The 41,203-nt window shown below is 40.2% G+C and carries 38 protein-coding genes and 1 tRNA gene; 15 read left to right on the forward strand and 24 right to left on the reverse strand.

The genetic code is table 11. The features are described 5' to 3' along the window. Positions 1-55: 55 nt before the first annotated feature. The 4 genes from V7K42_RS26985 to V7K42_RS27000 all read right to left on the reverse strand — a co-directional run bounded on the left by V7K42_RS26985 (position 56) and on the right by V7K42_RS27000 (position 4,899). Positions 56-907 carry a DUF2079 domain-containing protein gene (locus V7K42_RS26985; RefSeq protein WP_334920531.1) on the reverse strand — a complete coding sequence of 284 codons (852 nt, stop codon included), beginning with the start codon at positions 905-907 and terminating at the stop codon, positions 56-58. A 308-nt stretch (positions 908-1,215) separates the two neighbouring features. Beyond that, positions 1,216-1,896 (reverse strand): class I SAM-dependent methyltransferase, encoded by a 681-nt coding sequence (locus V7K42_RS26990; protein WP_334920533.1) that lies wholly within the window; start codon positions 1,894-1,896, stop codon positions 1,216-1,218. A gap of 344 nt (positions 1,897-2,240) precedes the next feature. After that, the gene (locus V7K42_RS26995; RefSeq protein ID WP_094327307.1) at positions 2,241-2,501 is read right to left on the reverse strand and encodes a hypothetical protein; all 261 of its coding nucleotides are present in this window, start codon (positions 2,499-2,501) and stop codon (positions 2,241-2,243) included. A 391-nt stretch (positions 2,502-2,892) separates the two neighbouring features. Continuing rightward, a complete protein-coding gene (locus V7K42_RS27000; protein ID WP_334920535.1) occupies positions 2,893-4,899 on the reverse strand; it encodes a 4-Cys prefix domain-containing protein in 2,007 nt (668 codons plus the stop codon). Positions 4,900-5,132: 233 nt separating this feature from the next. Here V7K42_RS27000 and V7K42_RS27005 point away from each other — a divergent pair, with 233 nt between their 5' ends. Together V7K42_RS27005 and V7K42_RS27010 are read left to right on the forward strand one after the other, a co-directional pair. Then, the gene (locus V7K42_RS27005) at positions 5,133-5,567 is read left to right on the forward strand and encodes an NfeD family protein (protein ID WP_334920537.1); all 435 of its coding nucleotides are present in this window, start codon (positions 5,133-5,135) and stop codon (positions 5,565-5,567) included. 102 nt (positions 5,568-5,669) lie between these two features. Further along, positions 5,670-6,677 (forward strand): SPFH domain-containing protein, encoded by a 1,008-nt coding sequence (locus V7K42_RS27010; RefSeq protein WP_334920539.1) that lies wholly within the window; start codon positions 5,670-5,672, stop codon positions 6,675-6,677. Between the two features lie 235 nt (positions 6,678-6,912). Here V7K42_RS27010 and V7K42_RS27015 read toward each other — a convergent pair whose 3' ends face one another. The 15 genes from V7K42_RS27015 to V7K42_RS27085 form a co-directional block, all read right to left on the reverse strand. Further along, on the reverse strand, positions 6,913-7,632 hold the full coding sequence (locus V7K42_RS27015) for a DUF4079 domain-containing protein (RefSeq protein ID WP_334920541.1): 720 nt from the start codon (positions 7,630-7,632) through the stop codon (positions 6,913-6,915). A gap of 245 nt (positions 7,633-7,877) precedes the next feature. Continuing rightward, positions 7,878-9,494 carry a glycosyltransferase family 39 protein gene (locus tag V7K42_RS27020; protein WP_334920543.1) on the reverse strand — a complete coding sequence of 539 codons (1,617 nt, stop codon included), beginning with the start codon at positions 9,492-9,494 and terminating at the stop codon, positions 7,878-7,880. A 356-nt stretch (positions 9,495-9,850) separates the two neighbouring features. Further along, the gene (locus V7K42_RS27025; RefSeq protein WP_334920545.1) at positions 9,851-10,645 is read right to left on the reverse strand and encodes a GNAT family N-acetyltransferase; all 795 of its coding nucleotides are present in this window, start codon (positions 10,643-10,645) and stop codon (positions 9,851-9,853) included. 393 nt (positions 10,646-11,038) lie between these two features. After that, on the reverse strand, positions 11,039-11,959 hold the full coding sequence (locus tag V7K42_RS27030) for an NAD(+) kinase (RefSeq protein ID WP_174708584.1): 921 nt from the start codon (positions 11,957-11,959) through the stop codon (positions 11,039-11,041). Between the two features lie 6 nt (positions 11,960-11,965). Further along, a complete protein-coding gene (gene nuoK, locus V7K42_RS27035) occupies positions 11,966-12,271 on the reverse strand; it encodes an NADH-quinone oxidoreductase subunit NuoK (protein ID WP_006199065.1) in 306 nt (101 codons plus the stop codon). 59 nt (positions 12,272-12,330) lie between these two features. Next, entirely contained in the window at positions 12,331-12,945 is a 615-nt protein-coding gene (locus V7K42_RS27040; RefSeq protein WP_334920546.1) for an NADH-quinone oxidoreductase subunit J, read from the reverse strand. Between the two features lie 118 nt (positions 12,946-13,063). Beyond that, positions 13,064-13,648, reverse strand: a complete 585-nt coding sequence (gene ndhI / locus V7K42_RS27045; protein WP_094346553.1) for an NAD(P)H-quinone oxidoreductase subunit I — start codon at positions 13,646-13,648, stop codon at positions 13,064-13,066. Positions 13,649-13,809: 161 nt separating this feature from the next. Next, the gene (gene nuoH / locus V7K42_RS27050) at positions 13,810-14,928 is read right to left on the reverse strand and encodes an NADH-quinone oxidoreductase subunit NuoH (protein ID WP_094346554.1); all 1,119 of its coding nucleotides are present in this window, start codon (positions 14,926-14,928) and stop codon (positions 13,810-13,812) included. A gap of 277 nt (positions 14,929-15,205) precedes the next feature. Beyond that, on the reverse strand, positions 15,206-16,342 hold the full coding sequence (locus tag V7K42_RS27055) for a citrate synthase (protein ID WP_334920548.1): 1,137 nt from the start codon (positions 16,340-16,342) through the stop codon (positions 15,206-15,208). Between the two features lie 108 nt (positions 16,343-16,450). Further along, complete coding sequence (sixA, locus tag V7K42_RS27060) at positions 16,451-16,945, reverse strand: phosphohistidine phosphatase SixA (protein WP_334920550.1); 495 nt, start codon at positions 16,943-16,945, stop codon at positions 16,451-16,453. 71 nt (positions 16,946-17,016) lie between these two features. After that, the gene (locus V7K42_RS27065; protein ID WP_334920552.1) at positions 17,017-17,205 is read right to left on the reverse strand and encodes a hypothetical protein; all 189 of its coding nucleotides are present in this window, start codon (positions 17,203-17,205) and stop codon (positions 17,017-17,019) included. 159 nt (positions 17,206-17,364) lie between these two features. Then, entirely contained in the window at positions 17,365-18,645 is a 1,281-nt protein-coding gene (locus tag V7K42_RS27070) for a hypothetical protein (RefSeq protein ID WP_334920554.1), read from the reverse strand. 160 nt (positions 18,646-18,805) lie between these two features. Then, a complete protein-coding gene (locus V7K42_RS27075; protein WP_334920556.1) occupies positions 18,806-19,276 on the reverse strand; it encodes a DUF29 domain-containing protein in 471 nt (156 codons plus the stop codon). Between the two features lie 192 nt (positions 19,277-19,468). Next, on the reverse strand, positions 19,469-20,752 hold the full coding sequence (locus tag V7K42_RS27080) for a DHH family phosphoesterase (RefSeq protein ID WP_334920558.1): 1,284 nt from the start codon (positions 20,750-20,752) through the stop codon (positions 19,469-19,471). 653 nt (positions 20,753-21,405) lie between these two features. Further along, on the reverse strand, positions 21,406-21,903 hold the full coding sequence (locus V7K42_RS27085; RefSeq protein ID WP_069070622.1) for an HNH endonuclease: 498 nt from the start codon (positions 21,901-21,903) through the stop codon (positions 21,406-21,408). A gap of 394 nt (positions 21,904-22,297) precedes the next feature. Between V7K42_RS27085 and alr the strand changes: the two genes are divergently transcribed. The 4 genes from alr (at position 22,298) to V7K42_RS27105 (ending at position 24,579) form a co-directional block, all read left to right on the forward strand. Further along, the gene (alr, locus tag V7K42_RS27090; RefSeq protein ID WP_334920560.1) at positions 22,298-23,485 is read left to right on the forward strand and encodes an alanine racemase; all 1,188 of its coding nucleotides are present in this window, start codon (positions 22,298-22,300) and stop codon (positions 23,483-23,485) included. A 102-nt stretch (positions 23,486-23,587) separates the two neighbouring features. After that, a tRNA-Leu gene (locus V7K42_RS27095) sits at positions 23,588-23,669 on the forward strand. Then, positions 23,643-23,906 carry a hypothetical protein gene (locus V7K42_RS27100; protein ID WP_334920562.1) on the forward strand — a complete coding sequence of 88 codons (264 nt, stop codon included), beginning with the start codon at positions 23,643-23,645 and terminating at the stop codon, positions 23,904-23,906. Before V7K42_RS27095 ends, V7K42_RS27100 begins: the two co-directional genes overlap by 27 nt. A gap of 382 nt (positions 23,907-24,288) precedes the next feature. Beyond that, positions 24,289-24,579 carry a hypothetical protein gene (locus tag V7K42_RS27105; RefSeq protein ID WP_334920564.1) on the forward strand — a complete coding sequence of 97 codons (291 nt, stop codon included), beginning with the start codon at positions 24,289-24,291 and terminating at the stop codon, positions 24,577-24,579. An 82-nt stretch (positions 24,580-24,661) separates the two neighbouring features. On the opposite strand, the gene V7K42_RS27110 is transcribed toward V7K42_RS27105, so the two are convergent. Next, positions 24,662-25,366 (reverse strand): HAD family hydrolase, encoded by a 705-nt coding sequence (locus V7K42_RS27110; protein ID WP_334920566.1) that lies wholly within the window; start codon positions 25,364-25,366, stop codon positions 24,662-24,664. Positions 25,367-26,019: 653 nt separating this feature from the next. On the opposite strand from V7K42_RS27110, the gene V7K42_RS27115 reads away from it, so the two are divergent. From V7K42_RS27115 to V7K42_RS27135, 5 genes are all read left to right on the forward strand, one after another. Then, on the forward strand, positions 26,020-27,087 hold the full coding sequence (locus V7K42_RS27115) for a response regulator (RefSeq protein ID WP_334920568.1): 1,068 nt from the start codon (positions 26,020-26,022) through the stop codon (positions 27,085-27,087). Between the two features lie 63 nt (positions 27,088-27,150). Further along, positions 27,151-27,528 (forward strand): response regulator transcription factor, encoded by a 378-nt coding sequence (locus V7K42_RS27120; protein ID WP_334920570.1) that lies wholly within the window; start codon positions 27,151-27,153, stop codon positions 27,526-27,528. 4 nt (positions 27,529-27,532) lie between these two features. Further along, the gene (locus V7K42_RS27125) at positions 27,533-28,030 is read left to right on the forward strand and encodes a chemotaxis protein CheW (RefSeq protein ID WP_334920572.1); all 498 of its coding nucleotides are present in this window, start codon (positions 27,533-27,535) and stop codon (positions 28,028-28,030) included. Between the two features lie 56 nt (positions 28,031-28,086). Continuing rightward, on the forward strand, positions 28,087-30,915 hold the full coding sequence (locus tag V7K42_RS27130) for a methyl-accepting chemotaxis protein (protein ID WP_334920574.1): 2,829 nt from the start codon (positions 28,087-28,089) through the stop codon (positions 30,913-30,915). 139 nt (positions 30,916-31,054) lie between these two features. Further along, entirely contained in the window at positions 31,055-34,108 is a 3,054-nt protein-coding gene (locus V7K42_RS27135) for a hybrid sensor histidine kinase/response regulator (RefSeq protein ID WP_334920576.1), read from the forward strand. 341 nt (positions 34,109-34,449) lie between these two features. Here V7K42_RS27135 and V7K42_RS27140 read toward each other — a convergent pair whose 3' ends face one another. Beyond that, positions 34,450-34,734, reverse strand: coding sequence for a DUF427 domain-containing protein (locus V7K42_RS27140; protein ID WP_334920578.1), 285 nt, complete (start codon positions 34,732-34,734; stop codon positions 34,450-34,452). 361 nt (positions 34,735-35,095) lie between these two features. On the opposite strand from V7K42_RS27140, the gene V7K42_RS27145 reads away from it, so the two are divergent. The 3 genes from V7K42_RS27145 (at position 35,096) to V7K42_RS27155 (ending at position 36,436) form a co-directional block, all read left to right on the forward strand. Further along, positions 35,096-35,266: a hypothetical protein gene (locus tag V7K42_RS27145; protein ID WP_334920580.1), complete on the forward strand. Its 171-nt coding sequence runs from the start codon at positions 35,096-35,098 to the stop codon at positions 35,264-35,266. Positions 35,267-35,374: 108 nt separating this feature from the next. Then, complete coding sequence (locus V7K42_RS27150; RefSeq protein WP_334920582.1) at positions 35,375-35,746, forward strand: hypothetical protein; 372 nt, start codon at positions 35,375-35,377, stop codon at positions 35,744-35,746. 366 nt (positions 35,747-36,112) lie between these two features. Then, positions 36,113-36,436, forward strand: coding sequence for a thioredoxin family protein (locus V7K42_RS27155; protein WP_094327275.1), 324 nt, complete (start codon positions 36,113-36,115; stop codon positions 36,434-36,436). On the opposite strand, the gene V7K42_RS27160 is transcribed toward V7K42_RS27155, so the two are convergent. Next, complete coding sequence (locus V7K42_RS27160) at positions 36,423-36,656, reverse strand: hypothetical protein (RefSeq protein ID WP_094327274.1); 234 nt, start codon at positions 36,654-36,656, stop codon at positions 36,423-36,425. The genes V7K42_RS27155 and V7K42_RS27160 overlap by 14 nt on opposite strands. 108 nt (positions 36,657-36,764) lie before the next feature. Further along, positions 36,765-38,615, reverse strand: a complete 1,851-nt coding sequence (locus V7K42_RS27165) for a S8 family peptidase (RefSeq protein WP_334920583.1) — start codon at positions 38,613-38,615, stop codon at positions 36,765-36,767. 119 nt (positions 38,616-38,734) lie between these two features. On the opposite strand from V7K42_RS27165, the gene V7K42_RS27170 reads away from it, so the two are divergent. Further along, positions 38,735-39,169 carry a hypothetical protein gene (locus V7K42_RS27170; RefSeq protein ID WP_334920585.1) on the forward strand — a complete coding sequence of 145 codons (435 nt, stop codon included), beginning with the start codon at positions 38,735-38,737 and terminating at the stop codon, positions 39,167-39,169. A 264-nt stretch (positions 39,170-39,433) separates the two neighbouring features. Here V7K42_RS27170 and V7K42_RS27175 read toward each other — a convergent pair. Next, positions 39,434-41,203, reverse strand: a 1,770-nt coding sequence (locus tag V7K42_RS27175) for a choice-of-anchor D domain-containing protein (protein ID WP_334920587.1), incomplete at its 5' end; no start/stop codon positions are given.

The raw sequence follows: 41,203 nt of genomic DNA on the forward strand, positions 1-41,203 counted from the left end.
TGTGCTTCAGTATGTCACTCATATTTTTGTGTCAAAAATTTATCGCAATCTTCTTTTACCACAGAATATTACTATTTTGGAGATGTCTAATAATTACTGGTAATAAAAGAAGAAGATAATAAAATAATGCATCAGGAGACAAAAACTTCCCTAAAATTAAATTAGGATTAGTGAAAATATTAATGATTATTTCTTTTGGAGAACTACCAAGGGAAGCATAAAACACAACTCCCCCAGCTTGTCCGCCTCTCAAAAAAGGTGCTAAATAACCAATAGTAAAAATATACCAAGATAAGCCTATTAAAATACAACATAATCCATAAACTCTTCGATTTTGCAATAGTAGCCAAACACCAAAACCTATTACCGTTAAGCTTAAGCTATCCTTACAAATTAAAACTAACCCAATAGCAAAAAATAATTGATAAGTACATTTCTCTATTGCTGCCCAAATTGCCCATAATAATGCAGGAACTGCTATACTTTCTGGACGAAAATCAGTAAAAAAATTACTATTAAATAAAGCCGGATAAAGCAAATAAGACAAACTTATTGCTTTTGAATAATTTATAGATAATCCAGCTTGTAGGCTTAATAAATAAATAGGTAAACACCCAAAAGCTAAACCAAAAGTTTGAACTAAAAATAACCAGTATTCACTAGGATATATTTTATATAGTAGGCTGATTGGATACAATATAAAGGCTGCATGATCGCCTATAACATGAAATCCAAAAAAAGAAGATATTGGGGGTAGATTCTGACTTATTAAATATACCCATTGGTCGAAAACAGCTAAATCAAGAGCAGTAGATTTAAATAAAAGATGTCTTAAACTACTAGAAATAAATAATATTAAAGTTCCTATAATAACTAAAAAGCTAATATAACCAAGCTTTTTTTGCATATTAATAACTAATAAATATACTAATTAATTAGTTTAATATAGAAGCGCTTACCACTAAAAGATATTAATATAGCTTAATAAAAAGTATTTTGCCTTATACAATTTCTTTCTGAGGCTGCGCTAAACCCTTTTAACTTCTTTATTTGTTTTATTCTCTACGAAATGCTACGCGAATGCGTCCTTTGCAGTTCGTTTTTCTTTCTTGTATTTATGGTTTAGTGCATCTTCATACAGAATTGGCATTAGAGAATGTTTCAAAATAAATTCAGAAAAAATTTTAAGAAACAAACTCTGGAAAAAAACTTATTTCACTTTGTCGCTATACCGATAATATGAGGACTAATAATCGGCAATTGTGCATCAAATCGCTCATAATGGATAGTAGCAAAACCAGCATTTTCTAAGGCAATCAAAGTTTCTCTATCTGGATGACAACCATTACCTATCACTTTCCAAATGGGACTAATTTTGCTTTGTAGTTTTCGCAATAGAGTTCCTTGAGGTGCGGCGACATGTTCAATAAATAAGAAGCGTCCACCAGGTTTGAGTACTCTTAAAACAGCTTGTAATGTATATTCTATATTCGGCACTGAACATAAAACTAAAGTACTCACAACATTATCTATGCTGTTATCTTCAGCATCTAACCATTCAGCATTACCAATTCGGAGATCGATTTTTAAGCCTAGTTTTTCTGCTTGTTTTTGGATATAGTAATGCTTATGTAGGTTTGGCTCGATTCCTATCGAGTGGATATCTTTAGGGTAGTAGGGTAGGTTAGGGCCTGTTCCTGGGCTGATTTCTAACACTTTCCCTTGAAGATTTGCAAAAAGAGAACGTTTGCGTTTGCGTAGCCTGTCGTAGACATCGCTCATAATTTTATCATACGTACTGCTACTTTGAGCCATCATCCAGGCAAAGAAACGTTTACCAAAGTTGGCAGAAGTGTGATTTTGTGAATCTCCAATAATTTGGTTTACAGTCATCATCCATTTCCTAATTTCTAAGGCTATAAATTGGTGTGTCAAGCAACCATTTATACCCTTAAGGTACGATAGTTTGTGTTCTTTTAACTTCACCCATTTGATTCACCTGATTGGGTGATTTTGATTAATATACACACATAGCAACTTACTATAACCTCACACAGAAAGAGCAAATTACAAAGCAAAAGTAGAATTTTCCTATACAGTCTTTTCAAGGTTGAGTGTTTTCTGATTTGTTCAGATTTTGATGATTTAAAAAGGTATTTATAATTAAAACAAAGAGCGTTCCGTAATTGGGAACGCTCGTTTTTAGTAAATTCTGTTAAGATAATATGAATTAAATGACATCAAGCATGGAGATTTGCTTGTTCCTGCAACCAAGGATCTACAGATTGTCCATCTTTGCGGCGTAATTCAATTTCCACTACCATCACTTCTTTGGAACCAGGAGGTGCAGGTTTTTTATGGAAAATAACGTCATAATCTTCTGGATTGTGTTTGTGTTCTTTCAACCATTCTTGCACCTTGGTTGTGGCAAAAAATGATTGCCCTTGCTCAAACATTCGGGTAATCTGCAATTGCAGTGTATAAGGATTTATCCGGCTCATTTTTTACCGCCTTTGTTAAGTAAATTTTAAGACAAGTAATCTGCTTACCCTAGATAATCTAATATTAGTGCGAAGTACACACACCAGCCCAACTCCTGAGCAATGTTTGATTTTAATCAGGTTAGAGATGGGGTAGGTGACGAATCGCCAATGTCACGTATAACCGAGAGCAATGCGATTTTGTGAGCAGGGGGAGCAGGGGATGCAGGGGAAGAGAAAGAAATAAGTGTATTTATAGCTATAAAGGTCGTAAAAAATACTAAAGTTTTCTCTTCACTCTCCCTGCTCCCCCTGCTCCCCCTGCTCCCCCTGCCTCCCCTGCTCTTTTCACGAGGATCTCACTTATTTCGCGTTGCTCCCCGTATAACCTATTATTCCCATTCCTCGTTCCCTATTTTCCCTCTACACACAATTGCTGCACTTTTTGAGGAACTTGCCGACACATTTGCTGGAATGCTTGAGGATTAATTTGCCACCAAGCAAATAATCCTAAACTTGTACCGCCTACAAACAATGCCACTACTCCCCCCAGCATTACCAAGCGTTTACCCCAATTAGGTTTTGTAATCAAGGTTAGTGGAATTTCTGGGCTTATAAATGGTTCGCCTGGAATATCTAAATCTAGATCCAAATCTAGCAAAGTTTGCGAACTTTCTGTGAAGGAAATTAATTCCTCTTGTTCCTCTGCTTCCTCTGCTTCCTCTGCTTCCTCTGCTTCCTCTAGTTCCTCTTGTATTTCTGCTTCTATAATTTCTTCTGGCAACGCCGGAGTCACAGGTACTAAGTATTCTGGAGAAACACGGCAATAACTGAGAACAACCGACGTATTATCACGCCCATTTTTTTCGTTTGCTAGGTTAATCCAGTTGCGGACGGCATCTTCAACTGTCATGTCACCTGTTAACACGGGTATTGTATAATTCTGCCAAGATTGTTCCACCCTGTTATTATCACTTAAACCATCAGAACACAGTAGTAGTATGCCATCTTCTTCTACAATGAATCGCTGAACCTTGACACGCAAAGATTCTGAATTTCTTGTCCCCAATGCTTGAGTTAAGGCAGTAGCATCAGTTCTAATCAGTGCTTTTCGATACAAGCTTTTGGCAAACCGGACTTCCCGCATCGCCACATCATCATCTACTGTCAGTAGCTGACAATAGTTTCGAGTAATCCAGTAGGCACGGCTATCACCAACATTAGCCAAGTAAAGTTCATGGGTATTATTTGATTGCCACCCAGTACTTGTCTGCACTCTTTGTGGAACTTGTAACGCCATGACAATGGTTGTAGCCATGCGTTCTTTGCCTTGGCGTTTTTGTTCGTTATTGCGGGCACAAATCAGATTATTTACGACCCGCAAGCTTGCTTCTAATTGTTCCTGCAACAACTCTGGTGATACAAGTACAGTTTGTTGTGTTACCTCCGCCAGTAAGGCGCGAATTTGCAACTTTACAGACTGCACTGCCAACTTACTCGCAACCTCGCCGCCTTCGTGTCCGCCAATGCCATCGCAAACAATTGACAAGCGGGACAATAAAGGTTCATCTAAATCACTCAAAGCATTGGGGTAGCAAGCATCTTCATTTTGCGCCATAATTGGGCCAATATCTGTAGAGCCTGCCACCTTCAAAACCAATGGCAATTCTGCCGCAGATGCTAGTAATAAACCATTAAGTTGAGTAGCAATATCATCCAACTCAACTTCAGTTTCACACATTTCCTGGACTATGTTTTGTAACCCTTTAGCTACTGATGTCTTTGCAGTAGCTACCCAAAATTGCCAACACTCACCCAGATTTTGTAAACTCGGCTTCTTATCTTCTGGTGTTTGGTAGAGTTCTAATAGTCGCACACACCAACCTTGGACTCTTAAATTGTCTACGACCATTAAACTGCGGCTAAGTCCTAATTCTGATAAAGGTGTCCAAAGTTGAAGAATTTGCCACAGCCAATAAACTTGTCTTACCGCCGTTGCTTGCTCCCATGCCTCAACAATAGTTGGATAGATATTTCCTCTCTCATCTATCGGTACATTTTCCAATAAGAGGATATCAGTTGTATCTTCCTCACCATCACTAGCAAACCCATAAGCCTGCGGCAGATGTAACCGTTCTTGATATAACTGTAGATAGGGAATTACTTCCTTTGGCAATTCTTCAGGGACATCTGGAGGCAGTCCCGGTTGAGTATCCAGCCAAATCTGGTGAGTAATTACACCATACCTGTCTGCTACCTTTGTGCCTGGTGTGATTTGAGCAGACAATGAGCCAGTAGCCCAAAGATAACGGTGAACCAAGGGAGTTTGGCAACTGGCACAAACACGGTCTCCAATAGGATTAATGGGGCTATTACACCCTGGATTTATACAATAAATTGTCAGTTGAGTAGAAATCATAAAAGTATAAATTAAAAAAACCAATCAACTCATGAATTTCGATTACATTTAGCTGGCAATGACTTGAAGGCTAGAATAGACTGGGTTCGTGTACCGCTAGCTACACCTAGTTACTGAAAGTAATCAAAATTATTGGTAAAAAGACCAAATTTTGCTTTCTGTAAATAACTTACGTCTGGCTGTATCTAATCGTAGAAATGCGTTTACGTCAATGTCGAGTCTAGGATGACGCTATGCCAAGTTTGACCTTAATCTGGCTTCTGGCAGGAGCAGTTTTATGTATCATGGAACTGTTCTTACCATCGGCGTTTGTCGCCTTCATGATGGGAATTAGCGCTTTTGTGGTGGCGCTGCTGTCTGGAGTTGGTTTGGGAAGTGTATGGTTGCAAGTTTTAGTTTGGCTATTATTTTCCACATTCCTAATCGTGCTTTCTCGTCGCTTTTTGCAACCACGACGACGCAAATCGAAAATCCAGGATGCTGTCATAGCTGAAACCTTAACAGAGATTCCGCCTGGGAAAACAGGACGGGTGCTGTATGAGGGAAACTCTTGGCAAGCACGGTGTGACGATGACAAATTTACCATACCACCCCATCAAAGAGTTTATGTAGTTCGGAGAGAAGGTACCACTTTGATTGTGATACCAGAAAATCTCTTGAATTCTTAGTTATTTGTCATTTGTCATTGGTCATTAGGAATGGGGGATTGGTTATTGTCCTTATCTCCCCTTTTGTTTGACATTTAATACTTAAAAATCAGGAGATTTACAATGGAACAGTTTTTTTTACTCGTGTTTTTAGCCCTTGGTGGTTCTGCCGTAGCGGGATCTGTGAAAGTCGTCAATCAGGGTAATGAAGCTTTGGTGGAAAGATTGGGTAGTTATAACAAAAAACTGGAACCAGGACTGAACTTTGTCATTCCTTTCCTAGATAGAATTGTTTACAAAGAAACTATCCGCGAAAAAGTTTTAGATATTCCTCCCCAACAGTGCATCACCCGCGACAACGTTGGTATTGAGGTGGATGCAGTGTTTTACTGGCGTATTGTGGATATGGAAAAAGCCTGGTACAAGGTAGAAAATCTCCAGTCGGCAATGATAAATATGGTGCTGACTCAAATTCGTGCCGAAATGGGGCAACTGGAGTTAGATCAAACCTTTACTGCCCGTTCCCACATCAGTGAACTTTTATTACGAGATTTGGATGTTGCTACCGATCCTTGGGGTGTGAAAGTGACACGGGTAGAACTGCGAGATATTATTCCGTCTCAGGCAGTGCGAGAATCGATGGAATTGCAAATGTCAGCAGAACGACGCAAACGGGCAGCAATTTTAACTTCTGAGGGCGATCGCGAAGCTGCTGTCAATAGTGCCAGAGGTAAAGCTGACGCGCAACTCCTGGATGCCGAAGCTCGTCAAAAATCGGTAATTTTGCAGGCTGAAGCTGAACAAAAGGCGATCGTTTTGAAGGCTCAAGCTGAACGTCAGCAGCAAGTTTTGAAAGCACAAGCGATCGCAGAATCAGCAGAAGTTATTGCCCAAAAACTCCAGACTAATCCCAATGCCAATAAAGCAGTGGAAGTTCTGTTTGCTTTAGGCTATCTGGATATGGGCGCGACAATTGGTAAAAGCGATAGCAGCAAGGTGTTATTTATAGATCCTCGCACTATTCCTGCTGCTTTTGAAGGTATGCGTTCAGTGATCTCAAATGGTCAGGTTGACTCTGACGAGTTGTTTTCTAAGCAAATCCCAAGGTTAGAAAATAACCGCCCTAGTTAAGAGTAGGGAAGCAGGGGAAGCAGGGGAGGCAGGGGAAGAATAATAATTCCTAACTCTGACTCCTAAATCCTGACAAATTACAAATGACTATCGCTTGTGGATAATATTGCTTGAAGAAGAATTCAGAATTCCGAATCCAGCAATCTTTTAATGGGGGATTCAAACCCGTCATTAATTGTAGGTTGCTAAATCTTAAATATGCAGAAATTAAATAATTTATTAGAAATCCCTTAGTTCATTTTGGTGGTTGGGAATTTGGTGTTGGACAAGTTTTATTCGTAAAATCACACTGATAAATATAGGGTTCTTGCCAACTCAGGGGGATTTCTAATAAATCTCGCGTTCCAGTCATTCCTTGTCCAATAAATAGCAACAAAGCAATGCAGTTTAAAATTGTATGGACGATGCGCCAACGATGAGACTTATCTTGATAAATATCTGGAACAATCGCTAATGAAAAAATCATCAGCAGTGCTGCTGTAATGCCAATATAATAGTGTGACCAATACCACTGACTGGTGAGGCGATATACTCCATCCTGACAGCCTATAATTACTAAACCTGCACCAGTTAAAGTTGCAAAAACTGCCCGCCACAATCGCTGCCTTGCCCGATAAAGAAATACTAATGAGGTGATGGTAGCAGCAAATATTAACAAGATAAAAACAACTTGAAAAGGTGCTTTATTCCACAATTGATTTTTGATAATATTTTTGCCAATAGGGTAGCCTAATCCGATTAAAGTTAATCCAACAACTGCACCTGTAAGTCTTTCGCCTAACTGTTTATGTTCTGTGCCCACCACTGGGGGAATTTTGCTCTTATTCCCGGCTAAAATTTGCAATCTGCGTTGGCGTGTTTGCCAAGCAAAATTAACGACTGTCCCGATAAGTGGAAATACGAATATAACTGCGATCGCTGGGTGTAAAAGACTAAGAAAATCTGTTATTTGCATACAACGCCTTTAAATAAACCACTAAATTTATCTCAAAGAATAATTTAAAGTGTCGTACCATCACTTAAATTAATTTCAGATAAGAATCTGTTTAATATTTGTTTTTGTTATTTTTAGCTGATTTTAATAAAGTAGATATTTGAATATCTTATAAAAAATTATCATTTTAGGCAATATTGGCTTATAGTTCAAAAAATACTGCCAAAGTAACTACTGACGGATAATTTATTAGATGGAATATTGCGTCAGCGCAACTTAGGAGATTTAGCTAATTTCCAGACCGAATAATAGTTGTCACTGTAAACAACATCTGTATCTGATTTATACTTTTTTTCGATTGTTTCGCGCCAAGTATCTGAAGGATTGAATAAAAATACATTGGTATATTCGTCAGGAATTTTAGGAATTTTTTGATTTTTCACCAACAAAAATCGCACTTTTGGTTCCAAAAGATAGCTCAGAGAAAAAATGTTCCCATAATTATTCCCCAAAGCATCACTAATTAAAAGTGGACGAGTTGTTTGATTGATAATTTGGGCAACTTGGGGATTGCCATAGCTCACACCCTTATTCCACCAAGTTTCTGCCTGGGAATTTGCCTTAGAAGAAATCAAACCACAAATAATCACTAATGCCATGATTATGTGCCAAATTTTGCGGCGTGACGCGCTCCCATTATATAATTTTGTCGCTAATAGGTAAGCAACAGTCACTTGAATTACCAAATAAGATGGTATGAGATATGGTTCGCTAAACGATTGTATACCTCCAGCACTTGGCAGTATTAGAGGTAGTGCTGGTACTATAGTTAATGTGGCGATAAAAAACCAGACTTTATAGTTAGTTGTCAGACAAATAAAATAAATTGAATATCCTACCAAAGTTAAAAAAATTGATGTAACTAAATAGTTCAGAGGATTGTCTGAACTAAGGTCTATATCAAAAAAAATTCGGTTTAACTGCATCAGCAAAAATGGAAAAACAGGCATCAAAGATGACTGCATTGTTGTCTTGTCTGCTGAAATCAAAAATTGAAAAAAGTCACCCATCACAATTGTTATCCAAGGCATGAAGGCTAAAAAACTTACCAGTGATGCTAGCAAATAAGTTTGGACAATTTTAGTTAACTTAAATTTGGCAGTAATCATCACATAAATTCCGTGAGCAACTGCTACAAACCCACTCCAAATAAATGTGTAAAAACTAATGGATAAAGTTACTGCATAAATGCTCCAGATAGCAAATAAATCTGGTCGTTGTCGTTGTTTTGCTAGCTCATCTTTATCTGGTGATTCCAGCCGCATTGCTTGCAGCAGAGATGCACTGGATAGTAATATGGTGACTAACCAGAGAATATATTCTTGTGCTTCTTGGGCGTATACTAGGTGAATTGGAGAAACTGCCATGAGTGCGATCGCTACACCAGTAACCGATAGCGGCACATTAAATAATTCTCGACATAGCCAATACACACAAGGGAAAACCAGCAAACTAATTAAAGCAGATAAACTTCTGATCGCCGTTACCGAATTACCAAAAACTTCCATCCACAATCTCGCTATTACGTAATAAAGTGGTGGATGCAAAGAATCTTCTCTAGCCAAAGTCATGATTGTGTCATTTAAGCTTTTTTGATTTACACCTTGGAACTGAGTAAAACTTTCTCCACCAATGACACTACTATTAAAAAGTTTATCTTGTGCTTCAGTTCTTGTATAACCAGAGATTCGCAATAAGGTATAAGTTTCATCATGGGAGTAAACCTTGTTATCAAGATTAGAAAAGCGAAACAATATACCCATCACCAATAAGAAAATAATTAAAAATCGCAACCAACTCGGAGCAAATTTGAGATGGTGCATAAGTAGTTTTCCCAAGATTTTATCTAAAATAATCTAGTGCCGCAGCCACGCCTATCATCATAATTCGTAGTTTTTAATGACGAATTAGTAATCAGGGACTTCTAAATAAAAAAATATTCCAAAACTAACACAAAAATCCTCTTAATCTCTCTTTTCTGTGTTGCGCCAGGTGCTACAACGGGGGGAATTCCCCTCCGGGTTCGTCAGTCGCCTACAGCGCTGGACTCACCGCAACGCACTGGCTTCTCTGCATCTGGAGTGGTTCGTTTTTTGGGATAATTTATTCCTTGGAAATCCCTTATATCTAAGTCTGTTCATTAGACAATCTCAATAGGAATTAAGATTAAAGATAATTTTTATAATATTTGATAACGCCATCTAGCAAAATCTTTGGTGTTCGATATAGTTAAAAAATCAATAGTTTTAAAATGTCGGTCAATAGCGGGAATACTGCATATTTTAGCTCCAATATTCAAGTATGCCTGCAAAATTTTAGGAATTTCCACATTATATGAATCTGGACAACTTTGAGGCAGTTCTAAACAAGATTGTGAATTTGGATAAACTAAAATACTTGGATGCATCAAACCATTCTGCTGAAAATAATCATAAGTGCAAGTAGCTTTCAAAGGACATTGTGTTAGTAATGATGCACAACCAAAGAAATATTGATTTTTACTCCAGATAAGATAATTTGCTAGCCCTTTCCATAATAGTAAAAGTGCCTGACTGTTGCGGTATTCTTTAGCTATACATGCACGTCCAACTTCAACTGATGCTTGAAGCACAGAATGAGGAATTGCATTAAGATTAAATATATCGGCAGCATCAAAACCTAATCTTTGAGAAGCCATTGTATAGGTTTGCATCCGGTAAGTTCCAATAGTTTTACCAGTTTGTTTGGAAATCATGATTAAATGATGGCAAACTGCATCAAACTTATCTCTATCCATCTGGGTAAAGTTAGAAGCAGAAAATCCCAAGCTTAGTTCCAGATTAAAAACTTCAAAACGCAACCGAAAAATTGATTCTAATTCTTCTTCAGTTGAAGCCAGCCGTAGGGTATATTTTTCAGTTTGAAGGACGGGAAAATCTTCAATAGTGGGAGGAGCATTCAGTGAATAATTGATGTAGCGTCCAGAAACTTCCATCTATCTTCCTACTTAGATTTGCGAAAATATCCTACTAGGATTTAGGCACTATACAAATAGCTCACATTATGAATTAATGTGTCGAAGCGTGAGTGAGACACTTTTTGATAAAATAACCTCTACAAAGCTTTCTTACTCTTTTGGATTAGAGGTAGAGTGCTTTTATTATGGACATTAATTCCGAAAAAATCTGGCAATAAGATACAAAATTTTCCTTTGATATAGGCTATAGATGCAATTCCAAGAAGAGGACAAGGGGAAAGCCCCCAGATGAATCCAGGGGCTTGGATGGTTTTGGTGGCGATGCGATCGCCACCGGAAAGGGCGGGTACGCGATGTCTACGACGGGCTACGCCTACGCAATCTGCGGTAAATGCACTCTAAAATACTTAATTAATTACGGTGATTATTGTTGTAGTGAACCCTTGTACCTGCCCAAAGCAACTTTTCTCGCAACGTCTGATAGTAGGAATTGTTCTCGCGCAAAATAATAAATTTAGCCCGACACTCTGCCATCCGCACATCAACGCGGTGTCCCGGCCAAATTGAAGTCCCCAAAACTCCATCTGTCCACAGTTTGGTACTCAAATCGTAATCCCCCAAAGGCCAAATACTCACCACAGAACCAGGGGGTAAAACGAGTGGGCGACTAGAAAGGCTCATTGCACAAATAGGAGTAATGGTGAGTGCCTCCATACCATCGTGCATAATTGGCCCATTAGCAGAAACAGTGTAACCTGTGGAACCTGTGGGAGTAGAAATAATCAACCCATCCCCGACATATTGATCGACTACCTCACCATCGATTTCCATTTCTAGAATTGAGGTAATCATTCGGTCAGCAGAGGCGGGTTTGACACAAAATTCATTCAAAGCCAGGTAACGCTCGCTCACGGGTTCCAAATTAGAGCCGTGACCCTCATACACCGCAGCTTGTAACATCATCCGTCGTTGGATAGCATAGCGATCCTCAAACAGTCGATCCCAAACTTTCTCTGTATCCTGAAACTCTTCCACTGACTCAGTTAAAAACCCCAGATGACCTCCCACATTCACTCCCAGAATCGGGATGCCAGCTGGGGCTAAATGTCTGGCACCAGTTAAAACAGTACCATCGCCACCGAGTACCAAGGCGAGATCGATTGGTTGAGCCGCCGAAGCCAAAAAGACAGGATAAGGGTTGTCTTTTGGCCCGCTAGGCCCCATCAACACATGGCACTCGCGGCTTTCTAGTTGTTTAGCACAGATTTCTGCCCATTGTTTACTCCGGGCATCCCGCGCTTTATAAGCAATGATTACCTGCTTTAGTTGCACGCACAATTACCATTTCAGGAGATTAAACTGCTCCATATCGACGGTATCGCGGTTGCGATAAATGGCAAGCACGATCGCTAAACCCACCGCCGCCTCGGCCGCGGCCACGGTAATCACAAAGACTGTGAAAACCTGACCCTTAATTAATGTTGAGTCGAGGAAGTTGGAAAATGCCATTAAATTCAGATTAACAGCATTGAGCAGTAACTCAATTGACATCAGCACCCGCACGGCGTTGCGGCTGGTAATTAAACCGTAGATGCCAATGCAGAATAAAGCTGCTGCTAGTAATAAAAAGTACTGGAGTTGCATGAATCTGGGTATCCCTCCTGAAAAATCTGGCTATTTATCTGCGAATAAAGTCGCAAATATTACTCTTTTGTTTCGCTGGTTGTTGATACCAGTTCTCTGGGGCGTTCTTGCAAAGTTAAAACGGTTTGTCCCACTTCGGATCGTGTTAGTTGATCTGGCAAATATTCACGACGTGCCAAAATAATTGCTCCTACCATCGCTATTAGTAGCAAAATGGAAGCCAGTTCAAAAGGTAGTAAAAAGTCAGTGAAGAAATGCTCTCCAATCAGAATTATAGAGCTTTCACCACCTACTACAGAAGCAGTTGAGTAAGCCCAAGGAGTAGCCAGTACCATTGTACTTAGAAGACCAAACAATCCTACGCTGACTAAACCTGTAAGTAATTTACGCACCCAAGAGTTGGGAAATGCGACAAAATTCTGACGCTTGTTTACCAACATAATGGCAAACAAAATCAGCACGTTAACTGCCCCAACGTAAATTAGTATTTGTGCAGCTGCAACAAAATCACCATTTAGCAACAGGTAGATTCCCGCAATGCTGATGAACACACCCCCTAGCAAAAAGGCAGAATAGACGATGTTGGAGAACAGCACCACACCAATGGCCGACCCAATCATCATCACGCCCAGTATGCCAAGCGATACTAACTGTACTCCTTCTGCTAGATTCACTGTTTTTTGTCCTTAGTCATTGGTCATTGGTCACTGGTCATTGGTCACTGGTCACTGGTCATTAGTCATTGGTCAAATAACAAAGGACAAATGACAATGGACAAATGACAAATGACATTTATTTTTCTGTTTGTTCTACCAGGTCTTCTGGACGCGCACCTGCACGTGGCGCATCTGCGGGCAGTCCGTGGGGTTCGAGGACACCTTTGGGTAGATAAACTAGTTCGCGCAGTGGTGTAACCATTGGATCGTTTGTTACCTTATAAGGCAGACGACCTAGTGCTACGTTGTCATAGTTCAATTCATGGCGATCGTAAGTGGCAAGCTCATACTCTTCTGTCATGGATAGACAGTTAGTGGGGCAAAATTCCACACAATTACCGCAAAAGATACAAACTCCAAAGTCAATGCTGTAGTGGTTGAGTTTTTTCTTTTTGCTGGCTTTGTCGTATTCCCAATCTACTACAGGCAAGTTAATTGGACAAACGCGAACGCAAACTTCGCAGGCGATGCACTTATCAAATTCAAAGTGAATTCTACCGCGAAACCGTTCACCAGGAATCAGTTTTTCGTAAGGGTATTGTACAGTAATTGGTCGCCGCCGCATGTGGTCGAAGGTGACAGAAAGCCCCTGACCAATGTAACGCGCAGCTTGTACCGTTTCTTTGGCGTAATCACCAACTTGTTTTAGGAACTTGAGCATTTTGTCTCACTCTCTCTTTTTAAGCTATCAGCGTTATTTGTCCCTTGTCCTTTGTCCTTGGTCATTAGTCATTAGTACAAATGACCCTTACGGGTTCGCCAGTCACTCATGGGGGAAACCCCCAAGACCGCGCTGGCTCACTAACGACTAATGACTAATGACTAACCACCAAAAGCGAAGGGAAAGGCTAGTTTCAGGGCAGCGGTTAATAGGAGATTAACCAAGCCAACTGGCAACAAAAACTTCCATCCTAAATCTAACAGTTGATCGATCCGTACCCGTGGCACTGTCCAGCGTAACAGGATGGCGACAAACACTAGTAAATAGGCTTTGAAGACGGTCATTGTGATTCCCAAAGCAGCAGTTACTATCTGGAACACGGGATTTAGTTCACTGACTCCCAGCCAACCAGCGATGAGGTTGAGGGGAATAGGAAAATCCCAACCGCCCAGGTAGAGGATTGCTACTAGTAAGGAAGAAAGGATTAAGTTAACGTAGGAACCGAGGTAGAACAGACCGAATTTCATGCCTGAGTATTCAGTCTGATAGCCTGCAACGATTTCTTCTTCGGCTTCGGGTAAGTCAAAAGGTAATCGTTCGCATTCAGCGAGGGCGGCTATCCAAAAGATCAGAAAACCGACTGGTTGTCGCCAAATGTTCCAGCCTAGAATGCCGTAGCCAGATTGCTGATTGACAATATCAACGGTGTCGAGGCTATTAGACATCATAGCGATCGCTAACACCGCCAATGCCAAAGGAATTTCATAACTAATAGATTGCGCTGCTGCCCTCAAGCCCCCTAAGAGGGAGTATTTGTTATTAGATGCGTAGCCAGCCATCAGCAAGCCAATGGGTTGAATACTTGACAAGGCAATCCACAAGAATACGCCCATGCCCACATTGCTAATAACGATATTCTGCCCAAAGGGAACGATCAGGAACGACAGAAACACCGGAATTACAACAATAATAGGGCCGAGGGTAAACAGCCAGGGATCAGATTTGGCTGGTACTATATCTTCTTTAAATACCAATTTCAAACCATCCGCTACAGGCACTAGCAACCCAAAAGGCCCCTGGTATTCTGGCCCAATTCGCTGCTGTGCAGAGGCGGAAATTTTTCGTTCTAGCCAAGTAGCAACTAATACCCCCACTGTTGCCCCAATCAGCATCAGTATCATTGGCAGGGGCATCCAAATCGCTTTGGCTGTTCCTGCTGGTAAACCTAAATCCCGGAGGGATTCAATAAAAGTTCCTTGGAGGTCAATTCCTGAGTTCATGTTTCCGCTCTTTAAGACATCGAGTCATGGTGAGTTACAACTATTAGTTAAATTAATACCTGTAAATTCACCCATTTTTAATTTTTGCCCAGATGATGCTTGATAGAAGATTTGTCGCTAATTCCCATGCCTAGTATATCCTTGGATGGTTTTAGCCCTCTGAAGCGATACGAGAACTTCTACTTATGGTTGGCATTGGGATTGGCTATTGAGGGGATGGGGCAGGGGGAGATGAGGGAGATGAATTAATAACCAATGCCCAATCCCCAATCCCCAATTACCGTTTGTCAATTGGGGTATAAGTCACTTCGTGATGACCGTTATAAACCTGGGTAGGACGGAAAATCCGGTTTTCTGCTAGTTGTTCTTTCCAGTGGGCTAACCAACCGGCAACACGAGCGATCGCAAATATTGGCGTAAACAAGTCTGTGGGAATTCCCATTTTCCTGTACACCAAACCGGAGTAAAAGTCAATATTGGGATAAATCCCCTTGCTACTGAGTTTTTCCTCTACTACTCGTTCCATCTCTTGGGCAATGTCATAGAACTTATCATGCCCAAACTTTTCAAACAATTGCTCTGCTAGACCTTGTAAGATTGTGGCTCGTGGGTCTTTCACTTTATACACACGATGTCCAAAGCCCATAATCTTAGATTTAGTTTCCAGACAATGCTCTATGTAGGGACGGACATTTTCTACAGAGCCAATTTTCTCCAACATCTGAATTACTTCTTCATTGGCTCCACCATGCAGGGGCCCACCCAAAGTTCCGACGGCACTAGCAACCACAGCATAAGGATCGGTTAAGGTGGAAGCTGTCACCCTGGCACTGAAAGTGGAAGCATTCATTGTATGCTCGACTTGAAGTATCAAGCAGATATCAAAAATCCGCGCCATCAAAGGATCGGGTTCTCGCTCATCGAGCATGTATAGAAAGTTGGACGAATAGTCTAAGTCATCACGGGGACGTATCGGGTCATTGCCTTTTCGCATCAGTTGGAACGCCGCCACCATCGTGGGAATGGTTGCTATGAGGCGCACCACGGAATCTCGAATGTAGGCAGGATTATGTAAATCCCGAAGTGAATAAAACAAGCCTAAAGCCGCAGCAGAGGCTTGTAGGGCATCCATTGGGTGGCCGCTTTCTGGAAAGCATTTCATCATGTCCCGAATGCGGTATTTTATCCGCCGGTGGTAACGAACTTCATGCTCAAATGCTTCCAGTTCTTCCTTGTTTGGCAGTTCACCCCAAATCAAGAGATAAGCAGTTTCCAGGAATGTACTTTTTTCTGCTAGTTCCTCAATTCGGATGCCACGATATTCTAGTATTCCTTTTTGCCCATCAACATAGCTGATACTTGATTGAGCGGCGGGAATGCCTTCTAAACCAGGCTTGTATTCGCACACCATCATGGCACCACCATTTGCTTTTTGAAATATCTGATCGAGTTAACTTACCAGAAATTTATTGTCGCCATAACAGTAGCCGTTCTAACAACAATCGAAAATGTTGAAAAACTGTTATAGCAGGTACTTGGGTGGTGTCAACCAAAACATCTGACTCCGACCCAGAGGAGAACCTGTTTCTGGTAGTTTTATCCCAATCATACCTGCTTTTTTCAAGACTAAGCTTTCTTTGACTTCTCCCCACAGGAGAATTTCTGCCCAACTGGTTAAATCAGGTTCGTGTCCAACCAACGCCAGTTGGGTATTTTGGGAATAATTTCTTGGTTCTAACCACTCTTTTAGCCAACTTGAAATTTCCCCATCATGGGCGAGGTGGCTAGATTCCTCTAACTGTGAGCTAAGTTTTTCTTCTATAAGGATTTCAGCCGTTTGGCGGGCCCGCACTAAGGGGCTGGTAAGAATCAAGTCAAAGCTTAAACCCAATTTAACAAGTTTCTGGGCAACTTTCTCAGTTTTTTGCCTTCCTTCTTTGGTAAGGCTGCGTTCTTCATCCTTAATGCCTAATTCCTTGTCTTCGGCGATGCCATGACGAATTAAGTATAGTTCCATACTTTAAATTTTGTTAGCGTAGCGGGTCGTAACCCGTACTTAGTTAGGAGTTACGTCTGATGTTAATGAATCTATCCTAAATCTTGGCGATCGCTCCACATCCCAATAAAGCTATCATTTATCAAGTCGATGTCAGGTAGCTGAGAGGCAGATTCAACTACTGCATATCTTTGTCGCAAAAAGGCAATAAAGTCAATGACTTGACGCTGTGCTTCCGCAGGAAGGGATAAAAACTCATTCAATAATTGTTGCTGGATCATGGTTATACTTCATTAAAGAGCAGAACTGATACAAGTTTTAACGCTATATCTCAAAATGGGAGTTTAGCGGTCTAACTGCACAATTCAGCAGAGGTAGACAACTTCGGCAACTCCATCAAAGGCAAAGGCTTTCCTCTATCTGCTGCATTGAAAATGAATTTATTCTATTAATTTTATTGCAGTTGTATTAAATTCTCCATAAGGATTTGGAACTTCATAAGTTTCTATTTTTCCTTTATCTGCCAAAAGGTTAATTAGGGCATAAGATGAATTTAATGAATATCCTTCACGCCCCAAATAATCTCTAACAAAAGACTTCAGCCCTATAAATTCTCGAAACTCTTTTAATTTTGAACATTCTCTAATTTTATAAATTAAATCTTTTTCGTTCAGCACTAAGTATTGCTGAATAACACTTTCAGTATTTGTTGATTTTATCAAGCTATCTTCTAGCTCCTCATTAATTTTTCCTTCCTGGTGTTCTAATTGTTTTTCTTCCTTCTCGATTTCAACTAAATTATCATTTGCTTTTCTCATCACAGCTTCTTTATCTGCAATACTCAAAGTTAGTGCATCAATACTAGTATCTGCATTATTAATTATTTGGGTTAGCTTGTCACATAGCTCACTTGCTAAATCAAAATCTTTCTGAACAAAATAATTGTTATGAGCAACCTTATTTCTAATAAAATTCAGATCCTCCCATTTTTGTTGAAAATCATTTTGTTCAAATGTATCTTTGAAATATTTTACATAGCTACCTTCTAAAAGCTCTTTTTTTAAACTTTCTAAGTCTTCTGCTGCTTTAACTTTGCCGAGGACATCTTGTATATTTGTAAAAATTGAAGATTGTCCGTAAATAATCTTTCCTAACTGTTCAAAGCTCAATAATGTCACATCAGCAATTACTTTTGAGGTATTAGTAAATACTACTTCATTACCCCTTTTGCTCTTTGCATTCTTTTGATTATCAGTAGAAATTACAATTGACCACCAGTTAGTACCGATTTTTGTAATAAAAAAGTTTACAATATATTTTTTCAATAAGGTTTCAATGCTATTTATTAAAGGATATGTATTCACTGCAATTTGATTAGAAACATCATCTATTAATATTTGCCTGTGGTCAAATCCAAAATCTTTTATCTGATCAATAAGCTTTATTCTAAAAGGCTCAATATTATCAAATTCGCCTTCAAGAACAATGTAATAAGCTGAGGAGAAGCGATCTACCATCACCATTTTACTTGTATCAAAAGGCTGAACAGATACTTTTATTTTTTGGTTATTATCATTAATTTCAAGAGAATCTTCTGAAATCGATGGCTCACTAGTCCATAAACTTTCAATAGTCGATAAACTTAGAATAAAATTTTTAGTTTTTTTAAACTTGACTTTTCCTTGTTGGTCAATACAGAGTAATTCAAATTTTAGTGTCATATTTCTACCTATCTTAGTAGGGCTACTTCTACACAAATTAGATTACCCACTTATTAAACCGAATTTAAAGGTATATTCACTTAATTTAAGATATATATAAATTAAAATTTTTCATTTTGTATAATATACAAAAAATTTCCGTATATTTATCCAATTACAGTTATTCCTCAGCGTTAGGATAAAAGTCTAAGTCTAAAATCTCATCAACACAAAACGGACAAGCGATCGCAAATTCATCCTCTGATAAACCAGTTTCCACCATTGCCTCTCGCCGCGCTCTTTGATAGATAGTATTAATCCACTCAGCATCATTTAAAAAACGCTGTAAGCTAGGGCTTTCTTGCAGTAATTCATCTATATTAAGTCGCTCACGGGTAATGGTCACTTGCCAACTGTGACTGCGACGTTCAGGTTGATACTTCCACTTCAGCAAATGCGATAACACCAACCGCAACGCACTTTGCAACACCCGTTGTTGACTCTTACCCAAGTCCACCACTTCCTCAATTAAGTGTTCTAAATCCAACGTGTCCCACTGGTGCGATCGCAAAAGTTCTGCTGTCTGCTCTACCCAAGCACAAAAATCTTGCTCATACAAAGTTTGTAACATTTGCAGTTCTATAATTTTCATAAAATTCTTCTTTTACAAATAATATTAGGCACAAACTACATTCTCAATCTGTTCAGCCTCTGTCAAAAGATCAAATTTCCCGACTTTTATAAAAAGTCGGGAAAGATGTTTATCACGAATAATTTAGGGATGCTATTTGACCAAACACTTTGACTGCTGCATGAGTTAGGAGTTTTCCCCATCTGCCCCCTTCTACTCCGACTGAATCGGGTTGTCTCTGGGATTAACCAACCTCAGCAGTTTTTGCTTAATTTGAGTGTCGAATACTTCCCATTTCATTTTTGCATAAGCGGAATTTTCGTTGCTGCCAGATAAGAAACCCATCGGAATTTCAAAGCCACCTGCGCTTGTCCTTCCACCGCCGAAAAAGCGCCCCGCACTATCTTGTCCAAAAGCTTCTTTGATGAATTCATCGGGGTCAAGGGTCAGTTTGGTGGTTCTGAGGGAACCAATGACTATTTCTAGTTCTTCGTCTTCATCGTGAACAATGCCGTAAACTACGGCGGTGTGGACGTTTTCTTCGGTGACAAGAAAATCAGCCGCTTGGGGGATGGCATCGCGGTCTTCGTAGCGTAAGTAACCAACACCAGCAATGGAAAAGTTATTTTGGACGATGCGATTTTTTAGCGATCGCTCGATCACATCCATTACCCGCTTGGAACGGTTCGCCTGTAAAATAGCATTCAGCAATTGGGCATCATAAAATCGGCTTAAATACGCAGCTGCCATAAAGTCTTCTTCTTGCGCTTGCATTAACCGATTTGTATCCGATCGCAAGCCATGCATCAAGGCAGTGGCACATTTAACATGTTGATTTATGCTGCTATCTAATGCCAGTAATCCCGTTTGAAGGTATTGAGTAAAAATGGTTGCCGTCGCTCTTACGTAAGGACGGATATCCTCAAATTCTGAATGCAGATCGCCTTGGATACTGTGATGGTCAACGAGTACCACTAGGGGAATTCCAGCTTGCTGTATTGCTGACAGTAATTGTGAAGTGGTTCCTTGGTTATCAATTAATACAAAACCTTGATAACATGACAAATCTTTGGTTTTCAAGGTTTGCGTTGTCCAGCGTTGGATTGGTAAGTTAGTCAGCCTTACCAAGGCAATATTTTCTTGATGGCTCAATGCGCCAGCATAAATTATCTCACATTTGATATCATATTGCTGGGCAATTAACTGATAAGCCCAAGCACAAGAAAGGGCATCAGGGTCAGGAAAATCTTGCAGAATTACCAGTTGGCGATCGTGTCGGTGTGCCAGAAGGGTTTTTTGTAGTTCTTCTGACTTTTGTTGTGTCAGAGAATTACCACGGTGATTGAGATATATGGCCCCATCGCCTACCGATGGCGGTAATGAGGGACTTTTAAATGCAACTTCCACTGGCGCTTTTTCTATTTCAGGTTCCTCTGGGTTTGGCTCTGTAGTCAATGACAAACTCTCAAACTGAGTAACGGGAGAATTCAAGTACATAAAGAACTTTTTTAAAGTGTTAGGCTCCTTTAATTCAGAAATACTACGATCGGTAATTCACTGAATTTAGCCACATTATTTTGATCTTCGCAAAAATATCAAGACATTGCACTATACATCTAAGTATATTTTTTGTCAGTAACAGCGCTTGACATCAACTAAATTCCATTGCAGGGGGTATGAGTGCTGGAAACAAGGAAGTTTTGTATATTGGGCTGAATCTGGCAGCATAAATCTGTTTAAGAAGCTTTTTTTTCTTCCGTAAATTTAATCAGCAGAATTTTTATCTGACTTAAGGCATACTTTCTATCTTATACTTTCGGGTTAGTCTTTGATATTTTAAATATTCTTATGCTCAATACTCTCATTCTTGTGACTATTGAGCAATTAACAATTATTTTTGATTAACAATAGGTGTTTTATCCCCTTGGAAAATTCTGATAATTCAGAGAAGATGCAAAGCAAAAGGTAAACCCCATACACAAGTATAGAGGCTTGAGCGTTAAAGGATTGCGCCTATCTACAAGACGCGATCGCCATCGTTGCAACTTACATAGCTGTCAATTTCCTAACACTCCATAACTAAAGTTGTTGCTTCGTCCCAATCATAAGAAGGTATTTCTTTTTTCTCCGCTGCTCCTCTATATTTTTGTTCAAAGCCCTATAACATACTTTTGCCACTCTGTATGCAATCCACTCTTAAGATGTTTGCTGACCTCGAAATAGAGGCTGCTATAAGGTTGGCGGGGAGGATGACGTAAAGGCATGTGAGCTTCATGGGGAGTGCGACTACCTTTTTTAACATTGCAACGGACACAAGCTGTTACAATGTTTTCCCAGGTATCGCCCCCGCCACGCGATCGCGGTATTACATGGTCTAAAGTCAACTCATCTCCTGTGTAACCACAGTATTGACAAGCATGACCATCCCGGTGCAATATATTTCGGCGAGTCAGAGGAATTTCTTTATAAGGAACGCGTACATAGTGACGTAACCGGATTACGGTCGGCAACGGAAAATCCGAGTACAGGAATTTACCGTTGTGTTCTACGCGTTCTGCTTTGCCTTTGATTAACAGAACCACAGCACGCCGCCAACTCGTGATATTGAGAGGTTCGTAAGATGCGTTTAAGACTAAAACCTTCCCCATGTATCTGCGCTCAGGGTATTAGCTTTACATAAATGTTAACACAAATACACCCTACTAGGGAGATGAGAATAAATTATACTTTCGGCAGAATTCTACAATTAATTTATGAGTTAAGAGTTATGAGTCAATAGTTAGCGGTTTGAAAGTAAAACTTCTCACCTTGACAGCAGGAATTTTACGTAGGCTAATGCAAATAACACAGCAAAAAATTGAGACACAAGATTTAATTATAACTTTTTGATCCTAAATCTTAAGTTTTATTTTGCTACCGCAATATCTTGTATCAATTCCAATATGAAGGTTAAACTTCCTATTTAATCTGATCTCGCTTTTAGGAGCGTGTATAGATAGATAACTTGAAAGTTTAGCCGTGGTGGGATAGGAGTCAGTACAAATGTTAAGTCGCAAAGAAATCCCTGGTGTAGTTCCTAATCAGCAGTGCGACCCCTACGCGTGGTTTTCGCAACGAGCTTGGGTAGAAATTGATTTAGGGGCATTGTCGTATAACGTGCAGCAATTGGTGCAGTTTTTATCGCCACACACTCAGTTGATGGCAGTAGTAAAAGCTGATGCTTATGGACATGGAGCGGTAACAGTCGCCCAAACTGTAATTCAATCGGGAGCTAGTTGGCTGGGAGTCGCTACAGTTCCAGAAGCTATTCAATTGCGAGAAGGCGGGATTGAAGCGCCCATTTTGATTTTAGGAGCAACTCATACACCAGAACAGATTCATGCGATCGCACATTGGAAACTTCAGCCCACACTCTGTAGTCCTAAACAAGCTTTGGTATTTTCCGATACTCTGGAATCCATGAATCATGGTTCTCCAGTGGCCGTACACATCAAATTAGACACGGGAATGTCTAGGTTAGGAACTAATTGGCAGCAAGCTGGTGAATTCGTGCAATTAGTGCAGCGTTTACCACATCTATCTATTGCCAGTGTTTATTCTCATTTGGCAACAGCAGACGATCCTGATACTACGGCAATGGAAGAACAGCATAGACGATTTGAGGAAGCGATCGCCCAAATAAAAGCAGTGGGAATTGAAGTGCCATACTTGCACTTGGCAAACTCAGCAGCTGCACTCACAGATCCGTCATTGCACTATGACATTGTGCGAGTAGGTTTAGCTGTTTACGGACTCTACCCAGCACCGCATTTACAAAATGCGATCGATCTCAAACCAGTTTTGCAACTTAAAGCACGAGTCACCCAAGTTAAAACAATTGCAAAAGGAACTGCTGTCAGCTATGGGCATAAATTTATTGCCCCGCGCGAACTTCGCCTTGCTGTCGTGGGAATTGGCTATGCTGACGGCGTTCCTCGCAGTCTTTCTAACAAAATGCAGGTGTTAATTCGCGGTCAGAGGGTGTCGCAAATCGGGACAATTACAATGGATCAGTTGATGCTGGATGTGAGCGCCATACCCAATATCCAAGAAGGAGAAGTAGTCACTTTGTTAGGGGAACAGGGAAAAGAACAGATTTCAGCAGATGATTGGGCAGAACAATTAAATACTATCTCTTGGGAAATTCTCTGCGGGTTTAAGCATCGTCTGCCTCGTGTTGCAGTTATGTAATTGGGCAGGGGGAAGGGTGCAGGGGGAAAAACTCTTCTTCTCCCCGACTCATTTATTCCCTATTCCCAAAAATAATTTCTTGTGGTAAGATTATGAACTGATGCGGATATGGCGAAATTGGCAGACGCGCTAGATTTAGGTTCTAGTTCCGAAAGGAGTGAAGGTTCAAGTCCTTTTATCCGCACTTGTGATTTTACGCTCGTGTGATATCAAACTGAAGAAATCGTCTCTCCTACCTTTTTTGGAGAAAATTTCAGACTGTGGCTGTGCTTTGTCGCCCCATGTAGCAATGCAACGTGAGCGCTGGTTTGCTTTTAGGCAGGTGGGCGAATGCTATGGCACGGCTTCGCCAATCGCATTTGCCACAAGGCTAAACACTAGCTTCAAGGGAGCAAAATGTCCTGTAGAGGAAGTCTTTTAGGATTTTCAGTTATAAAAAGTTTTGAATAATCACCTCTAAGCTCGACTTTATCCATTTTTTGGCAACGCTTAAGCTGACGCTGAAAGCTTGGTATGACGGGAGTTTTACTTTTTAGTTTTCACCGAAAATCAGTAATATGGAAAAAGTTTTTGGCAAAAAGCTAGGGTTTTACCAATACAAGAGATGCAAGTTATTAATTTTGGATAAAGTCGTGTCAGGTCAGATTTTGACAATTATAACTTTTTAAAAATCAAAAATAAATCCTAATATTAGTTACAAAAGTAACTATTTCAACATGACTTTGTATACAGGCATATACCTGATTATTCCGATTACATTGAAGATGTACAAATCAAGTAATGCAAGGCACATTAAAGGATATATGAACCGCTTTAAATCTATTCTTCTTGGAGGCTTATTAGCAGCTGCTTCAATTGCTGCTGTTTCTCAAAATGCTAATGCTGCTGAATTTAAATTTGAGCATGATAATTTTAATCGTAATACTGTAGCTTTTAATAACAGTAAAGTCGAACACGAACCTCAAGTCCGCGAACAACGCGCTCGTGAATTACGCGAACGTCAAGCTCGTGAATTGCGCGAACGTAAAGCTCGTGAGTTGCGGGAACGTCAAGCCCGTGAATTCCGTGAGCGTCAAGCGAGACTTCATCACTAAGCTGAAATTTACCTCACTCATATTACGTTAGGAGAGTATTGCTACTCTCCTTTTTTTATTTGCATAAATAAATCTGCTTAAATTAATGCCCGAATTCAGCTAAATCTGAGGTGATAAGTTTTTCAATTAGTTCTATAACACCATCCCCCCGACTACCATTAGTCACAAAATCTACACGCTCTTTGAGCGTCGGCAAAGCATTGGCAACTGCTACTGAATAACCACAAATATTGAGGAAATCATGGTCATTTTCTGCATCGCCAATCCCGACTACATTTTCAGGTGATAACTGCATCTCATCCAAGGCGGCAGCTAACCCTGTGGCTTTATTAATTCCTGATGGTAGCACCATCACCGCACCTTTATTCAATATGACTTGTAATTCTAATCCCATCTGGCGGATAGTTTCTAAAACTATGGTTTCTTGGGGATGCCAAGTCGCAACAATTACACGGCCAACTGACAAGGAATTGACTTGGCGATCGCGTAATGCGTTAATAAATTCTGCTGATGGTTGCGAACCTAATAGTTTCTCCCGACGGGTAGCTGGTGAATATAGCAAAGCGCCGTTTTCTGCTACTACATAATCAAATAAATCTACTTGTACAAAAACTTGCAGCAATTCATCTAGCTGTCTACCTGTCACCAAGATGAGTTTGTAACCAGAATTCCGCAGACGTGAGAGTGCTGCCAAAGTATTTTCATTTACATGATTGTCAGTTGCTAGTGTACCGTCGTAGTCAGTGGCCAATACAGAATAACGCATAAAGCCAGTAAATAAAGACACGAAGCATTCAGCAATTATACATCCTAATCTTTAATCTAGAGATGTGGCGAGCGTACTCACACTACATCCGCAGTACGAATAAACCGGCGATCGCGCAAATTTTTTGGACAACCAGAAAAATTCACCTGGAGACTTGGTTAATTTCATACCTTTTCCCAATCTAGTTATTATTTACTCTAAATTGTGTTTTATTTATTTCAAAAAAATCAGTATTATCCCTGTAGTCACAAGAGGGTTGCTTAATGAAGAGTGGCTTTATTTAGTACTTATATGCTTAAAGACTGGATTTTTTTAAGTGTAAATACAGAAGTTCAAATATATTGATTTAAGAAAATCAGTATTATTCCTGTGGTCAGATTGGGGTTACTCAATGGAAAGTGGCTTCATCTAGTCTTGACATTTCTATGTCTTATTCTCCAAAGATGTCTGTAAATCTCAGTAACAGGAAGTAAATTAATAATAATTTACGAATTTGCTGAGATTTGATCGTTTGAAAACAACGCTATTTTCATTGAGTTTCACCACAAACCCTAAATATAAACTGATGTACTTTAATATACAAAAGTTTGATGCTTTTTACTTGATTTTAATTGTGGAATAACTCTATACGAATTTAGTTTACACGGATCGAATTTAGCTGAAGTAAAAGCAAAATGAGCACAACTCCTATAGGTAGCTACAGGTTGTTCCAGAAACTACATCCGCTATCTCTGTTGGCACAATTAACCAGTCGGCGTGCTACAGGGTGCTTAAGCATATTTACTGGAATAGTTTCTTGGTCAATTTATCTAGAGGACGGTAAACTTACTTATGCCTCCTATTCAGATAAACTGTTTGAGCGGCTTGACAGTCACTTACGACGCTTAAGCCAGCAAATTCCTGCTCTCAACAGCGCCACTCGCGTGCAGATGCGGCTAATGTTTGAGACAAAGAATGAACATCAATCAATAGCCAATGCGGATTACCAAGCTATTTGTTGGTTAGTAAATCAGGACTATATTACCCCTGTACAAGCAGCAAGCCTGATAGATGAATTAGCGAAAGATGTAGTGGAATCATTTCTGTGTTTAAAAGAAGGTAGCTATGAATTCAGTCCAGAAAGCTCTTTGGATGAACTACCAAAGTTCTGTCGCCTGGATTTACGGTTACTTGTTGAACACTGTCAAAAACAGTTACGAAATCGGCAAAATATCCAGTCATCAATTCCATCTGGTGGGGGTTCCCAAGTTTTATCTAAAATACAACCGTCTCAAGTTCAGCTACAACTGCAAATAAAACTTGGGCAAAAGTTGCCGATACCAATCAATTTTGATATTCCTGAAAATAATAAAACTATTCAGCCACCTGCTGGCAAAAAACTATATACAATTGCCTGCATCGATGATAGCCAAACAGTTTTGAATTCTATCAAACATTTTTTGGATGAAAATACATTTTCAGTTGTAACAATCAACGATCCGGTTAAGGCTCTAATGCAAATTCTGCGGAGTAAGCCCGATCTGATTTTACTAGATGTTGAGATGCCGAGTTTAGATGGTTATGAGCTATGTTCCTTATTACGGAAACATTCAGCTTTTAAACATACACCTATCATTATGGTAACAGGTAGAACAGGGTTTATCGATAGAGCAAAGGCGAAAATGGTCAGATCGTCAGGATATTTGACTAAGCCCTTTACACAATCAGAATTACTAAAAATGGTTTTTAAACATCTTGGTTGATTTAAACAAGGCAAATAATAATAAAGCTAATATGTTTAATTTATTTTTTTAGGAGATTTAATAGTGAGCCTGACTTTGCTTGGCACAATTCTGATTGTAGAAGATTCTCCCAGTGAATTGGAATTAATGAGCCATTATCTCAAAGAGAGTGGTTACAACGTAATTAAAGCAAGTGGTGCAAAAGAGGGTTTAGAAAAAGCTGTGTTAGAAAAACCAGATGCGATCGTTACTGATGTAGTAATGCCAGAAATGAGCGGATTTGAGTTGTGTCGTTCTTTGAGAAGAAATCCGATTACTTCAAAAGTGCCGATTGTGATTTGTAGTTCCAAAAATCAAGAAATTGACCGTTTATGGGCGATGAGACAAGGTGCAGATGCCTACATAACTAAACCTTATACTCGCGAACATCTCCTACGTACTATTAAATCAGTGGTAATTTGAATCAATGACTAGTACAAACGTTACACTTCCTTTAAAACCAACTCAAAATAATTTAGCAGACGGTTATCTAAAGTTTCAGTTAAATCAACAGACTGCTGCTGTTTTATCAATGAAGCATACGCAAGAAGCAATTCTTGTGCCTATTGAATCTGTAACCCCAATGCCTAATATGCCCACCTGCATATTAGGATTAATGAATTGGCGGAGTCGGATAATTTGGGTAGTTGATTTGCCAAGAATGCTCAATTTGGAATCTCTTGATTATCGACTGCGGCAGTACAGTGCGATCGTTATTCAAGTGGAATCATTGGTACTAGGTTTAGTTGTGCAAGAAATAAAAGGTACCACTAAGTTTATTCCTGATAATATTCAATCACCTATAGGACAAGTGGCATCCAGTTTAGTTCCTTATTTATGTGGCTGTGTTGTCCAACAAGAAGAAATATTGCTGGTATTAGATGCACAGGCAATTGGGCAATCTTCTATTCTCCGTAGTGAGTAGGGTGTACTACTAAAAATTTTAGTGTTCTTATTCACATAGTTAGGATAACTATATTTATGTTTAATAAAACCAACGGAAATCAAGGTAATAGCGCTCAAAATCGAGCATCACTGATTTCATCCCAAAAAATAACTGGTAGTGCCATCAAATTGCCAACTAAAAATAGTAGTGAAACGGCTAATAATTCTTCGCTAAATCAAGCTTTTGCCTCTTTTACAAAACTTGGATTGGCTAAGAAAGCGACTATTTTAGCGATCGCAATCAGTACAATACCAGTATTGGGTATCGGTGCGATCGCTTTTACTTTTGCCAACAAGTCCATTACTAAGCAAATTACCCAGTCTCAACAAGCTGAAGCCACTGGTTTAAGTGATAAAGTTAACCGCTTTATGTTAGGACGCTACGGTGATATTCAGGTAATATCAAGTTTGCTTTTTTTGACAAGTCCCCAAGCTAGTGTAAATATCACCACTCAGCAAAAGCAAGCAGTCCTAGATCGAGTTGTCGAAGCCTACAAAGCTTATGACAGCGTTGCTGTTTTTGATCGTCAAGGTAACTTGATTGTCCAATCCACAGGCGAACCTTTGGATAACCAAAAAGACCTTACCTACTTTCAAGACGCTTTACAAAAAGATACTCCTGTCATCAGTAAACCGGAAGCAGCAAAAAACACTGGTGTAGTGAATATTTATATAGCTGCACCTGTGAAAGAGACAAGGACGGGCCAAACCATTGGTGTGGTCAGAGCGCGGATGCCCGTAAAATCTTTAGAGGAAGTCATCAAGAACTACGTAGCCAATGGACAACAATACTATTTGCTCGATGCTTCAGGAACAGTTTTCTTGAGTCCCCAAAAGGAATTATTGGGGAAAGAAGCAAAAGCAGAGTATTCTAATTTACCTAAACTGCTGGCAGCAAACAAGGTAGATAGTTTTATAGATGTTCCCAAAACTGACAAAAAACCAGAATTAGTCAGCTACGTACCAGCTAGTAGGCTAGACGGCTTACCAGATTTAAACTGGCAAGTACTTTTATCTACAGATACAGCAATTGTATTTGAGCCGCAAAGACAATTGTTGTGGACTATAGCCATCGGTACAACAGTGACAGCATTGATTGTGGGTGCGATCGCATCTCGGTTAGCTAAACTAACTACACTACCAATTATCACTGCAACTGCGGCATTAGCAAAGCTTGGTCAAGGTAAATTCAATACCCGTGTGGAAATCGAAAGTGAAGACGAATTAGGGGTATTGAGTGCAAATATCAACCTTATGGCCGAACAATTGCAGGTTTTAGTTAAGGAACAAGAAGTAGATATTGAAGGGGCAAAATTACTAGCAGATATTACCCTACGAATTCGGAAAAGTCTCAAAACTGAAGATATTTTTCACGCAGTAGTGAAAGAAGTTCAGCAAGTGCTAAAAACAGACCGAGTAATCATTTATAGTCTGAATCCAGATAAGCGGGATGGTGTTGTTGTTGCGGAATCGGTAACTGGTAATTGGCCAGAAATGCTCGGAGTGAAAATCGACGAGCCTTATTTTCGGGAACGTTATCTAGAAACTTATCATGATGGACAGGTGCAAGCAATTGCCAACATTCATCAAGACCAAAGCCTGAAAAATGCCAACGGTTACATTCAATTTTTAGAAAAATTTGCTGTCAAAGGTAATTTGGTCGTACCAATTCTTGTCCAAGAGCAATTTTTAGGCTTATTAATTGCTCATCATTGCGAAACTCCTCGGGTTTGGCAACAGCCGGAAATTGACTTGTTTAAACAGATAACGACTCAAGTCGGTTACGCCTTAGAACAAGCCAAGTTATTAGAAGAGATTGAACAAGTTAGGAATGTTGCAGGCACCGATTCTGACGATGAACGGCATCAAAAAGAAACACTGCAACAGCAACTTTTAGAACTGCTCAACGACGTAGAAGGCGCAGCCAGAGGCGACTTAACAGTGCGTGCAGACGTGACGGCGGGAGAAATAGGCACTGTTGCCGACTTTTTCAATTCCATTGTCGAAAGCCTCCGAGATATTGTTACCCAAGTTCAACAAGCTGCCACCCACGTTAATACTGCCATTGGCTCTAACGAAGGAGCCATCCGCCACTTGGCAGAGGAAGCACTTACCCAAGCTGCCGAAATCAACCGCACCCTCGATGCTGTTGACCAAATGACCCAATCCATGAAAGCCTTAGCCGAAAGTGCCGAAAAAGCTGCTTTCGTTGCCAATCATGCGGCGCACACTGCTACCAAGAGTGGACACGCAATGGATTTAACAGTCCAAAATATCATGTCTTTGCGGGAAACTGTGGGTGAAACTGCTAAGAAAGTTAAACGTCTGGGAGAGTCTTCGCAACAAATTTCCCGCGTGGTGTCCTTAATTAACCAAATCGCTATTCAAACTAACTTACTGGCCATTAACGCCGGTATTGAAGCAGCGCGTGCGGGTGAAGAAGGTCAAGGTTTTGCCGTAGTTGCGGAAGAAGTCGGCGAACTAGCAGTCAGGAGTGCCGCAGCAACCCAAGAAATTGAACAAATTGTTGAAAATATCCAACGAGAAACCAGTGAGGTGGTGCAGGCGATGGAAATAGGCACTACCCAAGTAGTGGAAGGAACTCGAATTGTGGAGGAGGCTAAACAAAGTCTAAGTGAAATTTTGGATGTATCCCTTCAAATTGACTTCTTAGTGCAGTCGATTTCCACTACAACTGCATCTCAGGTTGAAACATCACAAAGTGTTAGCCAATTGATGAAAGATATTGCTGCTATATCACAACGCACCAGCGATTCTTCTCGTCAAGTTTCCCAATCTCTGCAACAAACTGTGGAAATTTCTCAGCAGTTGCAAGAGACTGTCGAGGCTTTCAAAGTTAGTTAAGTTTGTCATTTGTCATTTGTCATTTGTCCTTTGCTAGTGACCAATGATGAATGAATTTTGTTATTTGTTTGTCGTCTTTTTACTAATGACCAATGACTAATAACTAATGATCAATGACCAATAACTAAGGACAAAACCCATGTTACAAGACAAAGAATTAGAAATCCAGATGCAGTTTCTGGAAGAAGCAACTGATTACTTAAATACGTTAGAAGGTGTGTTGCTAGAAATCGATACTAGTAACCGCATCGATTTAGATAAAATCAATGCTGCACTCCGAGCCGCTCATTCTATTAAAGGTGGTGCGGGGATGATGGGATTTAAATCGCTAAGTCATTTATCTCACCGTTTAGAAGATTCCTTTAAAGTTTTAAAAACTAAAAAAAGTTCTCTAGAAATTGACACCCAATTGCAAAGTTTATTGCTATCTGGAGTTGATTGGCTGCGTCAGATTGTCGAATTGCTTGCAGAAGGAAATGTTGTTGAAGATGCGTGGTTAGCAACCTTTTGTTATCCAGTTTTTGATGAGTTGCACGATCGCTTAGGCGACCCCACCCCAGAGGATGCGTCATCCATGCTATCTCCAGAGGATGGACAAGACGTTATCCCCTTGCTATTTGCCACAGAAGTAGAAGAGTGTTTGCAGCGTCTAGAATCTTTATTGGCAGATAGCCAACAGCCCGGATTGCATGAAGAAATTGTGATCATGGCAGCCGAATTAGGCGGTTTGGGTGAAATGCTCCAGTTGGCAGCTTTTAGCAAGCTTTGTGAGTCAGTAACGCAGCAATTGGAAACGGCTAGCAGCGATCGCATTCCTGAAATTGCTCAGTTAGCATTGCAAGCATGGCGGCGATCGCAAGCTTTGGTGCTGACAAATCAATTAGATAACTTACCTACAGAACTTGATTTTGGTAGTTATACGCAATCGCAGCTACTATTACCATCAGCAGAAGTAGCACCACAACTTCTCCCCGCAGATACAGATATTCTCGATCCAGAAGTAGTGCCCACATCTGTTTGGCAACCAGAAAACATTAGAGAAAATTGGACTAATGATGAAGCGTTTGCGCAGCCTAGCACAGGTATCGCTGCTAATTTTACATTTGTAGATGCAGAATTTGCAGATGATGTTAATGCTATCAATATTACAGAACAAAATCCTATATTTGTTAGGGAAAATAATCTTTCAGATGCTAAATACAGCGAGGTGAAAGGAGAGTCAAATGGCGTTGTTAAAGATCGGGAAATTCCTGAGAATAGCGTTCGAGTTCCCAGCAAACAACTAGAGCAAATTAATGATTTATTTGGCGAACTGATTGTTCAACGAAATGGCTTAAACTCGCAACTAGAAAGATTACGCAAACTAGTTCGTAACTTGAACCAGCGAGTACAAGTTCTTGACCGGGAAAACCAGGATTTACGTATAGCTTATGACAAAATTTCTACTCAGGCTGCTACGTCTACTAGCGTGGGGGTGCAAGCTGAAAATGGACACCAAACACAAGGCATAGAGAGGGAATTTGATACTTTAGAAATGGATCGTTATAACGATTTAAACCTGCGATCGCAGGAAGTTATGGAAACTATTGTTCAGGTACAGGAAGTGACAACTGATGTGCAACTCAGTGTAGATGATACAGACCAAATTGCTCGTAAAATTAACAAAACATCCAAACAGTTACAGACAAAGTTAAATCACATCAGAATGCGGCCACTGTCCGATTTAACCGAACGTTTTCCTAGAGCTTTGCGCGATTTAAATGTAGAGTATGGGAAAAATGTCCAGTTAAAAATTGAAGGTGGCAACACGTTAATTGAACGCAGCATTTTAGAAACATTAAACGAACCTTTAATGCATCTGTTAAGGAATGCTTTCGATCATGGTATCGAAGATTCTGGAACTCGCCGCCTTCTAGGTAAACCAGAACAAGGATTAATTGAAATTACAGCCAGTCACCGCAGTAATCGTACCCTCATTACCATTCGAGATGATGGTTGGGGCATTTCTTTGGAGAAAATTCGCACCCGCGCCCTAGCTATGGGATTGGATGCTTCATTACTAGCTAATGCAAGTGATGAAGAACTATTATCACTAATTTTTGAACCAGGTTTTACTACCTCCGAGCAAGTTACAGCATTATCTGGCCGCGGTGTCGGAATGGATGTAGTTCGTAACAACCTCAAACTGATTCGAGGAGATGTGAAAGTTGATACGGAACCAGGAGTTGGTACTACCTTCACCCTATCAGTACCATTTACACTTTCCGTTGCACGAGTTCTGCTGGTAGAAATCAACAAAATGTTATTGGCATTTCCCACAGATGTCATTTCAGAAATATTCTTACTCCAAAACGAGCGAGTTTTTCAAATGGCAGGTAGCGAAGTTCTAAATTGGCAAGGAACTATGCTGCCACTGATTCGCCTAACTCCTTATTTAGAGTTTAATTGCCTCCGCTACGATACCTCAGAATTAGAGACTCCGGCAGCAATTAATGCTAACAGTGTGTTAGTAGTCAAAGGGAATAATCAGCCAGTAGCAATCCAAATAGACCGTTGCTGGGGCGAACAAGAGGTTGCTATTCGCCAAGTTGAGGGAAATATACCTTTACCGGAAGGCTTCAGCAACTGCACAATTCTCGGTGATGGTCGAGTAGTGCCACTAGTTAATGTTAATGAATTGCTATATTGGATTGCTACAAATCGCCGGACTCCTAAAGGTATTCAATTACCATCAGCAAGGTTAAAAACGCCATTCTTGATATTTGATGAAAATAAAATATCAGCTGCATCTGTGAAGCAGAAAGGTACAATTTTAATTGTAGATGACTCGATTAATGTTCGCCGCTTTTTAGCCCTGACTCTTGAAAAAGGAGGGTATCAAGTAGAACAAGCTAAAGATGGTCAAGATGCTTTAGAAAAACTCCATAGTGGATTGAGAGTGGAAGCAGTAATTTGTGATATTGAAATGCCTCGTCTAGATGGTTATGGCTTTTTAGGTAAGGTAAATTCAGACGTTGATACAAAAAATATTCCAGTTGCAATGCTGACTTCTCGTAGCAGCAATAAACATCGACAATTAGCTATGCAATTGGGGGCAAGGGCTTACTTTTCTAAACCTTATAACGAGCAAGAATTACTCCAAACGCTGGAGGAAATAATTCGTAATGTGGCAGAAAAGGCAGCTTCTAATTAAACGTGAGTTAGACGGTTATAAAAAGGCAAAAGCTTGCTAGATACCCTCGATTGAAATTTAATCAAAAAATTTCTTTGCACTGCCTTCTATCGTTTTTAGTTCCGTCTAACTCAGGTTAAATCAAGGTTTTGAGTGCTTAGTTTGTGCGCTGATTTTACATCCAAAAGTTAAAAATGTTTGTGTATTGAGTTGGCATAATAAAAAGCAGGTGCTACAGAAATGACTAGAGCTTCATCTTTACCACCTGATTATACTATTCGCCAAGTTCGTAATATCGACATTCCAGTTGCTATAAATTGTGAATTAATTTCCTGGAAATAAAATACTTCCAGGAACCTTTATTAAGCCTCTACTTTTACACCCTTCCAGAAGGCCACATAACCCTCAATATTCTTAGCCTTCTCCTTGACGCTGGGATAGTACCAAGCAGCATCTTTGTTGATTTGTCCATCAACTTCAATACTGTAGTAGTTAGCGACACCTTTCCAAGGACAAGTAGTGTGGGTGCTACTGTCTGTGAAGTACTCTTTTTTAATGGAGTCAACAGGGAAATAATGGTTGTTTTCCACAACTACGGTGCGATCGCTTTCGGCCAAAACTGCGCCATTCCAAATTGCTTTCGGCATAAGTGAGTTTGCAAATAAACTATACACTTAACATTTTGACACGATCGGCTTACTTTATCCTCCTGAACGGCTAACTTACATTAGAGTCCATTCAAGCTCAAATCAATAATCAATAAGATTTATCGAAAACTTTGCAATGCCAATATTGATTGGCATCACTTTTGTTTATCAAATTAAAAATTAAAAGTATTTGCTTCCCTGATGAATATTTTCTAGCATATTGGTATAGAAACGTAGTTAGTAAAAAAGTTTAATTTCAGTTTCTAGCCGAAATAAAGAAAATTTAGAAGACAAGATCCTCATTACTATGAAACTTACAAGCTTTATAAATTATGCACAAATTGTTGCATGGATGAATTCTATGTCTAAAATCAATAGCGTTCATACAGCCAATAATAACAATGACGCATCAATAAACACAGCCGTCAACTCTGACGCTTTATCTAGCTATTCGACAAATGTAAATTCTCTCAAATCATTTGACACTGCTTTTATTGCATATCAGATGATGGGTCTGAGTAATTTTGATTAAAGAAGAATTTAGAAGATAGTGACTTAATAACAAGAAAAGACAACTACTAAAAATAGGCTTTTATTACTAAATAAAGTTAACTAATTTAGTCAAAATTAGGCGAAAATCATGAAGATTATAAACTTGATAAATTCTGCGCTTATTGTTGCGTGTATTGCTTTTCTACCTGCAATTGTTGACGCTCAAGCAGTTAATACTAACAATAGTGCTGAACAAATCAACACAGATTCGTCAAATGTCAGCTATCTTCAACCTTTCAATATTGCCTTTTTAGCTTATAAAGGTGCTTTCAAAGAGCAGGGTATTCCCAGTGCGGGTCGTTTGATATCTGAATTCCAAATAGGAAATGTGACTGCAAAAGATGTGGTTGAGGCTGCTATCAAGGCTAAAAAGTTACCAGTACAAGTTTTGAACGATCGAGGTTATGTCAATGCGGTTGAGTCGCAGTTCAGATCAATGATCGATGGTATTAGTCAGTGATTTAGGTAACTAAGTGCAGGTTGGTCAAAGTTTGTAAATACGTGATAAAAAGTGATGTCTACGAGGGGCTGTGCCTTCGCTCCTGCCTTTTTATAGCATAAAGCGATCGCAGCCTACAGCCCCTTTAAGGTGGTGACAACTACCGCAGAAGCAATATCTGCGTTGCTGTCAACGCCAGTTTTACTCAAGGGGGGTAACTGGAAATTAGCTCACCGATTAAAGAAATTTCCTGACTTTATTGCGGTTCTAGAGGCTGCTACTTCCCAAAGTTAGATAAAAATTTATTACACTAATGACCAGCTATATGATAGTATTTCATGGCATTATGCTAAAAAACTTTGACTGAAACCAAAGAGTTACCAACCCATGAGTTTAGCTGTAATTAAGTTCTCTTCAGAAGAGTGCGGCATTTGCCACAAAATGTCTTTTTATGACAAAAAAGTGGCTGAAGAACTGGGTTTAGAATTTATTGATGTGAAAATGCAGGATACGACTGCCTACCGCAAGTATCGCAAGATTTTATTGACTCAGTATCCCGACAAATCAGAAATGGGATGGCCTACTTACATCATCTGCAATTCTCCAGAAGGGGAATTTCAGATTGTGGGTGAAGTAAAAGGGGGTCATCCCAAAGGGGAATTTAGAAGCCGTCTTCAAGAGGTTCTGAATTCCACAGCTAATCAGAACTAATTACCTCAAAAGATTTAACCTCTAGGACAGGGCCAATCATGGCAGTTGTCATGATATCTTCACGCACCTGTCCCTTAACTTTTGCTTTTTGTGCTTCTTTGAGTAAGTCTTTGTCAGCCCCTCTGAGGATCTCGTAAGTAACGCCCTCTTCTGTGACTAATGCCCATGCGCCTGTGCCAATATCACGGCGTTGGATTGTACCTGTAAGTGTAATGCTCATAAATAGTGCTGATTTGTTAGTGCTGTTAGTGGTAGCGGGGCATTTAGCCCCTGCTGAGTGGGGGAGTTAGGAGTTATTAAGAATTCTTCCCAATTCCCCATTTCCCATTTATGCTATCTTTTCTTCGTTTCTCAATGCTAAACGAACAAGTCCATAACAGATTAGGGCATTGGCGATGAGGAATAGGCGTGCTATGTTACCACCTCCCAAACCCCAAACGGCTGGATCGAAAAATGCACTTACCGTCAAGCACGCTGCTACACCTAATGTTGAACCAATGGCAAACCATTTCCAACTAGGATGTCCCAATAGCAATGCCATCAACACGATGGGAATCAGTACGCTAGCAAATAGGGGATTCAAGGCATCAGTTCCTTGGAGGGTATTACCTAGTTCGGGAATTGAACTGCCCAAAACTCGGAAAGGCCATTGGGGAAGATCAAAAATATAGATTCCCTTGAGGAAGAATAACCCAGAACTGCCGGCAATTAGTCCACTTGATAAAGACCAACTCCAAGTGAAGGGGAAGTAAACCCGTAAAAACCAAGCCAGCAGATAGGAACCAACTACCATTAAAATCTTGGGTAACAGTGCCACTGCACCACCATCTATCCAAAAACCGGGATTAAGATAGCCACTATCCCGCAACCACCGAAAGAAATCTGGAAAACTGATTTGCCCTCCAAAGGCTAGTTTGACTGCTGCTTCTGCATTAAGTTGTCCAGCGCCATAATAGTTCAAACCATCATCCTGAATAACTCGTGCTGACTGTTTGAGGACTTTTAAAATTTCATCTGGTTCTTTGATGCCAGCCGCTTTAATTAAAGCTGCAACACCAGCAACGTGGGGAGCAGCCATGCTTGTTCCCTGAAAGCCTAGAAAGACACCTTCACCCTTTTCATCAATAGTTTCTTGGAGAATCTTACCAGCTTCACTACCACCAGGAGCCGAGATATCTACCCCAGCGCCAAAGTTAGAGTAGGGCGCTCTTTCGCCATCTGGGCCAATTGCCGAAACGCCGATTACATAAGGATAGCGGGCTGGATAGCTTGCCCCATTGGTGTTTTCATTCCCGGCTGCGGCAATAATAACTACACCTTTTCTATGGGCATACTCGATCGCTTCTTTCATCAACTTGCTTTCACCGCCACCGCCCAAGCTCATATTAATTACATCTGCGCCTTTATCAGCAGCAAATTTAATCGCTTCGGCAATATCGGCAATCGTACCCCCACCATAAGAACTGAGTACCTTCAGTGGCATCAGACTGGCTTCATAAGCAATTCCAGCTACGCCATATTTGTTATTTGTGGCTTGGGCAATAGTTCCGGCAACATGAGTACCATGACCATTATCGTCTGTGGCTTCTTCTCGGTCGTTAACAAAATCATAGCCTTTGACGAATTTTGTCTCATATAAGTCGCGCACCTTAGTAATCCCGGTGTCAATTACCGCAACTGTGATGCCACTGCCTTTGGTTTGACTCCATGCGCCTTCAATACCGATTTTGTGCAAGTTCCACTGCTTGCTGTAATATTGGTCATTGGGGCCAGTTAATGAAGGACTTGCTTCATCATCTTCTTGGGGTGTCAAAAATTCGCCAAGCCAAGCAGCTTTGCCGGGTTGTGGAATCTTCCTGTAAATATAATTTGGTTCAATGAATTCTGTAGCTTGGGCAAATTGAGATTTTTTCAGTTCTTGAAGTCGCTGGCGATCGCCTTTGACAATATACACATTATCTTTTTTGGAAAACTTGTTGTCTAATTGGGGTGTAACGTTGTATTGTTTGGCGATCGCTTGCAAGTCCTGTTCCACCACTACTGATGGAATATCTTCCCGAAAATCAAGCAAAATCGTCTCAAACTCTCCTTTAGCTGCCAGTCCCTGAAAATTCAGGAAACCAAACATGGCAGATCCCAGCCCAATGACAAACAAGCACAATAATATAAGTTTTCTCATATTAACTCATCACCGCTTTTTGCCAGTTTGCTCACTACCATAACTTATCTGCATCCCTTGTTGGTGGATTTTGCACTTTTAGTTACAAGTTTCGCTCACGACTCAGGATTTTTTAAACGATGGAACGTGGTCTTTTGTGGTTGCCCCTGTTAGTAATGTTTTTCTGGTTGGCTTGGCAAGGCTCGAAGGAGTATCAAAAAGTTGAAGCCTATCGCACTTGGGCAGAGCAATTTGAACGGGCTAAGTACGATATTTATTCAGTATTAGGTCAAAAAAGCAAGGATATAACTTGGGGAAAACCAACACCTAAAGGGCCTATTAGACTAGAAACATTCTCTTTGCTTGATGTCAAACAAATCCATCTTTTAGTAGATGATAAATCAGTAAACATAGAAAATGCACCTGATAAAGGTCGTTCCATAGAATTAGAATTTATCTTTTCCGAATCTACTAACTCAATACGTATTCCATTTACAGAAATTCCTTTGGCGGCACAATGGGGTAAGTTTTTGCAGGAATTATTACAAGACTTGCACTCAGAACCACAGCAGTAGTTATATTTAAACTACAAATCCCAGATGATAAGTAGTCGTACAGAATTAGTTACACAAAAACTGGGCTGAAATTCTTGTCTGGTAAAGAATCAATATGTAATTAATTCTGTCGGGGTACTTATAAGAAGTAAAAATTTTGCCATCAAATTACAAAATTATAGGGGCACAAATATATTGCACCCCTATACGATCTATTCAATTCAAAACCGCCTTAAAAGTCGATTCATGTTTGGATTACACTTCGACTCAGTTGAACCGACCCAACTATGCTTGAACAATGAAGTCGGAGGCAGTAAGAGTGGGCGCACCAGTAAGTTTTGCAAATTGACCGCCAGTGCCGAAACCAGCAGCACTACCATTTTGATTGTATAGTAATTGCCCAGTTATTGGGTCGTAAACAATCACAGCATTACTAACTGCCCCTAAACTAGTGATTTGAAAATCGCTAGCTTTACTAAAACCGGTTCCCGCAACGGAATTAAGGGCATTAAAAGTGGTCTTATCAAGGATAATCTTGTCACCTTGAGAGTGATTGAAGTCAGCGATCGTATCAATACCTATAGCAGCGCTATTGAAGGCAGCATTGATGTCGTACAGGAAAGAGTCAGCACCCATACCACCCACAAGAGTATCATTGCCTTGTCCACCAATGAGAAGATCGTTGCCAGTACCGCCCCGCAGTAAGTCGTTACCACCGCTGCCATTGATGGTGTCATTACCTCCTTGACCATTAATTACATCGTTGGAATTGTAAAAACCGCTGATGTTATTGTCCAAGTCATTGAGGAACGTAACAGCGTTTGCGGTGGAAATATACGGTTGAGTGGAGTTGGCATTAATCACATCAAAGCTTTTGGTAACACTGGCTTCTCCGTCAAATTGGATATTACCGATGGCGGGTCTTGTTGTTGATGCGACTAAGTTATCTAGATTTTGTAACTGAAAGTTTTGCAGAGTGACTTTGGTATTAGCCACATCTTCAAAGGTAACTTCTAAATTGTTGCCATTTTGAGTTAATTGCAGATTTCTCGCAGTTAAGCCAGCCCCAATAAATTTCAAGGTATCTACCTTGGCAATCACCGCAGCTGACGGGTTTGAGCTAGTGCCTACACCGCCAAAATCTGTGATGATGTCATTGCCATTGTTTAGCTTGGTAATAAAGGTGTCATTACCAACTGTGCCATTGAGCACTCGAATTTCCGGAGCCGGAACGGGTTTAACTATGCCACTAATGGCAAAGTCAAAGGAACTTTCATTAGTATCATTGTTGTTTAAAATAAAGCTGCCACTATAAGTACCAGGTGTAGTGGTATTGAGTGCCACTGTGATGGCTGTAGAAGCATTAGCAGCCACACTCGTCGGAAGAGTTCCAACCAAACTAAATCCGTCGGGAAGTTTCAGATTACTCAGGTTGAGTGCGGCTGTACCAGTGTTCTTGATGGTAAAGGTTTTGGTCAAGGTGTTATCGGCAACGACATCGCCAAAGTTAATCGCAGTAGTACTGCCATCTGCAATGTCAACTGTGCCATTGAGAACTTGAATTTCTGGAGCCGGAACGGGTTTAACTATGCCACTAATGGCAAAGTCAAAGGGACTTTCATTAGTATCATTGTTGTTTAAAATAAAGCTGCCACTATAAGTACCAGGTGTAGTGGTATTGAGTGCCACTGTGATGGCTGTAGAAGCATTAGCAGCCACACTCGTCGGAAGAGTTCCAACCAAACTAAATCCGTCGGGAAGTTTCAGATTACTCAGGTTGAGTGCGGCTGTACCAGTGTTCTTGATGGTAAAGGTTTTGGTCAAGGTGTTACCGGCAACGACATCGCCAAAGTTAATCGCAGTAGTACTACCATCTGCAATGTCAACTGTGCCATTGAGAACCTGAATTTCTGGAGTCGGAACGGGTTTAACTATGCCACTAATGGCAAAGTCAAAGGGGCTTTCATTAGTATCATTGTTGTTTAAAATAAAGCTGCCACTATAAGTACCAGGTGTAGTGGTATTGAGTGCCACTGTGATGGCTGTAGAAGCATT

Origin of the sequence: Nostoc sp., assembly GCF_036917455.1 — a bacterium.
Taxonomy (GTDB): Bacteria; Cyanobacteriota; Cyanobacteriia; order Cyanobacteriales; family Nostocaceae; genus Nostoc.

What these genes read in the sequence shown, in the direction of transcription:
- V7K42_RS26985 (WP_334920531.1), bottom strand. Translation starts at nt 907, where the DNA reads ATGCAAAAAAAGCTTGGTTATATTAGCTTTTTAGTTATTATAGGAACT.
- V7K42_RS26990 (WP_334920533.1), bottom strand. Translation starts at nt 1,896, where the DNA reads ATGATGACTGTAAACCAAATTATTGGAGATTCACAAAATCACACTTCT.
- V7K42_RS26995 (WP_094327307.1), bottom strand. Translation starts at nt 2,501, where the DNA reads ATGAGCCGGATAAATCCTTATACACTGCAATTGCAGATTACCCGAATG.
- V7K42_RS27000 (WP_334920535.1), bottom strand. Translation starts at nt 4,899, where the DNA reads ATGATTTCTACTCAACTGACAATTTATTGTATAAATCCAGGGTGTAAT.
- V7K42_RS27005 (WP_334920537.1), top strand. Translation starts at nt 5,133, where the DNA reads ATGCCAAGTTTGACCTTAATCTGGCTTCTGGCAGGAGCAGTTTTATGT.
- V7K42_RS27010 (WP_334920539.1), top strand. Translation starts at nt 5,670, where the DNA reads ATGGAACAGTTTTTTTTACTCGTGTTTTTAGCCCTTGGTGGTTCTGCC.
- V7K42_RS27015 (WP_334920541.1), bottom strand. Translation starts at nt 7,632, where the DNA reads ATGCAAATAACAGATTTTCTTAGTCTTTTACACCCAGCGATCGCAGTT.
- V7K42_RS27020 (WP_334920543.1), bottom strand. Translation starts at nt 9,494, where the DNA reads ATGCACCATCTCAAATTTGCTCCGAGTTGGTTGCGATTTTTAATTATT.
- V7K42_RS27025 (WP_334920545.1), bottom strand. Translation starts at nt 10,645, where the DNA reads ATGGAAGTTTCTGGACGCTACATCAATTATTCACTGAATGCTCCTCCC.
- nuoK (WP_006199065.1), bottom strand. Translation starts at nt 12,271, where the DNA reads ATGCAACTCCAGTACTTTTTATTACTAGCAGCAGCTTTATTCTGCATT.
- ndhI (WP_094346553.1), bottom strand. Translation starts at nt 13,648, where the DNA reads ATGCTCAAGTTCCTAAAACAAGTTGGTGATTACGCCAAAGAAACGGTA.
- nuoH (WP_094346554.1), bottom strand. Translation starts at nt 14,928, where the DNA reads ATGAACTCAGGAATTGACCTCCAAGGAACTTTTATTGAATCCCTCCGG.
- V7K42_RS27055 (WP_334920548.1), bottom strand. Translation starts at nt 16,342, where the DNA reads ATGATGGTGTGCGAATACAAGCCTGGTTTAGAAGGCATTCCCGCCGCT.
- sixA (WP_334920550.1), bottom strand. Translation starts at nt 16,945, where the DNA reads ATGGAACTATACTTAATTCGTCATGGCATCGCCGAAGACAAGGAATTA.
- V7K42_RS27065 (WP_334920552.1), bottom strand. Translation starts at nt 17,205, where the DNA reads ATGATCCAGCAACAATTATTGAATGAGTTTTTATCCCTTCCTGCGGAA.
- V7K42_RS27070 (WP_334920554.1), bottom strand. Translation starts at nt 18,645, where the DNA reads ATGACACTAAAATTTGAATTACTCTGTATTGACCAACAAGGAAAAGTC.
- V7K42_RS27075 (WP_334920556.1), bottom strand. Translation starts at nt 19,276, where the DNA reads ATGAAAATTATAGAACTGCAAATGTTACAAACTTTGTATGAGCAAGAT.
- V7K42_RS27080 (WP_334920558.1), bottom strand. Translation starts at nt 20,752, where the DNA reads ATGTACTTGAATTCTCCCGTTACTCAGTTTGAGAGTTTGTCATTGACT.
- V7K42_RS27085 (WP_069070622.1), bottom strand. Translation starts at nt 21,903, where the DNA reads ATGGGGAAGGTTTTAGTCTTAAACGCATCTTACGAACCTCTCAATATC.
- alr (WP_334920560.1), top strand. Translation starts at nt 22,298, where the DNA reads ATGTTAAGTCGCAAAGAAATCCCTGGTGTAGTTCCTAATCAGCAGTGC.
- V7K42_RS27105 (WP_334920564.1), top strand. Translation starts at nt 24,289, where the DNA reads ATGAACCGCTTTAAATCTATTCTTCTTGGAGGCTTATTAGCAGCTGCT.
- V7K42_RS27115 (WP_334920568.1), top strand. Translation starts at nt 26,020, where the DNA reads ATGAGCACAACTCCTATAGGTAGCTACAGGTTGTTCCAGAAACTACAT.
- V7K42_RS27125 (WP_334920572.1), top strand. Translation starts at nt 27,533, where the DNA reads ATGACTAGTACAAACGTTACACTTCCTTTAAAACCAACTCAAAATAAT.
- V7K42_RS27130 (WP_334920574.1), top strand. Translation starts at nt 28,087, where the DNA reads ATGTTTAATAAAACCAACGGAAATCAAGGTAATAGCGCTCAAAATCGA.
- V7K42_RS27135 (WP_334920576.1), top strand. Translation starts at nt 31,055, where the DNA reads ATGTTACAAGACAAAGAATTAGAAATCCAGATGCAGTTTCTGGAAGAA.
- V7K42_RS27140 (WP_334920578.1), bottom strand. Translation starts at nt 34,734, where the DNA reads ATGCCGAAAGCAATTTGGAATGGCGCAGTTTTGGCCGAAAGCGATCGC.
- V7K42_RS27145 (WP_334920580.1), top strand. Translation starts at nt 35,096, where the DNA reads ATGTCTAAAATCAATAGCGTTCATACAGCCAATAATAACAATGACGCA.
- V7K42_RS27150 (WP_334920582.1), top strand. Translation starts at nt 35,375, where the DNA reads ATGAAGATTATAAACTTGATAAATTCTGCGCTTATTGTTGCGTGTATT.
- V7K42_RS27155 (WP_094327275.1), top strand. Translation starts at nt 36,113, where the DNA reads ATGAGTTTAGCTGTAATTAAGTTCTCTTCAGAAGAGTGCGGCATTTGC.
- V7K42_RS27160 (WP_094327274.1), bottom strand. Translation starts at nt 36,656, where the DNA reads ATGAGCATTACACTTACAGGTACAATCCAACGCCGTGATATTGGCACA.
- V7K42_RS27165 (WP_334920583.1), bottom strand. Translation starts at nt 38,615, where the DNA reads ATGAGAAAACTTATATTATTGTGCTTGTTTGTCATTGGGCTGGGATCT.
- V7K42_RS27170 (WP_334920585.1), top strand. Translation starts at nt 38,735, where the DNA reads ATGGAACGTGGTCTTTTGTGGTTGCCCCTGTTAGTAATGTTTTTCTGG.